The 40786-nt window shown below is 63.6% G+C and carries 35 protein-coding genes and 2 tRNA genes; 8 read left to right on the forward strand and 29 right to left on the reverse strand.

Features of this window, described 5'->3' with window-relative positions:
- The first annotated feature begins 64 nt into the window (after positions 1–64).
- Positions 65–802 carry an amino acid ABC transporter permease gene (locus tag NFR87_RS07545; protein ID WP_251448598.1) on the forward strand — a complete coding sequence of 246 codons (738 nt, stop codon included), beginning with the start codon at positions 65–67 and terminating at the stop codon, positions 800–802.
- Between the two features lie 4 nt (positions 803–806).
- On the forward strand, positions 807–1535 hold the full coding sequence (locus NFR87_RS07550; protein WP_251448658.1) for an amino acid ABC transporter ATP-binding protein: 729 nt from the start codon (positions 807–809) through the stop codon (positions 1533–1535).
- A gap of 117 nt (positions 1536–1652) precedes the next feature.
- Here NFR87_RS07550 and NFR87_RS07555 read toward each other — a convergent pair whose 3' ends face one another.
- Genes NFR87_RS07555 through NFR87_RS07565 form a run of 3 tightly spaced genes read right to left on the reverse strand, consistent with a single transcriptional unit; the run spans position 1653 to position 4506 of the window.
- The gene (locus tag NFR87_RS07555; RefSeq protein WP_251448600.1) at positions 1653–2525 is read right to left on the reverse strand and encodes a YitT family protein; all 873 of its coding nucleotides are present in this window, start codon (positions 2523–2525) and stop codon (positions 1653–1655) included.
- Positions 2522–3916 (reverse strand): MATE family efflux transporter, encoded by a 1395-nt coding sequence (locus NFR87_RS07560; RefSeq protein WP_251448603.1) that lies wholly within the window; start codon positions 3914–3916, stop codon positions 2522–2524. The genes NFR87_RS07555 and NFR87_RS07560 overlap by 4 nt, the downstream gene beginning before the upstream one ends.
- Positions 3916–4506: an HD domain-containing protein gene (locus NFR87_RS07565; RefSeq protein ID WP_251448606.1), complete on the reverse strand. Its 591-nt coding sequence runs from the start codon at positions 4504–4506 to the stop codon at positions 3916–3918. The genes NFR87_RS07560 and NFR87_RS07565 overlap by 1 nt, the downstream gene beginning before the upstream one ends.
- A 107-nt stretch (positions 4507–4613) precedes the next feature.
- Between NFR87_RS07565 and NFR87_RS07570 the strand changes: the two genes are divergently transcribed.
- The 3 genes from NFR87_RS07570 to NFR87_RS07580 all read left to right on the forward strand — a co-directional run bounded on the left by NFR87_RS07570 (position 4614) and on the right by NFR87_RS07580 (position 11588).
- Positions 4614–5150: an MntP/YtaF family protein gene (locus NFR87_RS07570; protein ID WP_251448609.1), complete on the forward strand. Its 537-nt coding sequence runs from the start codon at positions 4614–4616 to the stop codon at positions 5148–5150.
- A gap of 178 nt (positions 5151–5328) precedes the next feature.
- Entirely contained in the window at positions 5329–10281 is a 4953-nt protein-coding gene (locus tag NFR87_RS07575; protein ID WP_251448611.1) for a fibronectin type III domain-containing protein, read from the forward strand.
- Entirely contained in the window at positions 10278–11588 is a 1311-nt protein-coding gene (locus NFR87_RS07580) for an S-layer homology domain-containing protein (RefSeq protein ID WP_251448613.1), read from the forward strand. Before NFR87_RS07575 ends, NFR87_RS07580 begins: the two co-directional genes overlap by 4 nt.
- Before the next feature lie 49 nt (positions 11589–11637).
- Here the strand turns inward: NFR87_RS07580 and NFR87_RS07585 are convergent, their stop codons facing one another.
- The gene (locus tag NFR87_RS07585) at positions 11638–12234 is read right to left on the reverse strand and encodes a hypothetical protein (RefSeq protein WP_251448615.1); all 597 of its coding nucleotides are present in this window, start codon (positions 12232–12234) and stop codon (positions 11638–11640) included.
- A 121-nt stretch (positions 12235–12355) separates the two neighbouring features.
- Between NFR87_RS07585 and NFR87_RS07590 the strand changes: the two genes are divergently transcribed.
- Together NFR87_RS07590 and NFR87_RS07595 are read left to right on the forward strand one after the other, a co-directional pair.
- A tRNA-Val gene (locus NFR87_RS07590) sits at positions 12356–12432 on the forward strand.
- A gap of 137 nt (positions 12433–12569) precedes the next feature.
- Positions 12570–12645, forward strand: a tRNA-Gly gene (locus NFR87_RS07595).
- Between the two features lie 48 nt (positions 12646–12693).
- On the opposite strand, the gene NFR87_RS07600 is transcribed toward NFR87_RS07595, so the two are convergent.
- From NFR87_RS07600 to NFR87_RS07720, 25 genes are all read right to left on the reverse strand, one after another.
- A complete protein-coding gene (locus NFR87_RS07600) occupies positions 12694–13407 on the reverse strand; it encodes a V-type ATP synthase subunit D (RefSeq protein WP_251448617.1) in 714 nt (237 codons plus the stop codon).
- A gap of 25 nt (positions 13408–13432) precedes the next feature.
- Positions 13433–14824, reverse strand: coding sequence for a V-type ATP synthase subunit B (locus tag NFR87_RS07605; protein WP_251448618.1), 1392 nt, complete (start codon positions 14822–14824; stop codon positions 13433–13435).
- Positions 14821–16596: a V-type ATP synthase subunit A gene (locus NFR87_RS07610; protein WP_251448619.1), complete on the reverse strand. Its 1776-nt coding sequence runs from the start codon at positions 16594–16596 to the stop codon at positions 14821–14823. The genes NFR87_RS07605 and NFR87_RS07610 overlap by 4 nt, the downstream gene beginning before the upstream one ends.
- Before the next feature lie 232 nt (positions 16597–16828).
- Positions 16829–17143, reverse strand: coding sequence for a V-type ATP synthase subunit F (locus tag NFR87_RS07615; protein ID WP_251448620.1), 315 nt, complete (start codon positions 17141–17143; stop codon positions 16829–16831).
- Positions 17136–18125: a V-type ATPase subunit gene (locus NFR87_RS07620; RefSeq protein WP_251448621.1), complete on the reverse strand. Its 990-nt coding sequence runs from the start codon at positions 18123–18125 to the stop codon at positions 17136–17138. The genes NFR87_RS07615 and NFR87_RS07620 overlap by 8 nt, the downstream gene beginning before the upstream one ends.
- Before the next feature lie 27 nt (positions 18126–18152).
- Complete coding sequence (locus NFR87_RS07625) at positions 18153–18845, reverse strand: V-type ATP synthase subunit E (protein ID WP_251448622.1); 693 nt, start codon at positions 18843–18845, stop codon at positions 18153–18155.
- 22 nt (positions 18846–18867) lie between these two features.
- Positions 18868–19395, reverse strand: a complete 528-nt coding sequence (locus tag NFR87_RS07630; RefSeq protein WP_251448623.1) for a V-type ATP synthase subunit K — start codon at positions 19393–19395, stop codon at positions 18868–18870.
- 13 nt (positions 19396–19408) lie between these two features.
- Positions 19409–21358, reverse strand: coding sequence for a V-type ATP synthase subunit I (locus NFR87_RS07635; RefSeq protein ID WP_251448624.1), 1950 nt, complete (start codon positions 21356–21358; stop codon positions 19409–19411).
- 1 nt (position 21359) lies between these two features.
- On the reverse strand, positions 21360–21674 hold the full coding sequence (locus NFR87_RS07640; RefSeq protein ID WP_251448626.1) for a hypothetical protein: 315 nt from the start codon (positions 21672–21674) through the stop codon (positions 21360–21362).
- Positions 21675–21876: 202 nt separating this feature from the next.
- On the reverse strand, positions 21877–22992 hold the full coding sequence (locus tag NFR87_RS07645) for a putative glycoside hydrolase (protein ID WP_251448628.1): 1116 nt from the start codon (positions 22990–22992) through the stop codon (positions 21877–21879).
- 160 nt (positions 22993–23152) lie between these two features.
- The gene (locus tag NFR87_RS07650; RefSeq protein ID WP_251448630.1) at positions 23153–23605 is read right to left on the reverse strand and encodes a MarR family winged helix-turn-helix transcriptional regulator; all 453 of its coding nucleotides are present in this window, start codon (positions 23603–23605) and stop codon (positions 23153–23155) included.
- 115 nt (positions 23606–23720) lie between these two features.
- Positions 23721–24338: an S-layer homology domain-containing protein gene (locus tag NFR87_RS07655; protein WP_251448632.1), complete on the reverse strand. Its 618-nt coding sequence runs from the start codon at positions 24336–24338 to the stop codon at positions 23721–23723.
- A 94-nt stretch (positions 24339–24432) separates the two neighbouring features.
- A complete protein-coding gene (locus NFR87_RS07660) occupies positions 24433–26268 on the reverse strand; it encodes a glycoside hydrolase family 13 protein (RefSeq protein WP_251448634.1) in 1836 nt (611 codons plus the stop codon).
- A gap of 29 nt (positions 26269–26297) precedes the next feature.
- Positions 26298–28394 (reverse strand): penicillin-binding transpeptidase domain-containing protein, encoded by a 2097-nt coding sequence (locus tag NFR87_RS07665; protein WP_251448637.1) that lies wholly within the window; start codon positions 28392–28394, stop codon positions 26298–26300.
- Between the two features lie 11 nt (positions 28395–28405).
- On the reverse strand, positions 28406–28921 hold the full coding sequence (locus NFR87_RS07670; protein WP_251448638.1) for a rod shape-determining protein MreD: 516 nt from the start codon (positions 28919–28921) through the stop codon (positions 28406–28408).
- Between the two features lie 31 nt (positions 28922–28952).
- Positions 28953–29807, reverse strand: coding sequence for a rod shape-determining protein MreC (gene mreC, locus NFR87_RS07675; protein WP_251448640.1), 855 nt, complete (start codon positions 29805–29807; stop codon positions 28953–28955).
- A 39-nt stretch (positions 29808–29846) separates the two neighbouring features.
- The gene (locus NFR87_RS07680) at positions 29847–30431 is read right to left on the reverse strand and encodes a Maf family protein (RefSeq protein ID WP_251448642.1); all 585 of its coding nucleotides are present in this window, start codon (positions 30429–30431) and stop codon (positions 29847–29849) included.
- Between the two features lie 3 nt (positions 30432–30434).
- Complete coding sequence (gene dut / locus NFR87_RS07685; protein ID WP_251448643.1) at positions 30435–30920, reverse strand: dUTP diphosphatase; 486 nt, start codon at positions 30918–30920, stop codon at positions 30435–30437.
- A gap of 1 nt (position 30921) precedes the next feature.
- Positions 30922–33003: a U32 family peptidase gene (locus NFR87_RS07690; protein WP_251448645.1), complete on the reverse strand. Its 2082-nt coding sequence runs from the start codon at positions 33001–33003 to the stop codon at positions 30922–30924.
- Position 33004: 1 nt separating this feature from the next.
- Positions 33005–33325, reverse strand: a complete 321-nt coding sequence (locus NFR87_RS07695) for a cell division protein ZapA (RefSeq protein ID WP_251448647.1) — start codon at positions 33323–33325, stop codon at positions 33005–33007.
- 163 nt (positions 33326–33488) lie between these two features.
- Positions 33489–35852, reverse strand: a complete 2364-nt coding sequence (locus NFR87_RS07700; RefSeq protein ID WP_251448649.1) for an S-layer homology domain-containing protein — start codon at positions 35850–35852, stop codon at positions 33489–33491.
- Positions 35853–35969: 117 nt separating this feature from the next.
- Positions 35970–36974 carry an ATP-binding protein gene (locus NFR87_RS07705; RefSeq protein ID WP_251448651.1) on the reverse strand — a complete coding sequence of 335 codons (1005 nt, stop codon included), beginning with the start codon at positions 36972–36974 and terminating at the stop codon, positions 35970–35972.
- Positions 36975–37943, reverse strand: a complete 969-nt coding sequence (locus NFR87_RS07710) for a DnaD domain protein (RefSeq protein WP_251448653.1) — start codon at positions 37941–37943, stop codon at positions 36975–36977.
- Positions 37944–38021: 78 nt separating this feature from the next.
- Positions 38022–39278, reverse strand: coding sequence for an acyl-CoA reductase (locus NFR87_RS07715; protein ID WP_251448655.1), 1257 nt, complete (start codon positions 39276–39278; stop codon positions 38022–38024).
- Complete coding sequence (locus NFR87_RS07720; protein WP_251448656.1) at positions 39275–40399, reverse strand: LuxE/PaaK family acyltransferase; 1125 nt, start codon at positions 40397–40399, stop codon at positions 39275–39277. The genes NFR87_RS07715 and NFR87_RS07720 overlap by 4 nt, the downstream gene beginning before the upstream one ends.
- A 155-nt stretch (positions 40400–40554) precedes the next feature.
- Here NFR87_RS07720 and NFR87_RS10460 point away from each other — a divergent pair, with 155 nt between their 5' ends.
- Positions 40555–40689 carry a hypothetical protein gene (locus NFR87_RS10460; RefSeq protein ID WP_277613135.1) on the forward strand — a complete coding sequence of 45 codons (135 nt, stop codon included), beginning with the start codon at positions 40555–40557 and terminating at the stop codon, positions 40687–40689.
- Positions 40690–40786: the final 97 nt, after the last annotated feature.

Raw genomic sequence — 40786 nt, forward strand, 5'->3', positions numbered from 1 at the left:
CCCAGAGGGTGCTATTGGCCCCGCGCGGCTGTGTCGGTCAAACCGATCTGGAAGGAGTACCGCTATGTTTGACGCCATCGCGGCCTGGTACGCAGGCCTGTCTACTGCCAGCTTCTTCAACTTCAAATTCTTGCCCAAGTACGCCGTCTACTTTGTCCACGGAGTGGAATATACCCTCCTGCTGGCTGTGGTGTCGGTGCTTTTGGCCATTCTCCCCGCCCTTTTGCTGGCCCTGATGCGCCTGAGCAAGAACCGGGTGGTGAAGAACATCTCAGGGGCGTACATCGCGGTATTCCGCTCCACCCCCCTGTTGGTGCAGCTGTCCATCATCTTCTTCGGCCTGTTCAATGTCATCCGCATCCCCACCATTAAGGTCTTTGGGTTCGTGGATCTGTCCTATTTCATCCCCGGGGTGGTGGCCCTGGCGCTGAACAGCTCCGCCTATGTGGCGGAGATCTTCCGGGCGGGTATCCTGGCAGTGGACGGCGGCCAGATGGAGGCGGCCCGCTCCCTGGGCCTTTCCAAGTGGCAGGGGATGAAGCTGGTGGTGCTGCCCCAGGCGGTGAAGAACATCCTGCCTACCTTGGCCAACGAGATGGTCACCATGGTCAAGGAGTCCTCCATCTGTATGGCGCTGGGGATGCAGGAGCTGATGTGGGGCGCCAAGACGGTGGCGGCCAGCAGCTTTATCTCCATTGGCCCCTACATCCTGGCGGCCATCATCTATTTTTGTATCAATTTCCCTGCCAGCAAGGCCATTGAGGCCGTAGAGAGGAGGATGCGCCGTGGCGATCAGCGGTGAGACCTTGATCCAGGTGCGCCATGTGACCAAGGAGTTCAGCAAGGGCTCCGTCAAGGCGCTGGACGACTGCTCGGTGGATATTGCCCAGGGTGAGGTGGTGGCCATTATCGGCCCCTCCGGCTCCGGCAAGTCCACCCTTCTGCGGTGCCTGAACCTGTTAGAGGTGCCGACCAGCGGCACGGTGCTGTTCCACGGCGTGGACATCACCGACCCCAAGACCGACATTGACCTGCACCGGCGGAAGATGGGCATGGTGTTCCAGCACTTCAACCTCTTCCCCCACATGACGGTGCTGAAGAACATCACCCTGGCCCCCACTCAGCTGGGGCTCTGCTCCGAGGCGGAGGCCCAGGAGAAGGCCATGGCCCTTCTGGAACGGGTGGGCCTTCCTGACAAGGCCCAGGAGTACCCCATCCGCCTGTCCGGCGGCCAGAAACAGCGCATTGCCATCGTCCGGGCCCTGGCCATGGAGCCGGAGGTCATGCTCTTTGACGAGCCCACCTCCGCCCTGGATCCCGAGATGGTGGGAGAGGTGCTGGAGGTTATGAAGGAGCTGGCCCACGAGGGCATGACCATGGTGGTGGTGACCCACGAGATGGGCTTTGCCCGGGAGGTGGGCACCCGGGTGCTCTTCATGGATGGCGGCCGCATCCTGGAGCAGAACACCCCCCAGGAGTTCTTCGCCCATCCCCAGGAGCAGCGCACCATTGACTTTTTGTCCAAGGTGCTCTGAAAGTGCCCTGGGCAAAAAAGATTTCAACAGGAACAGATAAAAAGAGAGGCTTCCGAAGCAGACCGGAAGCCTCTCTTTTTACGTATTTGATGTTTTTCATCGGGCGAGCGGGGCGGGTCATTCCAGCGCCGGTGGGTCAAAATGCTTGTCCAGCGTATAGCCCTTGCCCAGGACGCTGTGGATATCGTCCACCACGACGAAGGCCGTGGGATCGATGTCCATGATGATGTGCTTGATGGCTGTGATCTTCCGGTAGGGTACAATGGATACGATGACCTTTGTCTGTTTCTGCTGGAAGCCGGTCTCGGCGAGATAGGAGGTCATGCCCACATCCGCCTCCCCCAGCAGGGCGGAGCGGATCTCGTCGTGGTGGTCGGAGTAGATGGCGATCTGGCTCTGATTGGCGCCCAAGGTGATCACCCGGTTGACGATGGCCGCGCTGATGAAGATGACCAAAAGACCGTAAAGGGTCTGAACCAGCGGCTGTCCCAGAGCCTGCATCACGATGACGGCCGCGTCGCAGAGGTTGAGCACCGTCGCCACAGGAACGTCGAATTTTTTGTTGAGGATAACGGCAAAGACGTCGAAGCCCCCGGAGGAGGCGCCGCTGCGCAGGATGAGGCCCGCACCCACACCCAGCAGCGCGCCCGCCGCGACGCTGCACAGCATGGGATCCTGCCCGATGGAGGTGAGGGGGTAGCGCATGAAAAACTCCAGCATGGCGGGAAAGAGAAGGCTCACCGCCACCGTTTTCGCCACGAACTGCTTTCCCACAAAGAGCAGGCCCACCGCCAAAAGCGCCAGGTTCACCGCCAGCACCATGGCGGACAGGGGAATGGGAACGGCCAGGACGATGATCTTGGAAAAGCCGGTGACGCCGCCGGAGGCAAAGCCCTGGGGAATGATGATAAGTCCGAAGGCGGCGGCCATAAGGGCCGTGCCAAGGAGCATATCGAAAAGGGCGATGAGCATGTGCGCATATCTCTTCATGGCGTTCCCCCCTGCGCCCTCCCGTGCCGGAGCGTCTCCTCCCGCCGCTTCAGAGTGCGGGGGAAGCGGTAGAAGAAGATGCAGCCGGTGACGGTGGCGGCGCAGATATCGGCGATGGGCTCGGCCAGCCATACGGCAAAGACCTGGTCGGAGAGGATGAGGGGCAGGATGAAGATGAGGGGGATGAGGAGGATGATCTTCCGCAGCAGGGCCAGGAAAAGGGAGATCTTGGCCTCCCCCAGGGCCACAAAGGTCTGCTGGCAGGAGCTCTGCACCCCGAACATGAAGATGCCCCCGAAATAGACCTGCAAAGTCCGCCGGGCGATCTCGGTAAGCGCAGGCTTATCGTTGAAAATGGCGATGAAAACGCCGGGAAAGAGCTCCACCAGGGCCCAGATGGTCACAGTGAAGGCCAGGCAGCTGATAAACAGCAGCCGGAAGGCCCGGCGCACCCGGTCCAGATTCCCCGCCCCGAAGTTGAAGCCGATAATGGGCTGGGCCCCCTGGGCCAGGCCGTGAAGGGGCATGGTGCCCACCTGCATCACCGAGGAGGCGATGGTCATGGCGCCCACATAGGGGTCGCCGCCGTAGAGCTTCAGGGAGGAGTTGAAAGAGATGGACACCAGGCTCTCGGTGGCCTGCATGATGAAGGGGGATACCCCGATGGCCACCACGGGGAGGAGCACCTCCGCCCGCAGCCGCAGGTGTCTCAGCCGCAGGTGGAGGAGGGTGCGCCTGCCCAGAAGAAAGGAGAGCACCCATGCCGCGGAAACGCTCTGGGACAAGATGGTGGCCAGAGCGGCCCCCTGGACGCCCATGTGAAGACCGAAGATAAAGATGGGGTCTAAAATAATGTTGCACACCGCCCCGATGACCACGGTGAGCATGGAGAAGGCGGCGAAGCCCTGGGTGGTGATGAAGTTGTTCAGGCCCAGGGAAAAGAGCACCGAGACAGTGCCCCAGAGGTAGATGGAAAGGTATCCGCTGGCGTAGGGCAGCGTATTCTCGCTGGCGCCGAAGAGGAGCAGCAGAGGCTCCTTAAAGACCTGGAACAGTGCGGTGGAGAGCGCCGCCATCATCAGCAGAAGGGCGGTGCAGCCCCCCAGGATGGCCTCCGCGCCGTCTATGTCCCCCTCTCCCATGCGGATGGCGGCCCGGGAGCCGCCGCCCATTCCCGCCAGGGCGGAGAGGGCGGAGATGAACATGATGATGGGAAAGGCCACCCCCAGGCCGGTGAGGGCCAGATCGCCCACCTCTTCCATATGGCCGATATACATCCTGTCCACGATGTTGTAAAGGGCGTTGATGAGTTGGGCGCACACTGCGGGGATGGCCAGCTTCACCATCAGCTTCCCCACCGGGGCGGAGCCCAGATTGTTTTTATCCTCCATCAGGTATTGCGCTCCCCTTCCAGGAAATAGGTGGCCTCCATGTCCGCTACGCTCAGGGCAAAGGCCAGAGGATATTTTTCCAGCGCCTGGCCCACCATGCGGCTGTCCTCAGAGCCGGAAAAGCCCATATGCCAGCGGATGGCCATGGCCTCCTCCCGCTTGAGCTTCATGAAGCCGGAGATGATGTACACGCTCTTCTCCCCGTGGCCGTAGGGGAGGGGATCGTCAAAGAAAAAGGTGGGGACTTTCTCCCACTGGCCCGTGGCCTCGTTTTTCACGTTCCGGGTACCCGCCTTATAGCAGCCGATCTTGCACAGGTCGTGGAGCAGGGCGGCGATGGCCGCGCTCTCGGCGTCGGCCTCAATGCCGTAGAGCTCCTGTACCCGCTCCCGGGCCAGGTAGTCCACCAGGCAGTGATAGACGTTGAGGCTGTGCTCGCACAGCCCCCCGGCGTAGGCGCCATGGTACCGGGCGGAGGCAGGACAGGAGAAGAAGTCGGACTTGTTCTCCAGGTAGTCCAGCAGAGCCTCGGCCCCCTCCCGGTGAATATTTTCCCGGTAGATTTCAATAAATTCCTCTTTACAGCTCATGGAAAGCCTCCCTTTCTTTTGAAAAAGAGTATATCACAGTTCCGGTACCAAAACAAGGACTGCACTCCCGCTGGCGTCTCTCCATAGGATGAGCCAGAGGTGATCCTATGGATAGTTTCTCCGCCCTGGGGGCGGCTATTTTATTTGCGCTGGCCTGTAATCTGGACACTGTTCTGGCGGCGGTGGGACAGGGAGCCGGCGGGGGACTGGACGGCCGCTCGGTCATGACGGTGGGGTGCGTGACCACCGCTGTGACCTTTCTCTCCCTGACCCTTGGCTCCATAGGGGCGGCCCTGCTGAGCGCCGGAGTGCCGGAGCGGCTGGGCGGCTTGGCCCTTACTGGACTGGGGCTTTGGTACATATTGGATTCCCTCCGGGGCAAGGGGGAGGAAAGCGGCCAAAGCCAGGGCAGAAGCTGGGTGGCCCTCTCCGCTGCCCTGGCGGTGAACAACGCCGGGGTGGGGGTGGCCGCCGGAGTGACGGGCCTGTCCCCTGTTCTGGCCTCCGGGTGCAACTTTTTCATTACCCTTTTGTGCCTGTGGCTGGGCAGGAGGCTGGGCAGGGCCCTGTCAGCCTGGAGCCGGTGGGCCCTGCCCGCCTCGGGGTGGATGCTGGTGGCCCTGGGGCTGTGGCAGCTGATATGAGCAAATCAAGGGGTAGTGGCTCTCAAGAGCCGCTACCCCAACAACAAGTGGGTTTTCGAAAAAATTTTGGCGAAACCTGTTGTCAACTACAGGGGAAATTGCTATAATTATGTAACCCTAATCTGGGATGATGCGCCTGGACACTCTCCGGCGAAAGAGCAGGAAAGGAAGTTGTATCATGAGAAGGAATGGGAAAAAACGGATACTGTCGGCCCTGCTGGCCGCAGTCATGATGTGTTCCCTCTACATCCCCACGCCGGCCGTGGCCGCCCAGAGCGGCCTGACGGGCAGCCTCACCGCCGCGGTGCGGATCGATTACGCCCAGCGGCTGAGCGAGCTGGCCAGCCGAAACGTGCAGGTGGAGCTGCAAAGGGGCGGCGTCGCCCTTGGCTCGGTCTCCCTCACCCAGGAGGGAGTCTTTGACGTGGGCGGCTATCAGGCTGCCGTGACCTCCATGGGGGTGGACGGCGGCGAGCTGGGAGGCGGCCAGTGGCCCGGTTTCCTGGAGGTGACCTTTGAGGATCTGCCCCAGGGGGACTATTCCCTGGCCTTTTCCGGCCGGGGCTATAAGAGCTATACCCAGAAAAACATCACCCTGGGCGACTACTCCCGCCATGTGGTGGTGGGCACCGGCGACGCCACCTTTACCCTGGGCGACGTAAATGGCGACGGGGCGGTGAACGAGAAAGACCGCGCCGCCCTCTCCGCCGTGCTGGGCTCCCAGCGGCCGGAGGAGCTGTACCAGTATGACCTGAACGGCGACAAGGCCATCGACATTGTGGACTTGGCCTATGTGGACAGGCTCATCCATGCCGAGGGCGCCGCCGTCCTGCGGGAGACCGCCCGCATCACCGTGCCCGCCGATATGAAGGCCATGGCCGCTGAGCTGACGGCCCAGGGCACCCTGGCGGTGGGTGATCTGGAGGATATTTTTGCCGACAATGACCAGACCGTCACCTTCCGGGCCCAGGAGGGGGACATCGTCCTGCCGCTGCCCCTGTCCGATACGGTGGATACGCAGGAGATCGAGATCCTTTCCCCTGCCGGAGCGGGGGCCGTTCTGGCGGGCACCGTGACGGTGGAGGGCGCCGGCGGCGAGATCGAACAGCGCACCTTTGACATCACGCCGCCCGCCGGCGTCCACGCCACCTCCCAGGTTCCCGGCAGCAATGTCGTCACCGTGGACTTGGGCCGGCGGATCCCGGTGAAGAAGATCATCATTACCGTCACCAAGACGGAGGGGGGCTATGCCGCCGTTCAGTCCGTCCAGTTCCTCAAGGATATCGTTCCCGAGGTGCCCGTGGCGCCCAATATCCAGGTCAAGGGTCTGGCGACCAAGGCGGGCAGCGAGTCGGTGTCCCTCACCTGGAACCAGCTGCCCAACGTGTCGGGCTACAAGGTGCTCTACTGGCCGGAGCAGAAGGCGGGAGAGGTCAAGGAGCTTCACACCGACGTGACCCAGGCCAAGGTCACGGGGCTGAAGAACCTGGAGACCTATGTGTTTACCGTCACCGCCACCGACGGCACCTGGGAGGGCAAGCCCTCCGACCCGGTGAGCGCCACTCCCGTCCCCGCCAGTGTTCCGGACAAGGTGGACATGGTGAACGTCACCGCCCTGGAAAACGCCCTGAGCGTCTCCTGGAAGGCGGGCAAGTCGGCCACCTATTATGAGCTCTATTATCAGGTCAAGGGCGCTGATACCTGGCTCCAGGCTGGCGGTCAGCTCAAACAGACCAGCGCGGCCATCCAGGGGCTGGAAAACGATGTGACCTATTCCATCTATGTGGTGGCGGGCAACGACGTGGGTAAGGGCCCCCGCTCCGCTATCTACGAGGGCACTCCCAAGGCCGTGAAGTACGAGCGGCCCGAGGGTATCCCCACCATGGGCATTCTGGATAACAGTCTTATCAGCGACATCCGTCTGGCCGACGCGGCCAACCAAACCGGCACCTTCACCTTCCGGGATATGATCGACGACAACTACCGCACCGCCTGGACGGCAAAGAACTGGTGGAGCAACGAGCACGTGATCGTCACCTTTGCCCGGCCGGTGGATCTCTCCGCCGCTATCTGGGTGCCCCGGCTGGACGGCACCTATCCCACCAACCTGCGGGCCTACAGCGTCCGGGTGTGGTATGAGGGGGAGGACTTAAGCTCCGCCGGACACCTCATTGTCCCCGATCCCAAGAACGGGGGCGCGGACAACGGCGGCACCGGACGGGATGTGGATACCTGGCCCAGCGTCCGGGGGAATGCCGCAGTCACCAACTTTGCCATTCTGCCCTTCGGCCCGGCGGAGAAGGTGGCCAAGATCAGTCTGGCGGTGGAGCAGCGGGATTACCTCACCGTCAGCCTCTCTGAGCTGATGTTTATGGAGTATGATCCCGCCCACAGCCTGCCTGGAGAGATCGAGGCCCTCTTTGCCGACGGCCTCCACACCCGGCTGGCCCAGGGGGTCACCCGGGAGCAGATCGAGGCGCTGCGCACCCGGCTCGCCGGCGATGAGCGCAACTACTATCTGAACCTGGACACCCTTGCTGATGAGCTGACCCTGGCGCAGGAGCTGCTGGAGCAGGGCGTAAGCCAGGGCGTGATCCTGGCCGGCCTGGACGCCCGCAGCAGCGGCGCGGACAGCGCCAAATACAGCCAGGGCGGCAGCGACCTCCAACCCCTGGGGATCGCCGCGGCGGCCGGCCAGGAGATCACCGTCTACGCAGAGGGCATCCCCGCCGGGGAGCAGGTGAACCTCTATGCCAGCCAGTTCAACGCCGAGGTCTCTGCCTGGCGCGCCTCCCTGGGCAGCCTGGAGAACGGGCGCAACATCATCACCGTTCCCAGGATCGGCAGCCGGGCGGGCAACAACGGCGGCAGCCTCTATGTCACCTACAGCGGACAAAACGGAGAAAGCATCAAGCTCCATATCCGCCGGGGAACGGATATCCCCGTGCTGGAGCTGTCCCACTGGTACGCCATGGATGAGGCCCAGCGCCGGGCGGTGATCGGGGCCTATGTGGACGAGCTGGATGGCTACCTGGGGGGCATGACCATCGGAAGCCCCACCAGCGACTACCGCAATGTGACGGAGATCTCCACGCCGGTGGCGCTGCTGTCCCTGCCGGCCCTGTCGGTAAAGAACGCCCTGGGCTCGGTCGGCCGGGAGGAGAAGATCCAGACCCTCTATGACGACGTCCTGGCCTGGGAGGACATCATGGCCATCTGCAAGCAGACCCAGGGCATCGACAACGTCTATGAAAACAACGATATGCTCTCCCGCCAGAATATCCGCTGCATGACCATGTTTGCCGGGGCCTTTATGTACGCTGCCGGCAGCCATATCGGCATCGGCTACGGCTCCTGCGGCGGTATGATCACCGGAAAGCCCATCGCCAAGCTGGGGACGGACGCCGCTGCCAACCAGCTTTTCGGCTGGGGGATCGCCCATGAGATCGGCCACAACATGGACAAGCTGGGCAAGGCGGAGATCACCAACAACATTTACGCCATCATGGTGCAGACCTGCGACGGCGGGGAGTACACCTTCCCCTCCCGGCTGGAGAAGAGCGGAAAATACAGCGGGATCTTTACCAAGGTGGCCCAGGGCTATCCCGGCGCCTCCAACGACGTGTTTGTTCAGCTGGGCATGTACTGGCAGCTCCACCTGGCCTATGACACCGGCCGGGAGCCCATGAACTTCTTTAACAGCTTCTTCAAGGCCTGGAAGGCGGGCACCTATACCGCCGGGGCCAATACCTACGACGACCGGGTGGCCCTCACCGCCGCAGGCGTGGCGCGGCGGGATCTGACCGAGTTCTTCACCCGCTGGGGCATGAACCTCAGCGACAAGACCAAGGCCACCCTGGCCGGCTATCAGGAGGAGAGCCGGGCCATCTGGTATCTCAGCGACCAGAGCCGCCGGGATCGCCTGGCGGGCGTCAACGGGGGCAGCGGCACGGTGAAGGCGACGGCGGCGCTGGCAGCCGGGAAGGACAACGAGATCCAGGTCTCCATCGACGCCTCCGGCCTCAAGGGGTCGCTCCAGGGCTTTGAGATCCGCCGCAACGGCGTCTCTGTGGCCTTTGTCGGCGCAGGCTCCGGCAAGAGCTATACCTACACCGACGTCATCGGCTCCGGCAACCACCGCACCTATTTTTACGAGGTGGTGGCCTACGACACCCTGGGCTTCCGCATCAGCGGCGCCAACGCCGGGGAAGTCCGGGTGGCCTATGACAAAACGGTGGATCCCTCTGAGTATGACATTACGGTGAAAAACGGCTCGGTGGTCATTACCCTGAAGAAGGAGACCGCCGTCTCCGGCCTGAAGATCCAGAACATGGCTCCCAACAATGGCAGCTACCACGTGGTGGTCGCGGACAAGGAGGGCAAGGAGACCACCGCCCTCACCGGCGCGTTTACCGCTGCCCAGAACCAGGCGGTGGACGATAAGGACAGCTTCCTGCGCTACTTCCGGATGCCGGGGGCGGCGGAGAGCGACACCCGCATCTGGACTTACGACGCCAAAACGGTGACCATCACCGGCGTCCCCGCGGGGATCCGGCCGGAGAATGTGGCGCTCATCACCTATCCCGGCGACGACGTGGCCTTCCTGGAGGGGGCCACCATGGGCCTTCTGTCAGAGGACTACCAGTATTCCGCCCTGGACGAAAACGGCAACGAGACCACCGAGACCATTCCCCAGGGCACCCTGGTGATCCTGGGCACCTACCGGGGCGATCCGCTGTACAACACCCTGGCGGTGGAGGGCCGCTATACCGCCACGACCATGGACGCCAGCGGCGAGGTCACGGAGAGCGACGTGGTGGAGCGGCCGGTGGCGGGCTATGCCTTCCTCTTTGCCGAGGTGCCGGAGACGGGCCCCGTATGCGATATCAGCGACGGCATCTTCCTCTTTGTCCCCGACGTGCAGCAGGAGGCCCAGCTCCAGGGGGAGAGCTCCCACTGTGACGCGCAGAATCTCCTGCCCAGCCAGATCCGGGTGAGCCTCTACCGCACCGACGATCCCAACGACGCCTCCAGCCGCCGCCTCACTGCCCAGACCCTGTGGATCTACAGCCCCGGCGGCGAGCGGGAGGATATGCCCACGGTGGTGCTGAAGGGGGGAAGTGGGAAATGAGAGGGAAGCGTTCTCTCGGCGCGCTTGCGCTGACTCTGGCCCTGGTCTTGGGCCTGGCCGCCCCCGCCTTTGCCGCCCAGCTGCGGCTGACCTACCAGATGAACAGCGGCGGCAACGCCGCCACCCTCACCCTCCAGGGGCTGGGGGAGGAGAGCGTCTACGGCGTTCAGCTGGAGCTGACCCTTCCGGGGAGCGTCACGGCGCGCTTTTCTCCCAGCGATGGCGGGACTTACAGCCCCGAGTGCCGGGTGGAGACTTCGGATAAGAGCACCCGGGTCACGGTCTACCTTACCGCCCAGACGCCCCTGAACGAAAATGGCATACTGCCCCTGGGAACGCTGACGGTGAGCAAGACCTTCTCCATGCCCGGCACCGTTACGGTCACCCTGCTGAACCGGGAGTTGGAGGCCATCTCCGGAGCCGGCGCCGCGGTGGCCTCCACCAGCGTACAGCAGACCCAGAGCAGCGATGACGATGACGATGAGCCGGACCGGTACCGGGTGCGGATCTCCTCTGCCCGGAACGGAGCGGTGAAGGCGGACGTGACCCGGGCGGAGGCCCGGGCCATGGTGACCCTCACCGTGGAGCCGGAGAACCGCTACGGATTGGAGACGCTCAAGGTCACCAGCTCCAGAGGCAATGAGATGGCCCTCACCGACGTGGGCGGCAACCGCTTTACCTTCTATATGCCCTCTGCCGATGTAGAGGTCACCGCCTCCTTCCACTGGACCGGACTGGAGCACATTGATATGAATTTCCTGGACGTGGTGGAGAGCGACTGGTATCATGAGGCAGTCCACTTTGTCTTTGAAAGCGGCATGATGAAGGGCACCGACCAGGGGCTCTTCTCCCCGGATGTGGACACCTCCCGGGGCATGATCGTCACCATCCTCCACCGGCTGGAGGGGACGCCCCAGGCGGGCCTGTCCGGCTTTGCCGACGTGCCGGCCGGCGAGTATTACACCGACGCGGTGGGCTGGGCCGCCCAAAACGGCATCGTCAGCGGCTATGGCGAGGGGGCGGAGGGGATGTTTGGCCCCAATGACTCCATTACCCGGGAGCAGCTGGCCGCCATTCTCTACCGCTACGCGGAGAAGAAGGGCCTTGACGTGACGGTGCGGGGCGACCTTAGCACCTATGCGGACGCCGGGAGCGTTTCCGACTACGCCGTGGAGCCCCTTCGCTGGGCGGTGGGGGTCGGCCTCATCTCCGGTATGGGAGACGGCACCATCGCCCCAGGCGGCAAGGCCACCCGGGCTCAGGTGGCCACCATCCTTACCCGCTACTGCCAGAACCTGGCGGACTGAGGGCAAAAAAGAGAAGAAGCGGCGTTTCACACAGAAACGCCGCTTCTTTTTATCTTGTTTCCATCCAGGTGCGCAGAGCCTTGGCACAATCCTGGCAGTCCCGCCCTATATCGCGGTAGAGATCGATGAGACAGGGGTCGCTGGAGGCGTTGGCGGCGGAGAAGAAGTCCAACGCCAGCCGCTGCTCCGCCAGGAACCGGCCCCGAAGCCGAAGAGCGAGACTTTCGTTGCTGAGCCGGGGAGCGGCAGGGGAGGCGTATTGCTCCCCGGCAATGAGGAACCGGGCTGCGGCCAGCCGCTTTGCCTGTCTGCGCTTTTCTCTGGCCAGTGTGGGCAGCAGCGTCTCCCGCCGCCACCGCCGGGCCAGGGCCTGATAGGTCTGCACGCCCTCCTCTGTGGCGTCCAGCAGGCGCTCCAGGGTGGGGAGCTCTTTGGCGCTGAACTCTCCCAGACATACGGGAGGTTCCGGAGCGGTTTGGAGCGGGGGTTGGGGAGGCTGTACTGCGGGAACTGGAGCGGCGGGCTGGGCGGAGAGGGGCACGGTATCCACCGTGAAGGGACAGTCGGGACGGGGCTCCGGCATCACCCGCTGCCACACCCGCTGAAAGGCGGCCTGATCCAAGGCACCGGTCTGGAGTTCTTCCATGGCGATTCCTCCTTGAAGTCCATTTCCCTCCATCCTATGCAGCAGAAGAAAAAATGGAACGGAAAGAGGATAAAAAGGGTTGACAAGCGGCAAAACTTTGGATATAATAATTCCTGCGTCTGGACGATTAGCTCAGCTGGTATGAGCATCCGCTTGACGTGCGGGAGGTCACAGGTTCAAGTCCTGTATCGTCCACCAGTTTGTTTCCCCATCAAATTCAAAATGGGGCCCCCGGCAAATCGTGAAACGATTTGGTGGGGAGAGGAAGAACGGTTCAGCGGATGTGAAGTTTTGGCCATAGGCCGAAACGAAACGGAGCGTAACCGTTCTGACGTGCGGGCATAGCTCATCTGGTAGAGCGCCACCTTGCCAAGGTGGAGGTAGCGAGTTCGAGCCTCGTTGCCCGCTCCAAAAAAACAGGTCATCCCTTATGGGATGACCTGTTTTTCTTTCGTGCTTTTACACCTGCGTGGGGCCGGGATCGGCATCAGCGAAGGTTCGCATAGCCTCCTCGGTCTCCTCCCGCCGCTCCTCGATGGCCTCCTTGAGGAGCATATCCTTCACCTTCATCAGGCGAATGGTGCTGGAGCGCTCATTTTCGTCCAGCTTCATGGTGATATACTTGATGGTCTCCTCCATCTGGGGGATCTTCACATATTCCAGCGCGTTGACCCGGCGGCGGGTCTTCTCGATCTCCTGGGCCAAAAGCTGGGAGGTCTTTTCGATCTCCGCCAGGCGGAGCATATCCCGGAAGACCTCGCCCAGAGCCTCCACCGCGTCGTCCAGCTCGCCGCTGGTGGCGGCAAAGCCGTAGGGGGCGGCGGAGCCCTCCGCGCTCCCGGTGGTGTGGAAGGTATAGACGGGCACATTGACGCTCATAACGTTCTGGAAGCCCATTTCCAGGCAGACTGACTCCCTGGGGTAGAGGATGGCCTGCTCCAGCATTTCCGGGGACATGACCGCCGATGCGGCGGCAAAGGCGGTGTTGGCCCGGGTCAGGCCCTCCTCCACCTTCCGGCGCAGGGTGCGGTTCTCCCGCACCACGTCCATGAACTGCTTCATCAGCTCGTCCCGCTTGTCCTTGAGGAGCTTGTGGCCCCGGCTGGCGGTGCGCAGCCGCCCCTTGAGCCGGGTCAGCTCCATGCGGGTGGGATTCACGTTCAAAGCGGGCATGGTTTAGTCCTCCTTTTTGAGCCGGTCATCCCTTAGCGGCTTCGCCGCTGGGGAGGTAGGCGTCAATGAACTCCGTCTTGATCCGCTTCAGCTCCGCCCTGGGCAGGATGCTCAGCAGCTCCCAGCCCAAGGTCAGAGTCTCTTCAATGGAGCGGTTTTCGTCGGGGCCCTGGGAGACATAGCGCTGCTCGAACTGGTCGGCAAACTTGGCGTAGAGAAGGTCGGTGGGGCTGAGAGCCGCCTCGCCCAGGATGCTCATCAGCTCCTTGTTCTCCTTACCGGTGGAGTAGGCGGCGAAGAGCTGGTTGAGTACGCCGGAGTGGTCGGCCCGGGTCTTGCCCTCGCCGATGCCCTTGTCCTTCAGACGGCTCAGGGAGGGCAGCACGTCGATGGGGGGATTGACGCCCCTGCGGAACAGCTCCCGGCTCAGAATGATCTGCCCCTCGGTGATATAGCCCGTCAGGTCGGGGATGGGGTGGGTCTTGTCGTCCTCGGGCATGGTGAGGATGGGGATCATGGTGATGGAACCCGCCTTGCCCAGCTGCCGGCCCGCCCGCTCATACATGGTGGCCAGGTCGGTGTAGAGATAGCCGGGGTAGCCCCGGCGGCCGGGCACTTCCTTCTTGGCCGCGGAGATCTCCCGCAGGGCCTCGGCATAGTTGGTGATGTCGGTGAGGATGACCAGCACGTGCATGTTCTTCTCAAAGGCCAGGTATTCCGCGGCGGTGAGGGCCATCCGGGGGGTGGCGATCCGTTCCACGGCGGGGTCATTGGCCAGGTTGGTAAAGAGTACGGTGCGGTCGATGGCGCCGGTGCGGCGGAACTCCTCCACGAAGAAGTTGGACTCCTCAAAGGTGATGCCGATGGCGGCGAAGACCACGGCGAAGTTGGCCCCCTCGTCCCCCAGCACTTTGGCCTGCCGGGCGATCTGGGCCGCCAGAGCGGCGTGGGGCAGGCCGGAGCCGGAGAAGATGGGCAGCTTCTGGCCGCGCACCAGGGTGTTCAGACCGTCGATGGCGGAGATGCCGGTCTGGATAAACTCGTTGGGATAGTCCCGGGCAGCGGGGTTCATGGGCAGGCCGTTGATGTCCCGGTACTCGTCGGGCAGGATATCAGGGCCGCCGTCGATGGGCGCTCCCATGCCGTTGAAGACCCGGCCCAGCATCTCGGAGGACACGCCCAGCTGAAGAGGGTGGCCCAAAAAGCGCACCTTGGAGTCGGCCAGGTTGATGCCGGCAGAGGGCTCGAAGAGCTGGACGACGGCATTTTCGCCGTTGACCTCCAGCACCTTGCAGTGGCGGATGTCGCCATTGGGCAGCTCGATCTCTCCCAGCTCGTCGTAGGTGACGCCCTGCACCTTGCGCACCATCATCAGGGGGCCGTTGACCTCCTGAATGGTCTTGTATTCACGAATCATGCGTCCTCGCCTCCCTTCACCACGGCCTGGTCGATCTGCTCGGTCATCTCACGGGCCATGTCGGCGTAAACCGTGGGGAACGCCTCGTCGGGCACCGTTTTGGCCCGGCCCATCTTCTCCCGGAAGGGGATCTCGAACAGGTCGGTCACCCGGGCCCCCTTGGCGATGGCGGAACGGCAGAGCTTGTCGTAATCCAGGATCATCTGGAGCATCTTGTCCTGACGCTCGTAGCTGGAATACCAGTCCACCTCCAAAAAGCCGTTTTGCTGCAGGAAATCCTCCCGGAGCATCTTGGCGGTCTCCAGGGTGAGCTGGTCGCCCGGGGACAGGGAATCCTTGCCCACCAGCTGGACGATCTCATTGAGGTTGGCCTCCTCCTGAAGGATAGCCATGGCCTTGTCCCGGTTCTGCATGAACTGGGGCCCCAGGTTCTCGTCGTACCAACTCTTCAGGGAGTCCAGGTACAGGGAGTAGGAGTTGAGCCAGTTGATGGCGGGGAAGTGCCGCCGGTAGGCCAGAGAGGCGTCCAGAGCCCAGAAGACCTTGACGATGCGCATGGTGGCCTGGCTCACCGGCTCAGAGAGGTCGCCGCCGGGAGGAGACACGGCGCCCACGGCGGTGAGGGAGCCCCGGCGCGCGTTGTCGGAACCCATGCACTCCACTACGCCGGCGCGTTCGTAGAACTGGCTCAGGCGGGAGGACAGGTAGGCGGGGTAGCCCTCCTCGCCGGGCATCTCCTCCAACCGGCCGGACATCTCCCGGAGCGCCTCGGCCCAGCGGGAGGTGGAGTCGGCGATGACGGCCACGTCGTAGCCCATATCCCGGAAATACTCGGCAATGGTGATGCCGGTGTAGATGGACGCCTCCCGGGCGGCCACGGGCATATCGGAGGTGTTGGCGATGAGCACCGTGCGTTTCATCAGCGGCTCGCCGTTGCGGGGATCCACCAGCTCGGGGAACTCCCGGAGCACGTCGGTCATCTCATTGCCGCGCTCGCCGCAGCCGATGTAGATGACGATATCCACATCAGACCACTTGGCCAGAGCGTGCTGCATCACCGTCTTGCCGGAGCCGAAGGGTCCGGGGATAGCGGCGGTGCCGCCCTTGGCCACGGGGAACAGGGCGTCCACGATGCGCTGGCCGGAGAGCAGGGGGGTCTTGGGGGGATACTTGTGCTTATAGGGCCGGCCCACACGCACCGGCCAGGTCTGCATCAGCTTCAGCTCGTGGCGCTCTCCCTTTTCGTCCAGCAGAATACCCACCGGCTCGGTGACGGTGTACTCCCCAGCCTGGATGGAGAGGATCTCGCCCCGCAGGCGGGGGGGCACCATGATCTTGTGGAGGACGGAGACGGTCTCGGGCACAGTGCCGATGACGTCGCCGCCCACCACCTTGTCTCCCGCCTTCACCGTGGGGGTGAAGGCCCACTTTTTCTCCCGGTTCAGGCCGGGCAGCTCGATGCCCCGGGTGATGCTGGCGCCGGCGGCCTTGACGATCTCCTCCAAGGGCCGCTGGATGCCGTCGTAGATGTTCTCGATCATGCCGGGGCCCAGCTCCACGCTGAGGGGGGCGCCGGTGGTGATGACGTCGGCGCCGGGGCCCAGGCCGGAAGTCTCCTCGTAGACCTGGATGGAGGCCGAGTCGCCGTTCATGGTCAGGATCTCGCCAATGAGCCGCTGGGGGCCCACCCGCACCACGTCGGCCATGTTGGCGTCGCTGAGGCCGGTGGCCACCACCAGCGGGCCGGAGACCTTCACAACTTTTCCGCTCAAATTTTCAACCTTCTTTCTTGAAAGGTATCTTTCCTATAAAAAGCCATATCACGCGCCGCAAGGGGCTGACCGCTCGGTCGCTTTACCCGCAAGGGGCACGCCCCATCCGTAAGGTCGCTTCGCTCCCAACGGCTGGGCAGTCCCTCCGACTCAGCCTGGTCTTCGGGCCGCAGGCGGCCCTACGCTCGGCTTCGCTCCAGTCCAAGCTCCCTCGCAGCCCCTTGCTCCACGCTTACAGAATATCCGCGCCCACGGCCCGTTCCACCGCGGTCTTCACATTTTCCATGCCGATGCCCAGAGAGCCCTCTTTCCCCGGAATGAGGATGACGGCGGGGGTGAGGGCGTCTTTATACCGGGCGATCTCAGGGCCCATGTCCTTGGCGTAGCCCTCGGTGAGATAGATGATGGCATAGTTTTCCTTGGCCAGCCGGCGAAGGGTGGCCTTGGCCTGCTCCACATCCTCGGCGGGGAAAACCTCCAGCCCCAGGGCGCGGAAGCCCAGGACGCTGTCCCTGTCGCCCAGAGCGGCGATCTTATACTCAGACATAGCTCTCACGCAGCCTTTCTCGGATGGCCTCGGCCTTCATGCCCGCCTGGCGGCCGGAGAAGATGGTGCGGATGGCGGTGGCCTCCGCCTCCCGGGCACACAGGTAGCCCACCACTGGCTGCTCCCCAAAGGCCACCCGCCTGGCCTGGGAGAGGTAGGCGGTGAGGGCGTCGTCGCAGGCGCGCTCAAAGGCGGTGAGGCTGCCGGAGTCGGGGGCGGTAAGGGCCGTGCCCAGTTGGGCCGCGCTCTCCAGCGGGGAGGCGGCAAAGGGCTTGGCCAGCTCCCCACCCTTGGCGGCAGCCACGGCGGCCGGGGAGACGTTCCCGCCCTCCAGCAGGCTCTCCCCCAAAAGCTCGGCTCCGGCGCCCATCCGGGCGCAGCGCACGGCGGCGCGAAGGTTCACCGCGTCCACGCACAGGCGCACATAGCCCTGAAGGAAGGGGCTTCCGCTGTCCTTGGCGGCCTGGGTCATCTCGGCGTAGCAGGCCCGATCCAGGATCAGGTCGGCGCGCTGGGGATCCCGCCGCTCGGTGAGGAGGGCGCCCGCCGCCTCCACTGCCTTGCGGAAGACGGGGCTCACGGCGTCCAGGTCGCCCCGGTGATAAGCCTCCGCCAAGGCGTGGGGGTCATACCGCCCACCGGCCATGAGCAGCCGCGCGGCGTCCTCTCCCAGAGCCTCGGCCTTGAGCAGGGCCTTGGCGTTATGGTAGTCGTACTTGATCTGGAACACCTCCACCAGCGCGCGCTGGGGTACGGCGTCCCTCAATTCCTGAAACAACTCCACCCTGGCCTTGGACAGCACGGCGTTGACGGCGGGGGCGGACAGGCCCTCGGGCTCGGCGTAGCCGCACTCGGTGATGACCTTGGCGCACTCCTCGTCGGTTCGGGCCTCCAGCATCCGCTCCCGGCGCTCTCTGGTGAGCAGCCGGTTTTCCATGGCCCGGATCCAGGCGGAGATGGAGAGATAATCGGTATCTTTCAAAGCGTTCTCCTTTCCCGGCGGAGCCGCTCAGGGCCCGTCAAAGAGGATGGCGGCGACCTCCTGCTCCAGTCCGGCGCGGGACAGGCGCACCAAAGTCTCAAAGGCACAGTTGACCTCCACGCCCTCGCCCGCCAGGATAAAGCCGCCCCGGATGGGCCGGGTCTGCTCCGATACGGTGAGCTGTCCGGTGCCCGCCAAAAGGGCGCTGCCGGCGGTGACGACTTTGTCCAGAATGGCCCCGGCGGCAGAGCCGGTAAGCTCGTCAGGGAGCTTAGGGGCCACTTGCTTGGCCAGCTTTTCGTTGGCCCTGGCCACCACCTTTTTGCCCGCCTTGTCCCGGTCGGCCTTGGAGAAGAGCACCTCCTCCCGGCCGGTGACGGCGGCCTTGACGCACAGGTCGCTGAGCAAGTCCACATATGTCTCCTCCGGCAGGCTCAACAGCTGCTCCAGGGCCTTGTCGAAGGCCAGGGAGAGCATCTCCTGCTTGGTGGCGAGGATCTGCTTGCGCCCCTCCAGAGCGGCCATGTTTTCCATACGTCTGACCTGCTCGGCGGCGTCCCGCTCCCCCTTTTCCAGAATGGTTTGGGCGAGGGCCTGAGCCTGACGGTCATAGTCGGCCCGGATGGCCTGGGCCTGCGCTTTGGCCTCGGCCAGGAGGCCGTCGGCCTGGGCCTGGGCGTCAGCGGCAATGCGCGCTTTGATTTGATCCAATCCGTTCATATGAAATCCCCTTCCTGTGGGATCAGAACTGCAGGAGCATCAGCATGGAGGCCAACAGGGACAAAATGGCGTAGAACTCCACGATGCCGCACAGCAGAAGGCCCTTGGACCAGTCGTCGGGCTTCTTGGCCAGGATGTTGATGGAGCCGGCGGCCACCCGGCCCTGGGCGATGGCGGAGAGAAGTCCGCCCAGCGCCATGGGCATGCAGGCCACAAAATAGGCCATGCCCTGCTGGGTGGTCATGTTCAGCAGGGCGGTAAAGTCGCCGCCCATCAGGCCCATGCGGGCGATGGCGAAGAAGAACACCACCATGCCGTAGAGCCCCTGGGTGCCGGGCAGCAGCTGAAGCACCATGACCTTACCGGACTTGGAGGGATCCTCGCTGAGCAGGCCGGTGCCCGCCTCGCCGGCGATGCCGGTGCCCTTGGCGGAGCCGACACAGGAAAGACCGACCGCCAGGCCGGCGCCCAGCAAAGCCAGGGCCAGGCCGCCGATGGAGCCCAGGAAGGTCAGGCTCTGCTGCAGTTGTACCATTTGAGTGAGATCCATTGTTAGTTCCTCCTTATTGATTGACTATGTCAACATACTGTGTGGAGATATCCAAAGGCTGGAAGGCCCGTCCGCCGTCTTCATAGAACCGGCCGAAGAACTCCAGACACTGAAGGCGCATGTCGTGGACGTAACAGCCCAGGACATTAAGGGCAAAGTTCAGGGCGTTGCCGATCATGGCGATGATGAAAAAGGCCACCACATTTCCCGTCATGGCGCCCAGCTGGTTGAACACCTGGGCCACCACTGCCCCGGCCAGCATGAGGGCCATAAGGCGGGAATAGGACAAAATGTCGCTGAAATAACCGGTGATGTTATTGTAGAGAGAGCCGCCGATGCCCACCAGCTTTCCCACAAGGCCCTTCTTACCGTAGCCCTGGGTGAGAACCAGCAGGATCAGGATGGCGATCAGGGCCGTATTGACGGAGATGACGCCCGCCGCGGCGACGCCCGCCAGGACGAACACCAGGTACCAGGCGCCCTCGCCGCACAGGGCGGCCATCACCTCTCCCTGCTTGATCTTTCGGTACATGCTCACGGCCATGCCCACAAAGATCTGGCACACGCCCAGGATCAGGGAGCCGATGAGCACCGGCACCGCATCATCCAAAGGGGAGAACAGGGCCGGCATCTGGGTAAAGGTGGTGTTGGGGTCGATGAGCATGGCCATCTGGGGCAACAGGTCGCCGAAGAAGCCGCCGGTCAGGGCCCCCCAGATGAAGGTGCTCACGCCACACAGGCCCAGCAGGGGCATCATGTGCCGCACGGTGGGGCCCTTGGGCTTCAAGAGCTTGATGGAGAGGATGGACACCAGCATCATTACGATGCCGTAGCCCATGTCCGCCATCATCATCCCGTAGAACAGGATGAAGAAGGGGGCCATCAGGGGATTGGGATCCACCGAGCCGTAAGCGGGCAGAGAATACATCTCTGTGACCATGCTCATGGGGGAGGTGAGCTTGCCGTTTTTCAGCTTCACCGGCACCTGGGGATACTCCTCCTCCGTGGGGTCGGTGACCTCCCAGGCGTAGGGGAAGCTGTCCAGCAGCGCCTTGACCCGTCCTTCGTCCTCAGCGGGGAACCAGCCGGAGAGGAAGAAGCTCTCCCCCGTGTCCCACAGGCGGCTCTTGGCCTCCTCCCGGCGGACTTCCTGCCGGGCGCGGTCGGTAAAGAGCTTCAAAGCCTGGGCCTGATCCCCGGCCCCGGCGATCTGTTCAGTGAGGGCCTGAGCCTTGGCGTCGTTTTCCTTCAGGGCTTTTTGCAGGCGCAGGTCATTGTCCCCGGCGGTGCCCGTCAGATCCCGGAAGACCGTCCGGGTAAAGCCCCAGCGCTGGAGGACTTCCATGACCTCCCCCTCCACGCTTTTGTGGCACAGCAGGAAGAGATATTGAAGGCCGGCGTCCTTCCCCGCCGGGGTGAGGGCGCAAAGCTGCCCGGCCTGGCCCAGCGCTTCGGCGAGCTCGTCAAGCGACCCGGCGGCGGGGATAGAGCCGAAAAGAGCGCTCACCGCCTGGGTAGAGGCGGTGTCCAGAGGCACGTCCAGCTCCAGCCAGGGCTGCAGCGCGGCGCGCTGGTTTTGGAGCTTGGCCTGCTCAGCGGTCAGGGCGGTGAGCTCCTGCTGAAGGGCACGCAGCTGCCGGGCCGTCTCCTCCGTCCTGGCGTAGGCCTCGTCATCAAAGAACTGCCCGGCGCTGACCTCGGGCCGGGGGGTAAGCCCACCCGACTTTTCGCCGCTGTAGCGCTTCAGAAGCTCCAGAGCCTGCCCGCCCAGCTCCAGCCGCTCTCTGGCGGCGGAAAGGGCCGAGGCGTCCGGCCGGCGCAGGGTCTCAAAGAGAGGGTCGCCCGGCTCCGGCGTGGACTCGTCCACCTGCACGCAGCCCAGCCGCTGGAGGCCGTTGAAGATGGCCTCCCGATCGGACTGAAGGGCGATGAGCCGCAGCCGTTTCATGGTTACGATGGACATTTCAGCCTCTCACGACCTTTCCGACGATCACTTCAGCGGCCTTATCCAGCCTGGCCCGGGAGCGTTCCTTCAGGGCCTGGCAGTCGGTCTCATACTCGGCCAGGATCTGGCGGGTCTTCTCCCCACCGAGGGTCTCAGCCTGGGCCAGTAAGGCCCTGGCCTGATCCTGAGCGGCCTTTTTGGCCTGCTCCAGAGCGGTCTCGCCGTCCCTGCGGGCCTGCTCCACCAGAGCCTTGGCCTCCGTCTGGGCCTGCGCCAGCCGCTCCTTGGCCTGCTGCTCGCTGTCGGCCACCTGCTTGATTGCGTCCATAGACATCGTCTCACCGCCTTTTTGCGTGAAAAATGGTGGATCACATTGGGAATGTTTGCATCATCTATCATACCCGAATGGGGAGTTTAATTCAAGTTCAATTTGCATTTTTACATATTTCTTCATGGACATTTTTGTAGAAAAAGCACAAAACGCCGGTTTCCAAACGGATTGGAAACCAGCGTTTGTCATGGGAAGACGTTTTATCTCACGCCCCGGGCTGGAGGATGCTTCCGCCGCCCAAAGGCAGAAAGGAGATGGCAGGGGATTCGTTTTCATAGGCCGCCGTGGTAAATACCGGCGCGGGCATATCCTCGCCCAGCTGCTCCTGGGACTGGGCATAGGCCCGGGCAGCGGCGGCGTCCTGGGGGCCGGGGAGATAGACCCGGTCGGCATAGAGGCCCACCAGCTCCAGGCTCTGTCCGCTCTCGTCCCCCTCCCCGGCGAACAGACCGGCGGAGACGGAGACGGCCAGCTTCACGTCGGGGTAGTCCTCCAGGGCCTGACGCACTTCCTGGCAGAACTCCTCCACTGCGGAGGAGAGGTCTGCGGGATCATACCGCTCTCCCACCACCAGATTGCCCAGATCGCCGTCCAGGGCAGTGGGGAAGCCGGCATAGTCCAGCAAAATTTCGTCAAAGCCAAGCTCCGCCAGCTCCCGGCAGACCCCGGAGACATAGTCCCTGGCGGCGGGCACCCCCACGCTGAGCCAGCGTACGACCTCCTTGTCCCGCCAGTTGCCGATGGGGGAGCGGAGGGCCAGGGTGTTGTTCATTTTGGGGGTCAGGTTGTCCCGGAAGCAGGCCACCCGGGCCACGGTGTAGAGCCCCTCGGTGCCGTTGAGCGTCCGGATGGCCTCGTTCAGGCCGGGCGTGGCGGCGGAGGCCCCGGCGGAGATGGCCTGGGGCAGGTCGGAGACATAGCCCAGAGTGCCCTCGTCATCCTTCATATCGAAGAGGAGGGCGTTGCCTCCGGCCGCCTCCATCTGCGCCTGGGCGGTGCCGTCGGTGAGGGCGCCGCGGGGCAGAGCCACCGGATAGAAAAGAGGCTGCGCGGTGGGCTCCGGCGTGGGTTCCGGGGTGACGATGACCACATCCTGGCTCTGGACAGGGTGGGGGGTAGGCTCAGCCTCCGCCCGCTGAAGGAAGGAGGGCAGGTCAATGTGGGCCTTGCCGTCGTCGCCGTAGTAGACCCGGTCTTGAAGCAGGAAGAAGGCGGCCACGGCCAGGACGAGCACGATGAGCAGGATGACGATGAGGGCCATCAGGACGGTGCGGGTCTTGGAGCGGCCCCGGTACGAGTCATAGCCGTATGTGGATCTCAAACGCCTCAGCTCCTTTTTTCGGAAGTTTCGCGGGATAAGAAATATCACAGCCGAAAACGGCTGTGATATCGTAGGATTTATAACTATAATAGCCGTTCGGGGCCATTATATCACAAAATATTAAATTTGGAAGAGAAAATTTGCTTTTTTCACATTTCTTTCACTTTTTGCTCTTTTTTCCAGCGGCTTCCTCTTCTCCGGCGGTAAGGGCCTTGTCCAGAAGCTGGAGGCCCTCAGCAACGGTTTTCCGCTCCCCGTCGGTGAGCTGGGCGGCGAGCAGCTGGTCGAAGTACTCGTTGACGCCGGCCTCTGCCCGGTCTTGCAGGCGCCGGTATTTCTCCGTGGCCTCCACATAGATCACCCGTCGATCCAGCTCCGAGCGCTTACGCTTGGCCAGCCCCAGCCTCTCCAGCCGGTCGACGACCCCGGAGATGGTGGAATTGGCGCTGCCGGTGAGCTCCGCCAGCTTGCTGATGGGCATGGGGCCCTGATCGTTGAGGGTGCTAAGCGCCAGGGCCTGGGGAAAGGTCAGCTCCAGCTTTCCCAGGTGGGTTCTGAACTGCTGGGAGAGATGTTGACTCACCCGGAGGTAATACATTAAGATACGATCCATCATAAAACCTTCCTTTTCGCCTGATTCCGGCCTTGAAGGAAGCATATCTCAAAAAAGCCTCTTCCGTCAAGCGGGATAAGAAAGGTTTCACAAAATGTTTCCAAACTGGTCACAATTATCCCGCCGCGGGGGTGAGCATCCGCTGCAGGGTGACGGCCAAGGTCGCCCGGTTGGCGGTGAGCTGGGGGTGGAACCACCCCTCGTCCCCCTGGAGGATGCCCGCGCCCACCGTGTGGCGCACCGCATCGGCGGCCCAGTCAGAGATCTGGTCGGCGTCGGTAAAAAGCCCCAGCGCCCCGGAGGCGATGGACTGCCCGGACAGGGCGGCGTAGCGGTAGAGGAACACGGCCAGCTGTTCCCTGGTGATGTAGTCCTCGCCGCCGAAGGAGCCGTCCTCATAGCCCCCGGCCAGGCCGGTGGCCTTGGCCCAGGCGGCGGCGGTGACGTACCAGGTGTCCTCCACATCGGGGAAGGACTCTTCGGTGTTGGCTTCCGGCGCGCCGAACAGCCGCCACAGCACCGTTACTACCGTGGCCCTCGTCACCGGCTCGTAGGGGCCGAACTCATTGCCGGAGACGCCGGTCATGGCGCCCAGCTCGGTCATTTCCAAAGCGGCCTCGGCAAACCACTCCTCGCCCGTGACGTCCACATATGGGTTCTCAAGAGCCAGAGCGGAAGAGGAGAGGAGATACGCCCCGCATAAAAGGGCGGCAAAAATGCGTTTGAGCTTCATAGCGATCACCTTCTAACGGGAGATATCAATAGGGTACCACGAAATGGGGAAATTGAAAAGTGCTGATGTCAAAATTTGACACAGGAAAAATTTCTCAGGCGCCCAGCAGCTCGGTCAGGCGCTCTTCCTCCCACCGCAGCAGCTTGCCCTCCATGGGCTCCAGCCGTAGCCGCTGGCCGTCGGGCAGCTCCACCGCGGCGGGGCGCTCCCCGGCGTTCACGGCGGCCACGATCCGCTCTGCCCCCAGCCTTCGGAGGAAGGACACCGTTCTGCCCCGGCACTCCAGCCATTCCAGCTCCCCCCGGCGCAGAGGCGCCAGCTCCCCCCGGGCCTTGCCCAGGGCGGTGAACCAGGCGATCATAGCCTTGTCCTCCCGGCCCCAGGGATAGGTGCGGCGGTTGAAGGGATCCTCAAAGCCCTCCATCCCCGCCTCATCTCCGTAATAGAGGGTGGGAGAGCCGGGGAAGGCGTAGAGGAGCAGAGAGCCCAGCCTCAGCCGCCGGGCGGCCAGGGCGCGCTGCTCCGGGGTCAGTCGGCTGCCTGCCCGCCAGTCCCGGGAGGTGTCGTCCTTCCGGTCGCTTCCCTCTCCCAGCAGGGTGAGAATGCGCAGCGTGTCGTGGGTGCCCAGGGAGTTCATGGCGGAGTAGAAGGCCCAGCGGGGATAATTTTGCCGCTGCCGCTCCATATCGGTCTGGAACCAGGCCCCGTCGCCCCCCAGCAGAAAGCGGATAAGGGCGCTTCGCAGGGGATAGTTCATCACTCCGTCGCAGTGGCCGCCCAGAACGTGATGGCGGCGCACATCATAGGCGATCTTGTTGGAGGCGTCCTCCCACACCTCGCCGATGATGACCGCATCGTCCTTCTCCGCCCGGGCGGCGGTGTGGATGGCGTGTACCACGCTGTCGGGCAGCTCATCCGCCACGTCCAGCCGCCAGCCGTCGGCCCCCGCCCGGAGCCAGGAGCGGATGATGCCGTTTTCCCCTGTGATGTAGGAAAGCCAGCTCTCGCTGCTTTTGTTGGTGGTGGGCAGAGAGTAGATGCCCCACCAGGAGATGTACCGGTCGGGCCAGTGCTGAAAGCAGAACCAGTCCCGGTAGGGAGAACTCTCGCTCTGGCAGGCGCCGGGGCCGGGATAAAAGCCGTCGCCGTTGAAATATCTGGAGACGAAGGCGGTGTGGTTGAACACACCGTCCAGCATTACCCGCATCCCCAGCTCGTGGGCCTTTTGGCACAAGCGGGTAAAATCCTCCCCCGTGCCCAGCATGGGGTCGATCTTTTCATAGTCCGCCGCCCCGTAGCGGTGGTTTTCCGGGGCTTCAAAGATGGGGCAGAAGTAGAGGGTCTCCACACCCAGGGCCTTCAGGTAGGGCAGCTTTTCCGTCACGCCGGGCAGGCTCCCGCCGAAGAAGTCCCGGTTGCGGATCTCCCCCTTTTTGTCGGGCCGGTATTCCGGCTCCTCCTCCCAGCCCTGATGTACCGTTCGCCCGCCCACCATGCCGGCGGGGTCGGGGACGGTGAGGCGGCAGAACCGGTCGGGGAAGATCTGATAGCTGACGCCCTCCCCGAACCAGCCGGGGACGGATTCCCTTCCGTCATAGACCGTGAGCTGGTAAAGCGGCGTATCCACCCCGCTGCCGTCCCACCGCTCCAGGCGGAGGGAATACCAGATGAGACCCACATAGTCCCCCAGCTCCAGATCGGCGGAAAAGAGGTCGTATTCCCCGTCCAGCCCTGTCCAGGGCAGAGACAGCTGGGTGGAGCGGTCTGCGTCGAACTCCCACCGGGCGGTGAGCGTGGCCCGGACAAAAGACCCGGCGCGTTTGGGCCGCAGGGTAAAGCGCACCGAAGTGCCCGAGGGGACGGCCCCATAGGGGGCCTTGTATTTCACGTCGCCGGGGTCGAACCAGTACTGTGTATCGTCAATCTGCAAGGCGTATCACTCTTTCTGCCCAGGCTCGCTCAACGGGCCATGGTATTTTCCACCACCGGGGCGTCCATCACGTCCCGGGAGGAGAAATAGTTGTCCAGGATCTCGGCGGCAATGGCGGCCACCGCGGTACCCGAGCCGCCGTGCTCCACCACGATGGAGATGGCGATCTCCGGGTCGTCGTAAGGGGCGAAGGCCACCAGAATGGCGTGGGCCTCGCTGTTGCGGGAGACCTGGGCGGTTCCCGTCTTGGCGCCCACCTTTACCGGAAGGTCGTTGAAGTACCAGGCCACAGAGCCCTCGCTGGCCACCATGCCCATCCCCTGCTTGATGGCGGCCAGGTTATCCTCATCCAGGCCGATCTCGTCCAAGACCACCGGCTGGTATTCCTCCACTACCTGGGAGAAGTCATTGGATTTTACGGTCTTCTTCAGATGGGTGGGGTAGTGGTGCCCGCCATTGACCAGGGTGGAGACATAGTTGGCCAGCTGGATGGGGGTCACCTTGGTGTTGCCCTGGCCGATGGCGGCGTACATGGTGTCCCCCTCATACCAGGGCTGCTCATGGCGCTGGCTGGTCTCCGGGCCGGCCACCTCGCCCGCCTCCTCATAGAGCTCCAGCCCCGTGGTCTTTCCCAAGCCGAAAAGGGAGGCGTACTGGTCGATCTTGTCAATGCCCAGCCGCAGGCCGGTCTCGTAGAAAAACACGTTGCAGGAGTCCCGGATGGCCTCGGATACATTGACCCAGCCGTGGGTGCCGCCGTATTGCCGGTAGTACCAGCACATGGGCTGATCCTCGATGCGCTCGTAGTGCTTGTAACGGCCCGTGTCCTGGATCTTCTCTGTGCGGGTGATAGCGCCCTCCTCCAGCGCGCCTGCCGCCACCGCCATCTTAAAGGTGGAGCCGGGGGCGTAGAGGCCCTGAAGAGCCCGGTTGAGCATGGGCGTCAGGGGATCCTCCGCCAGGTCGTTGTAGTTTTTGCGGTAGGTGGCCGGATCAAAGGAGGGATAGGAGGCGCAGGCCAGCACCCCGCCGGTCATGTCGGTGATGACGCAGGCCGCCCCCTCGGTCTCGTCGGTCATGCCAGGGACGTAGCGCTCCAGGGCCTCCTCCACCATCTCCTGAAGGCGGATATCCACCGTCAGCATCAGGTTGTCCCCCGGCTGGGGGGTCTGGACTTCCCCGGTCTCGCTGTTGACGTGCCAGCTTTCCCCCACCACCTTGCCGTTCTGGTTGAGCTCCACATCCTTCACGCCGGGGGTGCCCCGGAGGATGTCTTCAAAGGCCTGCTCCGCACCGTCGATGCCCACGGTGTCGTTCATGGAGTAGCCCTTTTCCCGGTAGTAGTCCCAGTTCTCCGCGGTGATGGCTCCCACCTGGCCCAGCAGATGGGCGGCGGAGGCGGTGGCGTATTCCCGGACGGTGACGGTGTCGATCTTCACCCCCGCCAGGCCCCGCTCCTTCACCGCGGTGATGAAGGCGATGTCCACATCCTCGGTGAAAACGTACCCGGTGCGTACCACGTCCTTGGAGCGGAGGGTCAACTCGTAGAGCACTCCCACCAGGGCCCGGCCCTGGGTCTCATCCAGCGACGCATCCACTTCAAAATATGTCCGCAGGGCCGCCACGGTCTCCTCCGCCGAGGAATCGGCGGTGACGCTGCGCAGCCGCAGGGTCTTGGCCAGCTGGAAAAGCCGGGTGTCCGAGATGTTGACCTGCCCCTCCTCGTCCTCCCAGTGGATCTGGAAGGGCTCGTCAGCGGTGAAACGGAAGGGGGGCTTGGCGGTAATGGGCAGGGTGTCGCTCCAGCTCTGCCCCTGCTCGGCGCAGACCTCCAAAAGAGAGAGGAGGGTGGCGTTGCGCTTTTGGGTGTCTCCCATCAGGTTGGCGTCCAGCGTCACCTGATAGCTGGCCCGGTTGGTCACCAGAGGCCGGCCGTAACGGTCTAAGATCTCTCCCCGGGCGGCTTGTACCGTCTCGGTGTTGGCAATCTTCCGGGTGGATTGCTCCCGGTAGTAGGCCCCCTGCACCACCTGCAGATCGTAAAGGGCCCAAACAAAGACGGCCAAAATGGCGCCCAGGATCATCAATACCACCCGGGAGCGGCGCAGGAACTGTTTTCCCTCCATAACGTTCTCCCTCATAGTACGGTGGCCTTGGGCACCCGGCGGAATACCCAGCGAAACAGCAGATAAATGAAGGGCACGAAGCACAGGCTCCACAAAATTTCCTTCCCCGCGACCAAAGCCATGGCCTCCAGAGGTGCGGCGCCATTCAGAAGCCGTGTGCCGATGCGCATGACGTCGATGGCGGCCAGAGCCAGGGCGGAACAGATCAGGCAGCCCACCAGATCCTGCCGCAGGACGTACTGGGCCAGCAGGCCCGTCCCCAGCCCCAGCAGGGCCATGAGAAAGGTCATGGCGCCGGGAAGGCCCTCTAAGGTGACGGCGTCATACAAAACACCCACCGCCAGCCCAAAGCCGGCCCCGGCGGTGGCGCCCTCCAGGGTGGCCACCGCCACGGCGCACAGGGGCAAAAGCATGGGGATCACGCCCCAAAAGGGCAGCCCGGAGAGGAGAAAGGCGTTGATGAACCACACCGGCAGCAGGGCCAGGGCGTACGCCAGCCATTTGATGGTAAAGTCCTTGGTGGTCATGTCCCGGCCTCCTTTCTGTGCGCGGCGCGCCTTAGTCCACCACGTCGAAATCCTTGATGATGAATACCTGCTCCAAGCTCTCCAGCTGGGTGGCGGGAACGAGTACGGCGTAATCGCTCATGCCGCTTGCGTCGGTGCGAACCTCCTCCACATAGCCCACCAGCAGCCGGGAGGGGTAGCTGGCCTTGTCCCCGGAGATAAGGCCGGAGGTGAGGACGGCGTCCCCCGCCAGGAGCTGTACCCCCTCGGGGAGATAGGTCAGCTTCAGCTTCCCGTCGCCCATGAGGGAGAAGTCCCCCTCCAAAATGGCGGCCCCGTCGGTGCGGGAGATGAGCCCGCCCATCTCCAGATCCACGTCCACCACAGTGATGAGGGTGGACCAGTTGAGCCCCACCTGGTCGATGACCCCCACCAGGTTGCCGTACTCATCGATCACGCAGTCCCCCGCGGCCACCTCCTGGGCGGAGCCCTTGTTCACCGTGAGGGTGGACGACCAGTTGGAGATCCCCCGGGCGGTGACGGTGGCGGACTCGAGCTGGAAGCTGCGCCGCTTTTCTTTCAGCCCCAGCAGGTTGCGCAGCCGGTCGTTCTCCCGGCTGGCGGCCTCGCCCTCCCGGGCCTGCTCCCGCAGCTGGGCGTTTTCCTGCTTCAGGGCCTCCAGCTCCTCGGCGATGGCCTGGCGCTCAAAGGCGTCGGAGTACACGCCCTCCGTCCAGGTGACAAAGGCGTGGATGCCGTTGCGGAAGGGGGTGGCCACCACCCCGGCCAGGTTGGCGAAGGGGTTGGCAATGCCGCCGAAGGTGAAGGAGACCACCGCCGTGATGAGTCCCAGCAGCAGGGCGATGACCAGGATCAGTATTCCGTTTTGCTTGAGAAAGTCTTTCACAGGCAATTTATCTCCAAACGATATTTTTCAGTCGGCGCGTCATTTTTCTGTTCCGGTGAGACAGTTTACCCCAAATTCCCTCAGGTGCAGCCCCAGGGCGCAGATGGGCAGGCCCATCACGTTGAAGTAATCGCCCCGGATGCCCTCTACCAGCAGGGAGCCAAGGCCCTGGATGCCGTAGGCGCCGGCCTTGTCCATAGGCTCTCCGGTGCGGACGTAGGCGGAGATCTCCGCCTCGGTAAGGGCGCGGAAGGTCACCTCGGTGCGCTCGCTGCGGGTGACGGCCCCTTCGCCCCGGCGGACGGTGAAGCCGGTAAAGACCGTGTGGGTCTGTCCCGACAGCGCCCGGAGCATCCGGCAGGCGTCGGCCGGGTCGGCGGGCTTGCCCAGCACCTGGTCGTTCCACGCCACCACCGTGTCGGCGGCGATGATGAGGGGCTCCGGGCCCTCTAAGGCGGCGCAGGCCGCGGCTTTCTCCCGGGAAATGGCCTCCACCAGCTGGCCCGGGGCCAGGGAGCGCTCCATGTGCTCGTCAATGTCCACGGCGTGGACGCGGTAGGTAAGGCCCATCTGCTTCAAAAGCTCCTGCCGCCGGGGAGACTGGGAGGCCAAAACGATGTCCATGGTTCAGCCCCTTCCCGTGGAGCCGAAGCCGCCGGTTCCGCGCTGCGTGTCATCCAGGTCGTCCACCACGGTGATGCCGGCCTGAACGATGGGCATGAGTACCAGCTGGGCGATGCGCTCTCCCGGCTGTATCACGTAGTCCTCCCCGCTGTGATTGGAAAGGCCCACAATGACCTCTCCCCGGTAGTCGCTGTCAATGACCCCTACGCAGTTGGCGGGGGCGACGCCGAATTTGGTGGCCAGGCCCGAGCGGGCGAAAATGAGGCCCACATAGCCCTCCGGGATGGCCACGGCCAGGCCGGTGGGCACCTTCACCCGGCAGGCGGCCACTCTGCCCACGGGCTTGGGCAGGACGGTCTGGCCGGGGAGGGTGAGGGGCGCGTCGATGCAGGCCCGCAGATCCATCCCGGCGGAGCCGGCGGTGGCGTAGGAGGGATATTCGATCTCCTTCCCAAGCTTGGGAGAGAGGGCTTTTATCTTTAGCTCCATGTCATTCCACTCCTCGATAGTAGAGTCCCCGGGTGAACTCCGCCGGAGCCCACTGGCTCCGGCCCAGGTACCGTTCCAGGGCCTGGACGCACTCCCAGGGGTTTTCCGTGGTGAAGCTCAGCCGGGCGTAGGTCAGGCCGCACTGCTGCCACTCCGGCTTGTCCGCCAGGAAAAGCTTGCGGCTGTTCAGGATCTCGCTGCGGCAGCCCGGAGCCTTCACCACCGGGAACCGCTCTCCCTTTCGGTCAGTGAGGATATTTTCCCCCTCACAGGCGCACCGGCCGGCGCGGTTTTTGATGATGCAGTTCTCTGTGATCATCAGGGGCAGACGTCCGTAGACCAGAACCTCCACCGGGATGGCCTTGGACATGTCCCGGATCTGGGCCAGCTTCAGCTCGAAGCTGGCGGTGGCGGACTGGAGCCCCAGCCGCTTGAGCTCCTTTAGGGCCTGGGCGTTGAAAACGGGCAGGCCGTAGTCCCCACGAAGGGTGTATCCCAGTTTTCTCGCCGGGGCCAAAAGGCCGTAGGTGCCCACCAGCGCCTCGGTGCACCCCAGCTCCCGGCACTTTTTCAGCTGCGCGGTCACCTGGTCAAGCTCTCTGTCCCAGAGGATGCGGGGGAGAATGACCCCCACTGCCGTGTCCCGGCCAAGGCCCGTCAGACATTCCGGATGATCGGCCAGCTCCTGGGCGGGGATATAGACGATGGCGGGGCTCAGCCGCAGCAGTTCCGGGCTCACCTGGGCGGCTTTGCGCACGGAGACGGTGAGGGCGGGGCTCTGGCTGGGATTTTCGTACCGTGCGCCGGGGTGGAACTGGCCCACCCGCCGCTGGGGCAGGGTCTGCCGCTGGAGGGACAGCTCCTCCAGCACCTGCCGCCGCAGGGCATTGAGGGCGGACAGGGGGACGCTGAGTCCCTCCTCCACCAGGGCCTTTGTCCCCAGGCAGCGGTAGGGGGTGCCCCCGGTGCGGGAGAGCTGTTTTTCCACCTGCTCTACGGTGATGGGGTGGGTAATGGCGGCCTCGGGCACGGCCCCGGCGGCGGTGACCACCCGGTCGTCCTCGTCCTCCACCGCCACCTGCAGCGGCTCCCCCTTCCGAACCATGGCGTAAAAGCGCACGTCCACCAGTGGGGCTTCCTGGCCCAGATAGGTCTGCCGGGCCTGGGCGAAAAGCTCCTTGGGCTCCGGAGCCTTCTCCGGCCGCACGCCGAACATCTCCGGGCCCGTTTTGTCGTCAAAATAGCCCTGGGTAAAGCCCTGGCGGGAGAAGGCGGCCTCCAGATCCTGAAGCTCCTGCTCCGTGGGCAGACGGTCTTCTTTGAGAACGGTGGCGTAGATGCGGGTGATGACCGCCACATACTCCGCCCGCTTCATCCGCCCCTCCAGCTTCAGGCAGGCCACTCCCATCTTCCGGAGCTGGCGCAGCTTGTCGATGAGACAGGCATCTTTCAGGGACAGGGGATAGCCGTCCGGCCTGCCGCCCCAGCCGTATTTCATCCGGCAGGGCTGGGCGCACAGGCCCCGGTTACCGCTGCGCTGTCCCACCACGGCGGAGAAGAAGCACTGGCCGGAGTAGCACATGCACAGGGCCCCATGCCCGAAAACCTCGATCTCGATGGGGGAGTGGGTGCAGATATACTCGATCTCCTTTTCCGGCAGCTCCCGGGACAACACCGCCCGTTTCAGCCCCAGATCGGCGCACAGCTTCACCCCGTCCAGAGAGTGGACGGTCATTTGGGTGGAGGCGTGGAGGGGCAGGTCGGGAGCGGCCTGCCGTAGAACCCGCAGCACGCCCAAGTCCTGAATGAGGGCGGCGTCCGCCCCCAGCTGAGAGGCCCTGGCCGCCAATTGGGCGGCCAGGGGCAGCTCCCGGTCAGTGAGGAGGGTATTCAGTGTCAGATAGACCTTGACGCCCCGCAGATGGCAATAGGAGACCGCCGAGGCGAAGTCCGCCTCGGTAAAATTTTTGGCGTTGCGGCGGGCGTTGAAGTCGCCAAAGCCCAGATAGACCGCGTCCGCCCCATTTTGTACGGCGGCCTCCAGAGCCTCTCTGGAGCCGGCGGGGGCCAAAAGCTCCAGCATCTTACTTCTTGGCCTGGTTCTGGAGCTTGAAGATCTCCTGCTTGGCCTTGGAAAGCTCCAGCTTCAGGGCGGCGGCCTCCTCCAGATAGCCCTTGATCTGGCCCCGGAGCGCCTCAGCGGCCTCCTGGCCCTTGAAGTATTCGTCGGCCATGTTCAGGGCGGCCAGGATGGCGGCGTCGGAGGAGGAGACCCTGGCTCCGTCCAATACCTCCCGCACCTTGGCGTCCACGTGGGCGGCCACCTTCTCCATGTAGGCGGCGTCCTCGGCGGCTACCAGGGTATATTCCTGCCCGGCAATGGTAACGGTGAGTTTGTTTTGCATGCTCAGCCCCTCCTTTATGTGTTTGCATGGTTAAAAACATTATAGCACAAGATGCTCTGCTTGAAAAATAAAAAATATGTGAAAGCCTGATTTTTTGCGCGGTTTTTGAAAAAAGAGAAAAAAAGAGCCCGCCGTTTGAAACGGCGGGTTCTTTCTCAGCAGATCAGGTGGATTCCTTGATGATGATGGAGGCGTTGAAGGTGGCCCCCTCGTAGCTGCCCCGGAGCTCCACGGTGTCGCCCACGGAAAAGCTGTTGTTCAGGCTCAGGCTGCTGCCGTCGGCCCCCAGCAGGGTGGCGCCCCGGAGAATATTCACCTGGACGGTGGAGGCGGTGCCGTTGGGATTGGTCACCAGAAGGCTCATGGTGCGGCTGTTGGCGTTGACGGTGTAGACTGTGCCGGTGAGCTTGCTGGCGGAGGAGGCGTCAGTGGTGATGTTCACGGACACCACCTCGTCCCCATTGGTCACCAGGGCCACGGTCTGATTGGGCTTGAGGTTGTAAACGTTGGAGGCGGCGCTGCCCTGGGTCACGGACACGCCCTCAGAGACGGTGTAGCTGGCCACGGTGCCGTCGGTGAGACGCAGCTCCATGGTCACGCCGCCGCTCTCCAGGGTCACCTTGGTGATGGTGCCGGTGAGGTTGGCGTTCTGGGGAGTGGCGTCGATGCGCTCGATCTCGTTGTAGCGGATGGTGACGATCACGCTGTCGCCGGTGCGCAGCCGGTCGATGGAGCTGGTCTTGTTCTCCCGGTTAATGGTGGGCAGCTTGGTGATGTCCAGGTCGTAGCGGACGATGCTGTCATCGGCCAGAGTCACCTCCAGCACGGTGGTGGCGCCATAGGAGATGGAGCTCAAAGTGCCCTCTATGGTGATGGAGCCGGGATAGCCGTCCAGTTGGGCGATCATGTTGTTGGAGATGAGGGCGGTGACGTACCAGCCGCTCTCCAGCTGGGAGACGGTCTTGGGCTGGCCCTCATAGGTGATGGCGATGCTCTGGCTGACCAGATAGGTGTACTCCCGGTTGGTGAACTGATCCTGAATGGTCACATTGCGCACGGTGCCGGTGGTACCCAGCTTTTTGATGGGGCCCTGGATGTAACGGCTGACAGTGTCTACCGCAATGGAGGCGGCCTCGCTGTTGTCGTTGTTCACCCGCACCTGGATGTACTTGCCCACCTGGGAGGCGCTGAGGCTTCCCAGCACGCCGTTGACAGTGACGGCGATGCCGGTGGGTACGGTATAACGGTACACCGTGCCGTTGAAGGCGGTGACGCCCAAAACGGTGTTGCCGCCCACGGTGGTGACGCTCTCGATGAGACCTTCGGTCAATTGGGTGCCGCCGGAGAAGATGACCCCCGCCAGGTGACCCATCTCATCCACGTAGCAGATGGCGGAGGAGTAGCCCGCGTCCTCGTCGATGATCTCCCGGCCGCCGGTGGTCTTGCCCACCATGACCTCGGTAAAGCGGTCGATCTTCAGGTTTTTGCTCTGTCCGCCCGCCAGCAGGGAGAGCTGACCGTCGGCCAGGCTGGAGATGGAGCCGGCCCAGGTGGTGAGGCCGCCGCTGAGCCGGGCCTCCCGAATGGAGCCGTTGGCGTTCAGGTTCAGGCGCACGTACTGGCCCGTCTTCAGGGCGCTGGAGCTGGTGAGCATATTGTCGTCAAAGATCTTGGCGGAGGAGGGCAGGGAGAAGGAGCGGGTGCCGGAGATGTCGCTGGACAGGGTGAGGATCACACTGCCGTCGGCCCCGTTGGTGACGGCGGCGATGGTACCCGCAGTCCAGTCGTAGTCGGTGTACTCGCTCAGCTCTACCTCAATGCCGGCGGAGGACATGAAGTCCAGAGTGCGGCACAGCATAGTGGTCATCTCCGCCCGGGTCACGGCCCCCTGGGGGTTGAAGTCGCCCAGCTCATTGCCCTGGACGACGCCGAAGTTGTTGAGCACGTAAACGTAAGGCTGCAGGGCGGAGGAGATGCTGGCCTTGTCCTGGAAGGAGAGGGTGTAGGTGGAAAGGCTCTTTGCCAGGGGCTCCAGCTGCATGGCCCGCACCAGGTACATACACAGGTTTTCCCGGGTGATGGTCTGCTCCAGATAGGCGCGGCCCTTGGGGTTGGCCTCGGTGACCGTCTTGGGGTCGGTCTGGGCCAGGGCCTCCAGCTCGGAGATGGAAAGCACGCCGGTCTCGATGGCCACGGCCATCTCCTTGCCCGCCCAGGAGTACATCCCGTTGGGCAGGATGGATTCCATCTCCTCGGCCCGGGCGGCGGCGATCTTCTCCTGGGTGGTGCTGTCCAGGCCGGTGGCCCGGGCGCAGAACAGCAGGGTCTCGGCGGCGGTCATCTTGCCGTCAGGCTTGAAGGTGCCGTCGTCGTAGCCCTTGGCGTAGCCCTGGTTGGCCATCTTGGTGATATATTCCTTGGCCCAATGGGTCTCTACGTCGCTGAAGGTGGCGGCATGGGCGGGCACAGTCAGGGAGAGAGTCAGTGCCAGTGTCAGCACCAGCGAACCGAGCCGTTTCAGTTTCATATTTGTCTCCTCCAGTTCTTCAAGATATAGAAGGGTAAAACTCTGTAAACCACATTATACGCTATATCTGGCGGAAAAGCAATCATTTCCCACCGGCGGATTTATTTCCCAGAACGCCTACAGGGCGGCCTTCCGTTTCAGCCGGATATCCTCGCCGTAGAACCGCAGCACCCGGTACTCTCCCTCCAGCCGGGAGGCGGTCTGGCCGTTGTACCGCGCCCGCATTCCGTCCATGGTCAGATTGGAGGAGATGACGGTGGCCGCGCCCCGCACCAGGCGGGTGTTCACCAGGGTGTAGAGGACGCTCTGGACAAAGGGGGAGGTGAACTCGCTGCCCAGGTCGTCCAGGATGAGCAGGTCGCAGCCCAGGTATTTTTTGGTCTCCCCTCTGGCCTCTTCCCCCTCATAGACGTTTTTGGAAAATTTTTGTTCCTCAAACTGGGAAAAAAGATGGGTGGCGGTGTCATAGACCACGGAGAAGCCGTTTTCCGCCACCGTCCGGGCCATGCAGGCGGACAGGAAGGTCTTGCCCAGCCCGGGGTCGCCGGTGAGAAACAGGTTTTTGAAGTAGAACTTGCCGAACTTCTGGGCGTAGTTGAGGCAGACCTCGTAGATAAATTCCATGTTCTCCTTGGGAGACAGGCTCTCCCCCGGCCAGGGCAGGGGGGAGTACCAGTCCAGGGAGAAGTGGTCGAAGGTCTGCTCCCCCAGGTCTAAAAGATTGCTCAGCTCCTTCACCTGCTCCTCGGCGCAGAGAACTTTCAGGCAGTCACACATCTGGGTGCCCTGCCAGCCTGTGTCATTGCACTTGGGGCAGACGCTCTGCCCCTCCAGGGCGTCGGGGGGATAGCCCAGCTCCTGCAAAAGCTGGGCCTGCCGGGTCTGGAGCTCCATGTTCCTGTCCCGGATGACGCCCAGGGCGGGGCCGGGATCGGAACCGGACTTGAGACAGGAGGCGATCACATCCAGAATGGCGCCCCGGAGCTGCCGGTCGATGTCCCCCAGCTCAGGACACTGGGAGAAGAGGGTTCGGCGCAGGGTCTCATCGGCCTTCTCCCGCTCTTTGCGCCGCTGCTTCAGGCGCGCGTTGGCCCGATGGAGGACTTGTCCGTCATATCCCATTTACTTTCCCTCCTTCATCAGCCGCCGCATCCGTTCCATATCCGCCCGGGCCCGCCGGTCGGCTTCTCCCACCTTGGTGGGCTGGGGGGCAGTGGCTCCCGCGCCGGGGTGGGAGCGGCGCACCGGGCCCTTCCCCTCGGCGGCCTGGATGGCGGCCACGGTGCGAAGTCCCTTCTGGTGCCAGTCGGTCAGGATCTTGTTCATGTAGGGAAGGCTCCGCTTCCCCGTCTGTAAAACGGTATTTTCATAGGCCAGGCGGATGACCTCGTCGGAAAGATCCATGTTTACCCACAGGGCGATGAAGTCCTTCTCCTTGGTCACCGGCGGCCGATCCCGTACATCCATCAGGGCCAGGATCTGGGTGGAGCGCTCCCGCAGGCTGGTCAGCTGCTTCAGATGGGCGTCGGCGGCCTCGGTGGTGTCCACCCCCCGCTCCTTCCAGAGCATGGCCTCCCGCTGGATCTGGGGCATCCGGGGCATCCGCCCGGGGCCGTACTTGCGCTGACATTCCTCCACGCACCAGCTCACCACCAGCAAAATGACCTCGGGGGGCAGGCCGGAAAAATCGTAGATGGTGTAGAGGCTCTTCAGATCCGCGGTGGACAGGGGCTTGCCCAGCCGCCGCTGTACCTCCCCCACCAGGGCGGGGAAGGGGGAGCGGCCGTCCTCCAGCTCCCGGTTGATGTCCTCGGCAGAATACTCCGGGGGCTCCGGCTGGGGGGAGACCTCCGCCGGAGGCTCCGGCAGCCTGATAAGGCCCAGCTTGGCCAGCAGGCCGGCCGCGGCGTCGCACCGCCCCGGCTCCCATTTCAGAGCCCGGGCCGCCTGGGCGCTCCGGTATTCTCCCGCCGTTTTCAAAAGATAGAGATAGAGCAGGGCGGCATCCCCGCTGCCGGCGGAGATGAGCCGATCCGCCGAAGCGGCGGTAAGGGACAGGATGTGTCCCGGCAAATAACTCTCATTGGCCACGAAAACGCCTCCCTTCCGCAAAATGGGTCATCGCCTCTATTTTACACGAAAGCCCTCACAAGGTAAATAAAAACTTTCTTATATTTCTGTATCAACAATACGTATATACCGGCGCAGAGAATACTCTCCGTCATGAGCCTCTCCGGGGAAGGAGGCGGACATGCGCCCCGCCCGTGTGACACGGGTGAGCCCCGCCCGGGCCAGCAGGGCGGTGAGGGCCTCCCGCTTTTCCGGGGCGCAGACCAGCCCCGCCGTCTGCAGGCGGCCTTTCTGCCGGCGGAGGGTGGGGAGCAGCTCCCCGCTGGGCAGGCATTTGACCAGCACGTTCCCCTCCATGGGGGACAGCTCCAGTTCCCGGTCAGGGCGGAGGATCACCGAGCAGCCCTTGCCCTGAAAGAGCCCTTCCCCCTCTGCCCGCCCCTCCACAATGCGCTCCAGAAGGGCGGTGTGGCCGCTGAGGGTGGCCTGGGCGCCTGTGCCGGGACGTTTGGCGGCGGCAGCGTTCAGATAGGGCAGAAATTCCCGGCAGAAGGCCGCCCCCTCCTCCCGGCTGTCCGTGTCCAAAAAGATGACCTGGCAGGATGAGCACAGCCGCTGGCCCGTCTCCACGATGTGCCCGGCCAGCTCGGAGAGCTCGGCCTGTTTGTCCTCGTAACCGGAGACGTAGGCGAAGCTGAGCCGGTGGCCCCACTCGATGAGCCTGCACCCCGCCGGAGCCAGGGCACGCAGGGCTGTGACGGCCCTGTCCCCGCCCCAGGTGACGACGCCGTCCGCCAGGGCCGCCAGGGCCTTCAAGTCCGCCTCCTCCCGGGAGGACAGGTCAAAGGCGTAGAGATAGGGGGCGATCCGGGGCTCCTGCTCCGCCAAGAGGGAGAAGGCGGCCAGGCTCAGTCCCTTGTCGCCGTGGGGCAGCTTCACCAGGTTCACATTTCCCGTCAAAAGGCCCTCCAGCGCGCTGTAGACCGGAAGGCCCGGCATGTTGCCGGGGGTCACATGGAGAAGAACGCCCAGGGGATAGACCCGGGCAGTGGTTTTTTGGAAATCCCTGGTATCGAAGGGGTCGTTTCCCAGCTCGGTACGGAGCTTTTCCTCCAGGGCCTCCCGCCGGAGCAGGGGCAGCAGCTCATCCAAGGTCACACCGGCGGGGAGAAATTGGGCCAGGAGCTGGTCAAATTCCCCGTTTGAGAGCCGCTTGCCCAGAGCGTCCACAGCGGCAATGACGGCTTCCGCCTCCAGCGGTGGGCCCATGCGGGTGCGGCCGATCTCCTCCTCCAGGCGGGGGATGATGTTCTTTCGCTCTGAATCGGGCAGCAGTGTTCCGTTGGCGAAGATCAAAAGGCTTCCCCCTTTCCGAGAAGTTCCGAGGCTCCGGCGGCGCAGGTCTGGATGTCGGACATGCCCACCCGGCCCAAAATGGTGAGGTAGGGGCTTTTCTTCCCGCAGGGGCAGTCCTCCCCGGGGGTGAGATAGCCCAGGTCATCGGTCATGACGCTGAGGGTGGGGGTGGCGGTCATGAGGGGGGAGATGAGGTTCACAAGGCCCACCTGCCCCATGGGCAGCGGCTCCAGGGTGTCCGGATCCCGGATGATGACCCGGCCGTAGATGGGGATGTGGAAGTGATGGTGTTCACAGGTGTTGCAGAAAACGGGGTGCTCCACCGCGCCGAACAGCTCGTTGACATTCCCCTCAGGAACGCCCAGCACCTTTTCCACCAGGGCGTAGAGGGTCTTTTTGTCCACCTCCTGGGCGGCGTGCTGCTTCCAGCCCCCCGCCAGGATAATGCGGGAGCCGCGGGGGAGGCGCACTTGCAGCCCCAGCTCCTCCATCCGCCGCAGGCCGAACCACAGGTAGGAGGGAAAGCCGATGACCCGGGTGGGGAAGGGGGAGGATTCCAGCCTTTTCAGGGCCTTTGCCACCGCGTCCAGGTCGGGGACATAGGAGCCGTCCACCATGTTCAGGGCGTAGGTGCGGGAAAGGGGCGGGGAGAAGTGGGTCAGGCCGAACATGGTGCGGGTGACCCCGGTGTGGTTGCTCCTGTGGGGCTTATAGCCCAGAATGACGCAGTGGGCGGGCTTTGGGGAGACCAGGTGGTGGACAAAGCCCAGGCGCACCACCATGGGGGCCTCGGCCAAGATGCAGCCCCAGTCAAAGCCGATCCGGCTGTACTTGCCGCTGGTGCCCGAGGAGGTGACCTTCATGGCCATGCGCCACTGAGGCATGGAGAAGAGGGCCTTCCGCTTGAAGAAGAGGGTGGGAATGACGGGGATCTTCGCGATGTCCTCTATGGTTTGAAGCTGGTCGGGGGTAAAGCCCAGGTGGCGGCAGATGGCGGCGTAGCCGGGGCAGTGCTTGATGTGGTAGACGGCGTTGTCCCGGCAGGCCCGGACAAAGGCACTGTCGGAGCGGAGCAGGTCGTAGGGCCGGCCCCGCCAAAAAAGCCGCTGTCGTGACAGCATAGTCTCGCCTCCTTTTAAAAGGATTATATCACAAAAACGGCAAAAATGCACCTGGTCGGAGCGCATCCTTCGGCCGGGGCCCTTGTCCGCTACAGTCCTGTTTATGGGACTGTGATCTTGTTAGAATGGTCTCATCAGAAAGGAGTGGGGCCAAAATGACAGAGCGATTTGAATTTCGGTATGTGGGCGGCCACGTGGAGGTCTACGACGGCGGTGGACAGTTTTGCTTCTCCGCCGACACCATGGGCGAGGCCCAAAGCGAGCTTCTGGAGATGACTCCGGCGGCCTGAAAAAGACGCTGGCAGTGGCGGCACAAGAGACGACAAAGGTTTTGAGGAGCTACTTGCCCGGGAGCTGACCGAGCTTCCCCCCGACGACGAGATAGTG

The organism is Vermiculatibacterium agrestimuris (assembly GCF_943193085.1).
Classification (GTDB): Bacteria; Bacillota; Clostridia; order Oscillospirales; family Oscillospiraceae; genus Vermiculatibacterium; species Vermiculatibacterium agrestimuris.

Coding starts and splice junctions, on each gene's coding strand:
- NFR87_RS07545 (WP_251448598.1), top strand. CDS start 65: ATGTTTGACGCCATCGCGGCCTGGTACGCAGGCCTGTCTACTGCCAGC.
- NFR87_RS07555 (WP_251448600.1), bottom strand. CDS start 2,525: ATGAAGAGATATGCGCACATGCTCATCGCCCTTTTCGATATGCTCCTT.
- NFR87_RS07560 (WP_251448603.1), bottom strand. CDS start 3,916: ATGGAGGATAAAAACAATCTGGGCTCCGCCCCGGTGGGGAAGCTGATG.
- NFR87_RS07565 (WP_251448606.1), bottom strand. CDS start 4,506: ATGAGCTGTAAAGAGGAATTTATTGAAATCTACCGGGAAAATATTCAC.
- NFR87_RS07570 (WP_251448609.1), top strand. CDS start 4,614: ATGGATAGTTTCTCCGCCCTGGGGGCGGCTATTTTATTTGCGCTGGCC.
- NFR87_RS07575 (WP_251448611.1), top strand. CDS start 5,329: ATGAGAAGGAATGGGAAAAAACGGATACTGTCGGCCCTGCTGGCCGCA.
- NFR87_RS07580 (WP_251448613.1), top strand. CDS start 10,278: ATGAGAGGGAAGCGTTCTCTCGGCGCGCTTGCGCTGACTCTGGCCCTG.
- NFR87_RS07585 (WP_251448615.1), bottom strand. CDS start 12,234: ATGGAAGAACTCCAGACCGGTGCCTTGGATCAGGCCGCCTTTCAGCGG.
- NFR87_RS07600 (WP_251448617.1), bottom strand. CDS start 13,407: ATGCCCGCTTTGAACGTGAATCCCACCCGCATGGAGCTGACCCGGCTC.
- NFR87_RS07605 (WP_251448618.1), bottom strand. CDS start 14,824: ATGATTCGTGAATACAAGACCATTCAGGAGGTCAACGGCCCCCTGATG.
- NFR87_RS07615 (WP_251448620.1), bottom strand. CDS start 17,143: ATGTCTGAGTATAAGATCGCCGCTCTGGGCGACAGGGACAGCGTCCTG.
- NFR87_RS07625 (WP_251448622.1), bottom strand. CDS start 18,845: ATGAACGGATTGGATCAAATCAAAGCGCGCATTGCCGCTGACGCCCAG.
- NFR87_RS07630 (WP_251448623.1), bottom strand. CDS start 19,395: ATGGATCTCACTCAAATGGTACAACTGCAGCAGAGCCTGACCTTCCTG.
- NFR87_RS07635 (WP_251448624.1), bottom strand. CDS start 21,358: ATGTCCATCGTAACCATGAAACGGCTGCGGCTCATCGCCCTTCAGTCC.
- NFR87_RS07640 (WP_251448626.1), bottom strand. CDS start 21,674: ATGTCTATGGACGCAATCAAGCAGGTGGCCGACAGCGAGCAGCAGGCC.
- NFR87_RS07650 (WP_251448630.1), bottom strand. CDS start 23,605: ATGGATCGTATCTTAATGTATTACCTCCGGGTGAGTCAACATCTCTCC.
- NFR87_RS07655 (WP_251448632.1), bottom strand. CDS start 24,338: ATGAAGCTCAAACGCATTTTTGCCGCCCTTTTATGCGGGGCGTATCTC.
- NFR87_RS07665 (WP_251448637.1), bottom strand. CDS start 28,394: ATGGAGGGAAAACAGTTCCTGCGCCGCTCCCGGGTGGTATTGATGATC.
- NFR87_RS07670 (WP_251448638.1), bottom strand. CDS start 28,921: ATGACCACCAAGGACTTTACCATCAAATGGCTGGCGTACGCCCTGGCC.
- NFR87_RS07680 (WP_251448642.1), bottom strand. CDS start 30,431: ATGGACATCGTTTTGGCCTCCCAGTCTCCCCGGCGGCAGGAGCTTTTG.
- dut (WP_251448643.1), bottom strand. CDS start 30,920: ATGGAGCTAAAGATAAAAGCCCTCTCTCCCAAGCTTGGGAAGGAGATC.
- NFR87_RS07690 (WP_251448645.1), bottom strand. CDS start 33,003: ATGCTGGAGCTTTTGGCCCCCGCCGGCTCCAGAGAGGCTCTGGAGGCC.
- NFR87_RS07695 (WP_251448647.1), bottom strand. CDS start 33,325: ATGCAAAACAAACTCACCGTTACCATTGCCGGGCAGGAATATACCCTG.
- NFR87_RS07700 (WP_251448649.1), bottom strand. CDS start 35,852: ATGAAACTGAAACGGCTCGGTTCGCTGGTGCTGACACTGGCACTGACT.
- NFR87_RS07705 (WP_251448651.1), bottom strand. CDS start 36,974: ATGGGATATGACGGACAAGTCCTCCATCGGGCCAACGCGCGCCTGAAG.
- NFR87_RS07720 (WP_251448656.1), bottom strand. CDS start 40,399: ATGCTGTCACGACAGCGGCTTTTTTGGCGGGGCCGGCCCTACGACCTG.
- NFR87_RS10460 (WP_277613135.1), top strand. CDS start 40,555: ATGACAGAGCGATTTGAATTTCGGTATGTGGGCGGCCACGTGGAGGTC.